55 protein-coding genes and 2 pseudogenes (2 of these 57 cut by a window edge) are annotated in these 57,671 nt (G+C 37.0%); 32 read left to right on the top strand and 25 right to left on the bottom strand.

The window, feature by feature from the left end:
* From A0F92_RS12605 to A0F92_RS12595, 3 genes are all read right to left on the bottom strand, one after another.
* Window positions 1-331, bottom strand: partial view of a succinate dehydrogenase/fumarate reductase iron-sulfur subunit gene (locus A0F92_RS12605; RefSeq protein WP_068246715.1) — the 5' end (the start) only. The gene continues 434 nt to the left of window position 1, outside the view; the window shows 331 of its 765 coding nt (coding positions 1-331); its start codon is at window positions 329-331; the stop codon falls past the left edge of the window.
* A 39-nt stretch (window positions 332-370) separates the two neighbouring features.
* Window positions 371-2,344: a fumarate reductase/succinate dehydrogenase flavoprotein subunit gene (locus A0F92_RS12600; RefSeq protein WP_068246712.1), complete on the bottom strand. Its 1,974-nt coding sequence runs from the start codon at window positions 2,342-2,344 to the stop codon at window positions 371-373.
* Between the two features lie 97 nt (window positions 2,345-2,441).
* Window positions 2,442-3,128 carry a succinate dehydrogenase cytochrome b subunit gene (locus A0F92_RS12595; protein WP_068246709.1) on the bottom strand — a complete coding sequence of 229 codons (687 nt, stop codon included), beginning with the start codon at window positions 3,126-3,128 and terminating at the stop codon, window positions 2,442-2,444.
* 348 nt (window positions 3,129-3,476) lie between these two features.
* Between A0F92_RS12595 and A0F92_RS12590 the strand changes: the two genes are divergently transcribed.
* From A0F92_RS12590 to A0F92_RS12575, 4 genes are all read left to right on the top strand, one after another.
* A complete protein-coding gene (locus tag A0F92_RS12590) occupies window positions 3,477-4,724 on the top strand; it encodes an ABC transporter permease (RefSeq protein ID WP_068246706.1) in 1,248 nt (415 codons plus the stop codon).
* 27 nt (window positions 4,725-4,751) lie between these two features.
* On the top strand, window positions 4,752-5,747 hold the full coding sequence (gene tsaD, locus A0F92_RS12585; RefSeq protein ID WP_167517081.1) for a tRNA (adenosine(37)-N6)-threonylcarbamoyltransferase complex transferase subunit TsaD: 996 nt from the start codon (window positions 4,752-4,754) through the stop codon (window positions 5,745-5,747).
* An 82-nt stretch (window positions 5,748-5,829) separates the two neighbouring features.
* On the top strand, window positions 5,830-6,585 hold the full coding sequence (locus tag A0F92_RS12580; RefSeq protein ID WP_068246700.1) for an XRE family transcriptional regulator: 756 nt from the start codon (window positions 5,830-5,832) through the stop codon (window positions 6,583-6,585).
* A 153-nt stretch (window positions 6,586-6,738) separates the two neighbouring features.
* Window positions 6,739-9,228: a DUF5916 domain-containing protein gene (locus A0F92_RS12575; RefSeq protein WP_167517080.1), complete on the top strand. Its 2,490-nt coding sequence runs from the start codon at window positions 6,739-6,741 to the stop codon at window positions 9,226-9,228.
* Here A0F92_RS12575 and A0F92_RS12570 read toward each other — a convergent pair.
* Together A0F92_RS12570 and pdeM are read right to left on the bottom strand one after the other, a co-directional pair.
* Window positions 9,214-10,113 carry a histone deacetylase family protein gene (locus A0F92_RS12570; protein WP_068246693.1) on the bottom strand — a complete coding sequence of 300 codons (900 nt, stop codon included), beginning with the start codon at window positions 10,111-10,113 and terminating at the stop codon, window positions 9,214-9,216. The two genes, A0F92_RS12575 and A0F92_RS12570, sit on opposite strands and share 15 nt — an antisense overlap.
* Window positions 10,110-10,799, bottom strand: a complete 690-nt coding sequence (gene pdeM / locus A0F92_RS12565) for a ligase-associated DNA damage response endonuclease PdeM (RefSeq protein ID WP_167517079.1) — start codon at window positions 10,797-10,799, stop codon at window positions 10,110-10,112. The genes A0F92_RS12570 and pdeM overlap by 4 nt, the downstream gene beginning before the upstream one ends.
* Window positions 10,800-10,867: 68 nt before the next feature.
* Here pdeM and A0F92_RS12560 point away from each other — a divergent pair, with 68 nt between their 5' ends.
* On the top strand, window positions 10,868-11,371 hold the full coding sequence (locus A0F92_RS12560; protein WP_167517078.1) for a hypothetical protein: 504 nt from the start codon (window positions 10,868-10,870) through the stop codon (window positions 11,369-11,371).
* Between the two features lie 28 nt (window positions 11,372-11,399).
* Here A0F92_RS12560 and A0F92_RS15875 read toward each other — a convergent pair whose 3' ends face one another.
* The 4 genes and pseudogenes from A0F92_RS15875 to A0F92_RS15860 all read right to left on the bottom strand — a co-directional run.
* Window positions 11,400-12,104 carry a DEAD/DEAH box helicase family protein gene (locus A0F92_RS15875; protein WP_253810440.1) on the bottom strand — a complete coding sequence of 235 codons (705 nt, stop codon included), beginning with the start codon at window positions 12,102-12,104 and terminating at the stop codon, window positions 11,400-11,402.
* Window positions 12,101-12,640: pseudogene (locus A0F92_RS15870) on the bottom strand (hypothetical protein). The gene A0F92_RS15875 and the pseudogene A0F92_RS15870 overlap by 4 nt, the downstream one beginning before the upstream one ends.
* Window positions 12,641-12,644: 4 nt before the next feature.
* Window positions 12,645-13,109 carry a helicase-related protein gene (locus A0F92_RS15865; RefSeq protein ID WP_262490041.1) on the bottom strand — a complete coding sequence of 155 codons (465 nt, stop codon included), beginning with the start codon at window positions 13,107-13,109 and terminating at the stop codon, window positions 12,645-12,647.
* 147 nt (window positions 13,110-13,256) lie between these two features.
* Window positions 13,257-13,793 (bottom strand): annotated as a pseudogene (locus A0F92_RS15860) (DEAD/DEAH box helicase); the annotation flags it as partial.
* A 191-nt stretch (window positions 13,794-13,984) separates the two neighbouring features.
* Between A0F92_RS15860 and A0F92_RS12550 the strand changes: the two are divergent.
* From A0F92_RS12550 to A0F92_RS15695, 4 genes are all read left to right on the top strand, one after another.
* Window positions 13,985-14,863 (top strand): AraC family transcriptional regulator, encoded by an 879-nt coding sequence (locus A0F92_RS12550; RefSeq protein WP_068246689.1) that lies wholly within the window; start codon window positions 13,985-13,987, stop codon window positions 14,861-14,863.
* A 139-nt stretch (window positions 14,864-15,002) separates the two neighbouring features.
* On the top strand, window positions 15,003-16,487 hold the full coding sequence (locus A0F92_RS12545; RefSeq protein WP_068246686.1) for a c-type cytochrome: 1,485 nt from the start codon (window positions 15,003-15,005) through the stop codon (window positions 16,485-16,487).
* 9 nt (window positions 16,488-16,496) lie between these two features.
* Window positions 16,497-17,864, top strand: a complete 1,368-nt coding sequence (locus A0F92_RS12540) for a c-type cytochrome (protein ID WP_253810438.1) — start codon at window positions 16,497-16,499, stop codon at window positions 17,862-17,864.
* Between the two features lie 11 nt (window positions 17,865-17,875).
* Window positions 17,876-18,043 (top strand): hypothetical protein, encoded by a 168-nt coding sequence (locus A0F92_RS15695; protein ID WP_167517077.1) that lies wholly within the window; start codon window positions 17,876-17,878, stop codon window positions 18,041-18,043.
* Between the two features lie 47 nt (window positions 18,044-18,090).
* Here the strand turns inward: A0F92_RS15695 and A0F92_RS12535 are convergent, their stop codons facing one another.
* The 5 genes from A0F92_RS12535 to guaA all read right to left on the bottom strand — a co-directional run bounded on the left by A0F92_RS12535 (window position 18,091) and on the right by guaA (window position 23,330).
* Window positions 18,091-19,482: a c-type cytochrome gene (locus A0F92_RS12535; RefSeq protein WP_167517076.1), complete on the bottom strand. Its 1,392-nt coding sequence runs from the start codon at window positions 19,480-19,482 to the stop codon at window positions 18,091-18,093.
* A 60-nt stretch (window positions 19,483-19,542) separates the two neighbouring features.
* On the bottom strand, window positions 19,543-19,869 hold the full coding sequence (locus A0F92_RS12530) for a hypothetical protein (protein WP_068246674.1): 327 nt from the start codon (window positions 19,867-19,869) through the stop codon (window positions 19,543-19,545).
* A 49-nt stretch (window positions 19,870-19,918) separates the two neighbouring features.
* Complete coding sequence (locus A0F92_RS12525; protein WP_167517075.1) at window positions 19,919-20,287, bottom strand: hypothetical protein; 369 nt, start codon at window positions 20,285-20,287, stop codon at window positions 19,919-19,921.
* Between the two features lie 277 nt (window positions 20,288-20,564).
* On the bottom strand, window positions 20,565-21,737 hold the full coding sequence (locus tag A0F92_RS12520; RefSeq protein ID WP_068246672.1) for an ABC transporter substrate-binding protein: 1,173 nt from the start codon (window positions 21,735-21,737) through the stop codon (window positions 20,565-20,567).
* A 57-nt stretch (window positions 21,738-21,794) separates the two neighbouring features.
* Window positions 21,795-23,330, bottom strand: a complete 1,536-nt coding sequence (guaA, locus tag A0F92_RS12515; protein WP_068246667.1) for a glutamine-hydrolyzing GMP synthase — start codon at window positions 23,328-23,330, stop codon at window positions 21,795-21,797.
* 229 nt (window positions 23,331-23,559) lie between these two features.
* Here guaA and A0F92_RS12510 point away from each other — a divergent pair, with 229 nt between their 5' ends.
* The 3 genes from A0F92_RS12510 (at window position 23,560) to A0F92_RS12500 (ending at window position 26,578) form a co-directional block, all read left to right on the top strand.
* Complete coding sequence (locus A0F92_RS12510) at window positions 23,560-24,288, top strand: head GIN domain-containing protein (RefSeq protein WP_068246666.1); 729 nt, start codon at window positions 23,560-23,562, stop codon at window positions 24,286-24,288.
* Window positions 24,289-24,514: 226 nt separating this feature from the next.
* Window positions 24,515-25,198: a response regulator transcription factor gene (locus tag A0F92_RS12505; RefSeq protein ID WP_068246664.1), complete on the top strand. Its 684-nt coding sequence runs from the start codon at window positions 24,515-24,517 to the stop codon at window positions 25,196-25,198.
* A gap of 15 nt (window positions 25,199-25,213) precedes the next feature.
* A complete protein-coding gene (locus A0F92_RS12500) occupies window positions 25,214-26,578 on the top strand; it encodes a HAMP domain-containing sensor histidine kinase (protein ID WP_068246661.1) in 1,365 nt (454 codons plus the stop codon).
* Between the two features lie 81 nt (window positions 26,579-26,659).
* Here the strand turns inward: A0F92_RS12500 and rpsT are convergent, their stop codons facing one another.
* Window positions 26,660-26,917 carry a 30S ribosomal protein S20 gene (rpsT, locus tag A0F92_RS12495; protein WP_068247100.1) on the bottom strand — a complete coding sequence of 86 codons (258 nt, stop codon included), beginning with the start codon at window positions 26,915-26,917 and terminating at the stop codon, window positions 26,660-26,662.
* A 196-nt stretch (window positions 26,918-27,113) separates the two neighbouring features.
* On the opposite strand from rpsT, the gene A0F92_RS12490 reads away from it, so the two are divergent.
* The 3 genes from A0F92_RS12490 (at window position 27,114) to A0F92_RS12480 (ending at window position 32,569) form a co-directional block, all read left to right on the top strand.
* A complete protein-coding gene (locus A0F92_RS12490) occupies window positions 27,114-29,855 on the top strand; it encodes a 2-oxoglutarate dehydrogenase E1 component (RefSeq protein ID WP_068246658.1) in 2,742 nt (913 codons plus the stop codon).
* A gap of 90 nt (window positions 29,856-29,945) precedes the next feature.
* Window positions 29,946-31,178: a 2-oxoglutarate dehydrogenase complex dihydrolipoyllysine-residue succinyltransferase gene (gene odhB, locus A0F92_RS12485; protein ID WP_068246655.1), complete on the top strand. Its 1,233-nt coding sequence runs from the start codon at window positions 29,946-29,948 to the stop codon at window positions 31,176-31,178.
* Between the two features lie 206 nt (window positions 31,179-31,384).
* Window positions 31,385-32,569: an RsmB/NOP family class I SAM-dependent RNA methyltransferase gene (locus A0F92_RS12480; RefSeq protein WP_068246651.1), complete on the top strand. Its 1,185-nt coding sequence runs from the start codon at window positions 31,385-31,387 to the stop codon at window positions 32,567-32,569.
* Between the two features lie 16 nt (window positions 32,570-32,585).
* On the opposite strand, the gene mnmA is transcribed toward A0F92_RS12480, so the two are convergent.
* Both mnmA and A0F92_RS12470 read right to left on the bottom strand, forming a co-directional pair.
* Window positions 32,586-33,689 (bottom strand): tRNA 2-thiouridine(34) synthase MnmA, encoded by a 1,104-nt coding sequence (gene mnmA, locus A0F92_RS12475; RefSeq protein WP_068246648.1) that lies wholly within the window; start codon window positions 33,687-33,689, stop codon window positions 32,586-32,588.
* 210 nt (window positions 33,690-33,899) lie between these two features.
* On the bottom strand, window positions 33,900-34,340 hold the full coding sequence (locus A0F92_RS12470; protein ID WP_068246644.1) for a retropepsin-like aspartic protease: 441 nt from the start codon (window positions 34,338-34,340) through the stop codon (window positions 33,900-33,902).
* Between the two features lie 178 nt (window positions 34,341-34,518).
* Between A0F92_RS12470 and A0F92_RS12465 the strand changes: the two genes are divergently transcribed.
* The 3 genes from A0F92_RS12465 to A0F92_RS12455 all read left to right on the top strand — a co-directional run bounded on the left by A0F92_RS12465 (window position 34,519) and on the right by A0F92_RS12455 (window position 37,193).
* On the top strand, window positions 34,519-34,959 hold the full coding sequence (locus A0F92_RS12465) for a single-stranded DNA-binding protein (protein WP_068246641.1): 441 nt from the start codon (window positions 34,519-34,521) through the stop codon (window positions 34,957-34,959).
* A 164-nt stretch (window positions 34,960-35,123) separates the two neighbouring features.
* Window positions 35,124-36,194 carry an Ldh family oxidoreductase gene (locus A0F92_RS12460; protein ID WP_068246638.1) on the top strand — a complete coding sequence of 357 codons (1,071 nt, stop codon included), beginning with the start codon at window positions 35,124-35,126 and terminating at the stop codon, window positions 36,192-36,194.
* 84 nt (window positions 36,195-36,278) lie between these two features.
* The gene (locus tag A0F92_RS12455; RefSeq protein ID WP_253810436.1) at window positions 36,279-37,193 is read left to right on the top strand and encodes a chitinase; all 915 of its coding nucleotides are present in this window, start codon (window positions 36,279-36,281) and stop codon (window positions 37,191-37,193) included.
* Window position 37,194: 1 nt separating this feature from the next.
* Here A0F92_RS12455 and A0F92_RS12450 read toward each other — a convergent pair whose 3' ends face one another.
* Window positions 37,195-37,569, bottom strand: coding sequence for a DoxX family protein (locus A0F92_RS12450; protein ID WP_068246632.1), 375 nt, complete (start codon window positions 37,567-37,569; stop codon window positions 37,195-37,197).
* A gap of 176 nt (window positions 37,570-37,745) precedes the next feature.
* Between A0F92_RS12450 and A0F92_RS12445 the strand changes: the two genes are divergently transcribed.
* On the top strand, window positions 37,746-39,068 hold the full coding sequence (locus A0F92_RS12445) for an aspartate kinase (RefSeq protein WP_068246628.1): 1,323 nt from the start codon (window positions 37,746-37,748) through the stop codon (window positions 39,066-39,068).
* An 80-nt stretch (window positions 39,069-39,148) separates the two neighbouring features.
* On the opposite strand, the gene queA is transcribed toward A0F92_RS12445, so the two are convergent.
* Both queA and A0F92_RS12435 read right to left on the bottom strand, forming a co-directional pair.
* Window positions 39,149-40,198 (bottom strand): tRNA preQ1(34) S-adenosylmethionine ribosyltransferase-isomerase QueA, encoded by a 1,050-nt coding sequence (queA, locus tag A0F92_RS12440; RefSeq protein ID WP_068246625.1) that lies wholly within the window; start codon window positions 40,196-40,198, stop codon window positions 39,149-39,151.
* Between the two features lie 148 nt (window positions 40,199-40,346).
* Window positions 40,347-42,104 carry a dipeptide ABC transporter ATP-binding protein gene (locus A0F92_RS12435; protein WP_253810434.1) on the bottom strand — a complete coding sequence of 586 codons (1,758 nt, stop codon included), beginning with the start codon at window positions 42,102-42,104 and terminating at the stop codon, window positions 40,347-40,349.
* A gap of 129 nt (window positions 42,105-42,233) precedes the next feature.
* Here A0F92_RS12435 and ccsA point away from each other — a divergent pair, with 129 nt between their 5' ends.
* From ccsA to A0F92_RS12415, 4 genes are all read left to right on the top strand, one after another.
* Window positions 42,234-42,911: a cytochrome c biogenesis protein CcsA gene (ccsA, locus tag A0F92_RS12430; protein WP_253810432.1), complete on the top strand. Its 678-nt coding sequence runs from the start codon at window positions 42,234-42,236 to the stop codon at window positions 42,909-42,911.
* Window positions 42,911-43,126, top strand: coding sequence for a CcmD family protein (locus A0F92_RS12425; RefSeq protein ID WP_068246621.1), 216 nt, complete (start codon window positions 42,911-42,913; stop codon window positions 43,124-43,126). Before ccsA ends, A0F92_RS12425 begins: the two co-directional genes overlap by 1 nt.
* A 102-nt stretch (window positions 43,127-43,228) precedes the next feature.
* Window positions 43,229-44,647: a Glu/Leu/Phe/Val family dehydrogenase gene (locus A0F92_RS12420; protein WP_068246618.1), complete on the top strand. Its 1,419-nt coding sequence runs from the start codon at window positions 43,229-43,231 to the stop codon at window positions 44,645-44,647.
* 121 nt (window positions 44,648-44,768) lie between these two features.
* A complete protein-coding gene (locus tag A0F92_RS12415; protein WP_068246615.1) occupies window positions 44,769-46,247 on the top strand; it encodes a hypothetical protein in 1,479 nt (492 codons plus the stop codon).
* Here A0F92_RS12415 and A0F92_RS12410 read toward each other — a convergent pair.
* Complete coding sequence (locus A0F92_RS12410) at window positions 46,238-46,669, bottom strand: type I restriction enzyme HsdR N-terminal domain-containing protein (protein WP_068246612.1); 432 nt, start codon at window positions 46,667-46,669, stop codon at window positions 46,238-46,240. The two genes, A0F92_RS12415 and A0F92_RS12410, sit on opposite strands and share 10 nt — an antisense overlap.
* A gap of 217 nt (window positions 46,670-46,886) precedes the next feature.
* On the opposite strand from A0F92_RS12410, the gene A0F92_RS12405 reads away from it, so the two are divergent.
* Window positions 46,887-47,657, top strand: coding sequence for an AMP nucleosidase (locus tag A0F92_RS12405; RefSeq protein ID WP_068246609.1), 771 nt, complete (start codon window positions 46,887-46,889; stop codon window positions 47,655-47,657).
* On the opposite strand, the gene A0F92_RS12400 is transcribed toward A0F92_RS12405, so the two are convergent.
* Window positions 47,654-48,310 (bottom strand): heme exporter protein CcmB, encoded by a 657-nt coding sequence (locus A0F92_RS12400; RefSeq protein WP_068246606.1) that lies wholly within the window; start codon window positions 48,308-48,310, stop codon window positions 47,654-47,656. The genes A0F92_RS12405 and A0F92_RS12400 overlap by 4 nt on opposite strands.
* Entirely contained in the window at window positions 48,310-48,879 is a 570-nt protein-coding gene (locus A0F92_RS12395; RefSeq protein ID WP_068246602.1) for a thymidine kinase, read from the bottom strand. The genes A0F92_RS12400 and A0F92_RS12395 overlap by 1 nt, the downstream gene beginning before the upstream one ends.
* Before the next feature lie 74 nt (window positions 48,880-48,953).
* On the opposite strand from A0F92_RS12395, the gene A0F92_RS12390 reads away from it, so the two are divergent.
* Window positions 48,954-49,580 (top strand): hypothetical protein, encoded by a 627-nt coding sequence (locus tag A0F92_RS12390; RefSeq protein WP_068246598.1) that lies wholly within the window; start codon window positions 48,954-48,956, stop codon window positions 49,578-49,580.
* Here the strand turns inward: A0F92_RS12390 and A0F92_RS12385 are convergent.
* Complete coding sequence (locus tag A0F92_RS12385; RefSeq protein WP_068246594.1) at window positions 49,553-50,812, bottom strand: 3-deoxy-D-manno-octulosonic acid transferase; 1,260 nt, start codon at window positions 50,810-50,812, stop codon at window positions 49,553-49,555. The genes A0F92_RS12390 and A0F92_RS12385 overlap by 28 nt on opposite strands.
* A gap of 118 nt (window positions 50,813-50,930) precedes the next feature.
* Here A0F92_RS12385 and A0F92_RS12380 point away from each other — a divergent pair, with 118 nt between their 5' ends.
* From A0F92_RS12380 to A0F92_RS12350, 7 genes are all read left to right on the top strand, one after another.
* Entirely contained in the window at window positions 50,931-52,061 is a 1,131-nt protein-coding gene (locus A0F92_RS12380; RefSeq protein ID WP_068246591.1) for a DegT/DnrJ/EryC1/StrS family aminotransferase, read from the top strand.
* A 3-nt stretch (window positions 52,062-52,064) separates the two neighbouring features.
* Window positions 52,065-53,366 carry a UDP-glucose dehydrogenase family protein gene (locus tag A0F92_RS12375; RefSeq protein ID WP_068246588.1) on the top strand — a complete coding sequence of 434 codons (1,302 nt, stop codon included), beginning with the start codon at window positions 52,065-52,067 and terminating at the stop codon, window positions 53,364-53,366.
* Window positions 53,367-53,376: 10 nt separating this feature from the next.
* Entirely contained in the window at window positions 53,377-54,357 is a 981-nt protein-coding gene (locus A0F92_RS12370) for a UDP-glucuronic acid decarboxylase family protein (RefSeq protein ID WP_068246584.1), read from the top strand.
* Window positions 54,358-54,378: 21 nt separating this feature from the next.
* The gene (locus A0F92_RS12365; RefSeq protein ID WP_068246581.1) at window positions 54,379-55,653 is read left to right on the top strand and encodes a nucleotide sugar dehydrogenase; all 1,275 of its coding nucleotides are present in this window, start codon (window positions 54,379-54,381) and stop codon (window positions 55,651-55,653) included.
* 9 nt (window positions 55,654-55,662) lie between these two features.
* Window positions 55,663-56,556 carry a dTDP-4-dehydrorhamnose reductase gene (rfbD, locus tag A0F92_RS12360; protein ID WP_068246578.1) on the top strand — a complete coding sequence of 298 codons (894 nt, stop codon included), beginning with the start codon at window positions 55,663-55,665 and terminating at the stop codon, window positions 56,554-56,556.
* A 97-nt stretch (window positions 56,557-56,653) separates the two neighbouring features.
* Window positions 56,654-57,118, top strand: coding sequence for a redoxin domain-containing protein (locus tag A0F92_RS12355; protein ID WP_068246575.1), 465 nt, complete (start codon window positions 56,654-56,656; stop codon window positions 57,116-57,118).
* A gap of 156 nt (window positions 57,119-57,274) precedes the next feature.
* Window positions 57,275-57,622, top strand: coding sequence for a T9SS type A sorting domain-containing protein (locus A0F92_RS12350; protein WP_068246567.1), 348 nt, complete (start codon window positions 57,275-57,277; stop codon window positions 57,620-57,622).
* 7 nt (window positions 57,623-57,629) lie between these two features.
* Here the strand turns inward: A0F92_RS12350 and A0F92_RS12345 are convergent, their stop codons facing one another.
* Window positions 57,630-57,671: the 3' end of a class I SAM-dependent rRNA methyltransferase gene (locus tag A0F92_RS12345; RefSeq protein ID WP_068246560.1), read on the bottom strand. Its footprint extends 1,134 nt past the window's final position; the window shows 42 of its 1,176 coding nt (coding positions 1,135-1,176); its start codon lies off the right edge, out of view; its stop codon occupies window positions 57,630-57,632.

The raw sequence follows: 57,671 nt of genomic DNA, 5'->3' as shown, positions 1-57,671 counted from the left end.
CATTGGCTCTCCAAGGCTCTACAACTATGGTATCTTCATTTTGAAATGCCCGCATGTGTAATTGGCAGGTAGTATTGGCTTGCCACGGACCATGCGGTTTACCATTAATATACATAGAACACATACCACAAATACCTTCGCGACAATCATGGTCAAATGCAATTGGGTCTTCGCCTGCTTTAATCAGTTGTTCGTTCAGTACATCAAACATTTCCAAAAAACTCATTTCCGAAGAAATGTTTTCTACCCGATACATTTTAAAACTACCCTTTGCATTTTTGTCTTTTTGTTTCCAAACTTTTAAGTTTAGATTCATGGTATAGTGTTCCATATAAAAATATTAAAATCTTTAAAAATAGGATTCCATTGTTTACTTGTAATTTCTTTGAGTGGGTTTAATTACATCGTACTGTAAAGGTTCTTTGTGTAATTCCCAGTTGTGATCGCCTTTATATTGCCAGGCAGCTACATACATATAATTGGCATCATCTCTTAATGCTTCACCATCGGGGGTTTGGTATTCTTCTCTAAAATGTCCGCCACAGCTTTCATTTCTGTTTAAAGCATCTATACACATTAATTCACCTAATTCAATAAAATCGGCAACACGGCCTGCTTTGTCTAATTCAGTATTCAGTTCATTAATGCCACCGGGTATTTTAACATCACTCCAAAATTCTTTTTTGAGTTGTTGTATTTCGGTGATGGCTTGTTGTAAACCATTGGCATTTCTGGCCATACCACATTTGTCCCACATAATTTTACCGAGGCGTTTATGAAAACTTTCTACAGTTTGTGTACCCTGAATACTCATTAAACTTTCTAATCTTTCCTGTACCTTTTTTTCTGCGATTTGAAAAGCTTCATGATCGGTTGAAATTGGCTTATTATAAATTTCGTCAGCCAGATAATTTCCAATGGTATAGGGAATAACAAAATAACCATCCGCTAATCCTTGCATTAAGGCACTGGCACCTAAGCGGTTGGCACCATGATCAGAGAAGTTGGCTTCTCCCAATGCATACAATCCTTTTACAGTTGTCATCAATTCATAATCAACCCACAAACCGCCCATGGTATAGTGTACGGCAGGGTAGATGCGCATGGGAACTTCATAAGGATTTTCCCCGGTAATTTTTTCATACATATCGAAAAGATTACCATATTTTTCTTTTACCACCTGTTTGCCGAGTGATATAATTTGCTCTTTTGAAGGATTATCGATACCATGTATACCGGCTTCTGTTGTACCATATCTTTCAAAAGCGGCACTAAAGTCAAGATAAACTGCCTGTTTAGAAGAGCCTACACCGTATCCTTCATCACATCTTTCTTTGGCAGCTCTGGAAGCCACATCACGAGGTACCAGATTACCAAATGCAGGATATCTTCTTTCTAAATAATAATCTCTTTCCTCTTCAGGTATCTGGCTGGCTTTACGCGTATCTCCTTTTTGTTTGGGAACCCATATACGGCCATCATTTCTTAATGATTCGCTCATTAAGGTTAATTTACTTTGATGATCGCCGGTTACGGGAATACAGGTAGGATGTATTTGTGTAAAACAGGGATTGCCAAATAATGCGCCGTTTTTATGCGCTTTCCAGGCGGCAGTTACATTGCTACCCATTGCGTTGGTCGACAAATAAAACACGTTACCATAACCTCCACTACACAATAGTACCGCATGGCCGAAATATCTTTCTAATTTTCCGGAAATCAAATCTCTTGCAATAATACCTCTTGCTTTTCCATCAATTACTACAATTTCCTGCATTTCATGACGGGCATACATTTTTACATTGCCCAATGCCACCTGACGTTCTAAAGCCTGATAGGCACCAATGAGTAATTGCTGACCAGTTTGCCCTGCAGCGTAAAAAGTTCTTTGTACCTGCACACCGCCAAATGAACGGTTGCTTAACACACCACCATATTCCCTGGCAAAGGGTACGCCTTGTGCCACACACTGATCAATAATATTGGCACTTACTTCGGCAAGGCGGTATACATTGGCTTCGCGGCTGCGGTAATCGCCACCTTTTACCGTATCATAAAATAAACGAAAAACACTGTCACCATCATTTTGGTAATTCTTAGCCGCATTAATTCCACCCTGTGCAGCAATAGAGTGGGCTCTGCGCGGACTATCCTGAAAGCAAAATGCTTTTACTTTATAACCCAATTCGCCCAAACTGGCGGCAGCACTGGCTCCGGCCAAACCAGTACCTACTACAATAATTTCTAACTTCCGTTTGTTGGCGGGGTTTACCAATTTACAATGTCCTTTGTAATCGGTCCATTTATGTTCCAGAGAGCCGGGAGGAATTTTTGATTCTAACATGGTACTACTTTTTTGTAGATTAAAATTGGTATTTTTTATAAAGGAAAACTTCTTTTGTTGAATGAAGCGGTTCCTTTTTGCTGTTATATTTTTTCAATCAGCTAATTAAATGAAAATAAAAACTAATTGGCATCAATGCGAAAATGGCAGGAATCACAATGGCAAAACCATACCCAAATGAAGTGAGCATTTGCTGGTATCTTTTATTGTGTACGCCTAAAGTTTTAAATGCACTTTGAAAGCCATGTGCTAAGTGGTAACCTAAGCTAATGCAGCAAATTACATAGAATATAACCACCCATAACTGCGAAAAAGTATCACGCATGAGTGCATATAAATTATGCACCTGCAACCCATTGGGCAGTGTTACTTCTTCTACACCGGTAAATCTGGAGGGTATCCAAAACTGCTTCCAGTGTACAATAAAGAATAATAATAAGATAGTGCCTAAAATGGCCATACTGCGGCTGTACCACTTACTGCCTCGGTTACCATATGCAATGGCATAACCTACTTTACGTTTACTACGGTTACCCGCTTCTAAAACATAACCCTGAATAATGTGGAGAAATATAAAAATGAACAAACCAATTTCTAAAATTCGAGGTACAATATTGCTACCCATAAAATTGGCCGCTCTGTTAAACATTACACCACCATCATCTGCCCAAATACAGGCATTTAAACCGGCATGTACTACTAAAAACAAAATCAGGAAAACCCCTGTTAAACCCATTACTAATTTTTTTCCTACCGAAGAGGTAAAGACTTGCTTCCAGGTCATATAGCAGAATTGAAGTTGAAAAAAAAATCTTTGCAAAAATACAATTCACAGCAATGCTATAACAAAATGATTTTTTTATTTTTTGCAAAATGCATTTATTCAAATAACAGTATTTGTTGGTATTTGTTGATGTATAGAAGCGAAGAATGCCATTTTTACTGCATTTTAATGATGTAAACGCAACCTTTGTTTAATAATTTGAAATTTTATTTGCTTTGAAAAAAATATGCCCGGCTTTATTGTAGTAATTTAAATTCAGTTCATTGTTGAATTATTGCGCTCATCCTTATTAATATACGCTGAACCAATAATTTGAAAAAATGTGAAATAACACATTACATTTGGTTTATGATAAAATTGCTCACCATTATCTGGAACAGTTTTAAAATGGCTCTTCAGGAATTAAGGGTAAATAAGTTGCGTACTTTTTTGTCGTTATTCGGTATCACCATCGGTATTTTTTGCATTATTGGCGTATTGGCTACGGTAGATAGTTTAAAACGAAAGATAAAAGGGGAGGTGCAAACCTTGGGTAATAATACTATTTATATTGATAAATGGGAATATGGCGGAGGCGGAGAGTACCCCTGGTGGAAGTTCGTAAAACGGCCAACTCCAACTTATGATGAAATGAAGTTTATTCAGGCTAAAAGCGAGTTGGCTGATGCAATGGCATTTTTTGCCTCGCAAAATGCAACTTTATCGTATGGTGACAATAGTTTAACCAATACAAACATTTACAGTGTTACAGAAGATTTTAATAAAATACAATCTATTAACGTTGCAGCCGGCCGTTATATTAGCGATTACGATTTTACTTATGGCACCAATGCCACAGTAATTGGCAATAAAGTAGCTGAAGAATTGTTTGGCAATGCCGAAAAAGCAATGGGTAAACAAATAGATTTTAACCACCACAAAGCCATCATTGTAGGTGTGCTGGAAAAGCAGGGCAATAGTTTATTGGGCGGATTTAATTATGATGATTGTATTTTATTACCTTATCGATATTTTGCTTCTATTTACAATATTAAACAAAGCAGCCCTTTTATTATGGTGCAGGCAAAAAACAATATTGCTACAGCCAGTTTATCTGATGAGTTGAAGGGCATTATGCGGCAACAACGAAAGTTAAGTCCACAGCAGGAAGATAATTTTGCTTTGAATGATGTGAATTTGTTGGGCAATTCTTTAAACGGATTGTTTGGTTCGTTGAATTTGGGCGGATGGGCGATAGCCGGTTTAAGTTTGCTGGTGGGCGCTTTTGGTGTAGCCAATATTATGTTTGTAACCGTTCGGGAACGTACCAGCCAAATTGGATTAAAAAAAGCCATTGGTGCCAAAAAGCGCACTATTTTAACCGAGTTTTTGTTAGAAAGTGCATTTTTATGTGTGATTGGCGGATTACTCGGTTTGTTTTTGGTTTGGATACTTACCATGGCACTGAGTAAGGTGTTACCTTTTCCTATTTTTATAGCACCCAACATCATTGTATTAGCATTGAATATTTGTATTGTATTGGGAATTTTATCGGGTATTATTCCGGCCTCTATTGCCGCAAAAATGGATCCTGTTGTGGCCATACGTAGCAAATAGCCTGTACTTTTGCCAAAATTTTTATCTGTGTCTGTTTCTATTTTAGCTATTGAATCTTCCTGCGATGAAACCTCAGCCGCAGTTTGTACCGATGGAATTATTTTGTCTAATTTTATTGCCAATCAATCCATACATGCACAATATGGTGGCGTGGTTCCTGAATTGGCCAGCCGTGCACACATGCAAAATATTGTACCTGTTGTAGAAGCTTCATTGAAAAAAGCACAAACACAGTTAGCTGACATCGATGCCATTGCATTTACACAGGCGCCGGGTTTATTGGGTAGTTTGCTGGTAGGTACCCAATTTGCCAAATCGCTGGCATTGGGTTTAAATAAACCGTTAATTGCAGTGCACCATATGCAGGCGCATGTTCTGGCCAATTTAATTGGTGAAAGAAAACCGAGTTTTCCATTTTTATGTTTAACGGTAAGCGGGGGACATACACAAATTGTGTTGGCGCATAGCCCATTGCATTTAGAAGTGTTAGGCGAAACCATTGATGATGCGGCGGGCGAAGCCTTTGATAAAACCGCCAAATTATTAGGGCTGCCCTATCCCGGCGGTCCTTTGGTAGATAAATATGCACAAACGGGCATTGCAACCGCTTTTAAGTTTGCCGAACCACAGGTGCCCGGCCTCAATTTTTCTTTTAGCGGGTTAAAAACATCCGTTCTTTATTTTCTGCAGAAGCAGTCACCTGAATTTGTTGCCAATCATTTGAACGATTTATGCGCTTCTATTCAGGCTACCATTATTAAAATATTATTACAAAAATTGAAATTAGCAGCTCACCAAACCGGCATCAGGCAATTATGCATAGCCGGCGGTGTTAGTGCCAATAAAGGCCTGCGTACTGCATTTGAAATGATGGGAAAACAAAACGGGTGGGATACTTTTATACCGGCATTTGAATATTGTACCGATAATGCAGGCATGATTGCTATCACTGCCTATTACAAATTTCAGGCAGAACAGTTTTCCGATTTAAGTGTTTCTCCATCGGCCCGGGCAAACTGGTAAATAAAAATATTTTTAAAGAAAATAAAAAAATATTTTTTGTTAACTAAAAAAATTAGTATTTTGCGGCTAAAATCATTAGTTTATGAGTTTTGCCGGAAAAAATTTAAGATACCTCCGCAAATTAAGAGGCTATACTCAGGAAGAATTTGCACAGAAATTAGGTGTAAAACGTTCCTTAATTGGTGCATATGAAGAAGAAAGAGCCGAACCAAAATTAGAAGTGCTGGAAGAAGTAGCACAATTGTTTAAACTAAGTTTGGATGAATTACTCTTAAAAGATTTATCCGCTGCAAAAGGAAGCAGTTATCTGGAGCAAAGAAGAAAATTAAAAATGGCCTCCTCGGGTTCTGCTATTATCTCTTTTGTTCCGGTAAAAGCTGCAGCCGGTTATTTAGCCGGTTATGCAGATACCGATTTTTTAGACGAACTCAACACGTTTACCCTACCCATGCTGGCGCCCGGCCAATATCGTGCATTTGAAATAATTGGTGATAGTATGTTGCCTACACCCAGCGGCAGTGTAATTGTTGGGGAAAAAGTAGAGGATATTGAAGAAGTAAAATCCAGCAATACTTATGTGGTACTGTCTAAACAAGATGGTATTGTTTACAAAAGAATATTAAAAAATAACCGTGCCAAAAATAAATTAACGCTGGTGAGCGATAATCCAATATATGAACCCTATGCAGTAGCTACGGATGATATTCTGGAAGTATGGAAAGCATTGTTTATTTTACAAAAAGCCAATACGGTGCAGCGCTGGGATGTAAATCAGTTGGCAGGTATGGTGAATAATTTACAGGCACAGGTTTCTACTTTAAAAAAGAAACTGAATTAGGCTTGGATATTGGATAATGATGGATGATTTTTATGAATGAAAGAAGCTGTTCTTTTTAGAGCGGCTTTTTTATTTGTATTTGTTACATCACTCATTATTTGCCATTCATCCTAAAATTGTACTCTGCGCTTTTCATTTCTATTTAGTTTTGGAGTGAAGGAGTATGAACCCATGCAAGGAAAAATTACATTATTCTCATTTTTATTGCTTTTATTGTTCATCAATTTTACCATTCAGGCACAGGTAAAACAGGTAAAGGCATTTAGAACGCAACATTCCATAAAAATTGACGGTATTTTAAATGAACCGGAATGGACTGCAGCAGAGGCAGCCACCAATTTTATTATTACACAACCAGAATTTGGGTTGCCTGCATCTAAAAATACAGTTGTAAAAATTATATACGATAATTCGGCTATTTATATTGCTGCATATTTGTATGATGATCCAAAACTGATAAGAAGACAACTCACCTTACGGGATGGAGAACAAAGGCAGGATGTGGATGTATTTGCAGTTTCTTTTGATACCTATCATGATGGCCAAAATGCATTCATGTTTAGTGTAACGGCTGCTAATGCGCAAAGTGACGCGAAGCTTTCAGGAAACAATACTTTCAATAATGGGGTGGATTACAATTGGGATGCTGTTTGGGATAGCCGTGTAAGTATTGTTGCTGATGGCTGGATTGTAGAAATGAAAATTCCATACATGAGTCTTCGTTTTGCAAAGAAAGAGGTACAGGAATGGGGTGTTAATTTTTACCGGTCTATTCGCCGGCTGAATGAATCCAGTTATTGGAATAAAGTAAGTCCAACCGTTTCCGGATTAGTGAATCAATTTGGATTATTAACCGGATTAGAAAATTTAGAACCCCCGTTGCGGTTGTCGTTTCTGCCATACATTTCTGCAGGTTACAGCACTATGCCCACTGCTACCGGTACTATTCAAAATGCCATTCATAATGGTGGAATGGATGTAAAATATGGTGTGAATGAAAGCTTTACTTTAGATATGACTTTGGTACCCGATTTTGGACAAACATTGAGTGATAATGTGATATTGAATCTCTCTCCTTATGAAGTTCAGTTTGCAGAAAACCGCCCGTTTTTTACTGAAGGAACTGAATTGTTTAATAAAGCAGGGATTTTTTATTCCCGCAGGGTTGGGAAAGCGCCCGGATTGTATGATAGTATCAATCAGTTGGCAACAGATAGCGGATATACCATTCTTCAAAATCCATCTTTAACACAATTGTACAATGCTACAAAATTCTCCGGCAGAACTAGGCATAATTTAGGCATTGGAATTTTCAATGCCATAACAGCACCCATGTATGCCGGCTTGAAAGATAAGAGTGGGCAGTTACGCCGTATTGAAACGGAACCATTATCAAATTATAATATTATTGTTTTAGATCAGGCTTTGGCCAATAGAAGCAGTATTACTTTTACCAATGCCAATGTATTGAGGCGTGGCGGCGATAAAATGGCCAATGTAAGCGTGGTAGATTTTAGTTTATTTGATAAAGAGAACAAATATAATCTGCAGTCGAAGGCTGCTTTTAGCACGGTGGGCGGCCCCTTTGCGCACAATGGGTTTAAACTAAAAAATAGTTTTGGTAAAGTAAGTGGTTTGTGGCAATGGAATATTATGAATAATATTGAAAGTGATCAATACGATCCAAACGATTTAGGATTTTTAAAAGCACCCAACGAAGTAAGCTATTTTGGCTCTGTTTCCTATAATCAATACAAACCCGGTAAGCATTACAACTTTAAAGTTTATCGGTTTAGCATTAATTATCAAAACCTCTATAAACCCTATGCCTTCAGCAGTTTGAATTACAATGCCAGTTTCTTAAAAGTATTTAAGAATTTTTATGATATTTCATTAGAAGTGTCGGGTAGCCCAATTTGGAGTAACGACTATTTTGAACTGAGAACGCCGGGTGCCAAACTCAAAAGAGTACCTTATGCTTTTGCAGGCGTTTTCGGTAGTTCAGATAGTAGAAGAAAATTCTTTTTTAACTATGGAGTTGGTTATGCCTCTGCATACGATTATAAAGATGCCATTCCTTATTCAGTAGTAAGCGGTGGAATTAGATATCGTTTCAACAATCATTTTACGCTTAGTTTAAACAGTAAAAAAGAATTTGATGCAGGTGAATTTGGCTGGTCGCATTTTGATGCCGTTACCAACGCACCTGTAATTGGGCAACGCAGGGTAGAGCGTATGGATAATGTATTGAATGTAATTTATAATTTTCAGGCAAGAATGAATTTGACTGTTAGGGTTAGGCATTATTGGAGTAAAGTGCATTATGTAAAAATGTTTAATGTAAATATTGAAGGATATTTTCAGGATTTAGAACGGCCACTTGAACCCGGCTACGATGATAATTTTAATGCATTGAATGTAGATGCTTTTTATACCTGGGATTTTCGGTTAGGAAGTCGTTTACTTGTTGCCTGGAAAAATGCAATTGGACCTGATGTAACCATTGATGGAACACAATACAATAAATACATTAATAATTTAGTGCAATCATTTTCATCGCCACTCAGTAACCAAATTTCCGCAAAGTTTATTTATTTTATTGATTACAACCAGTTGAAGAAAAACAGATTAATACAAATGTAAGGCAGTTCTAAATGTATTGCAGTGCGCCTCAATAATGGTGCGAATGTGAGGTGAATATCCGCCACCCATAGCTACTACAACAGGTATTCCTTGCTGTTTTAAAGTTTTAAATACTAATTCATCTCTTTTTTTACAGCCAGCTATACTTATATTTAATTTTCCGTACTTATCAGTGTTTAAAATATCAACACCAGATAGATAAAAAATAAAATCGGGCTTTACCGTTGGTAACAAAAAAAGTAATGCTTCCTGTAATAGTTTTAAATATAGTTTATCATCTGTGCCATCTGCCAAAGGCAAATCAATATCTGAAATTTCTTTGTGGAATGGATAATTGTGCGCTCCATGCATGCTAAATGTAAATACTTCGGGATGGGTATTAAAAATTGATGCCGTTCCATTCCCCTGATGCACGTCCACATCTATTATTAAAATTTGTTTGGCTAATTTTTGTTGTAATAAATAATGGGCAGCAACGGCAAAATCGTTCAACAAACAAAAGCCTTCTCCATGATCTTTAAAAGCATGATGCGTACCGCCGGCCACATTCAATGCAATGCCATTTTGTAAAGCTGAATAGCAACACAGAATGGTGCCTTGTGTTATCAACCATTCTCTTTTGGTTAATGCCGGAGATTGTGGGAATCCTATTTTTCTTTCTTCTGCTGCTGTAAGTGTTTGTGTTTTCAGTTTTTGAACATATTCCGCATCGTGGGTTAATAAAACAACAGTATCACTTACTTCATCCATACTAAATAAATTTTCTGAAGTAATGGTGCCTTCATGTAATAATTGAGCCGGTATTAATTCATATTTTTCCATTGGGAAGCGGTGACCGGCCGGCAAAGCATGTGCATATAATGGATGGTAAGCAATTTGTATCATGCTATAGGAATGATTTGTTGATTGGCGATGGCAAATACCTTATCTTTTTTACCGGGCTTTACCACAGCAACACCTGTAAAATTACTGAATGCAGGGAGAATGGCATATTGTTTTCCAAAATAAAAACAAGGCAATTTAATGTGTTGCTTCCCGGTAATTTTTACACGCACACCCGGATGAATATGTCCTGTAATAATATAAGCATCTTGGTGTTCTTCAGGAATTGTATCTGTAATATCATGCATCAATAAAAATGGTGCTTTGTATAACCATTCAGGATGTAAAATAATACCTGCATCGGCATACCATTGCTTCGGCAATATATCATGGTTACCCTTCACTAACTGAAATGGTATATCAGTAAATTCCAATTTCCATTTTAAAAAATGTGCAACTTCTTCGTTATTTTTTTTGTGCAGCAAATCGCCAACTATTATTACTGTTTTTGGATTAAATACAGTAATACAATGAAAAAGCCGATGCATATCTTCTTTAAACAATGCTTCGGGCACCGGTATGCCGTTTTCTTTAAAATGGCCGGTTTTGCCAATGTGCACATCAGAAAGAATGAGAGTTGCTTCTTCCTTCCAAAACATACATTTTTCTGATGATAACCATAGGTGCTGACCAAGTAATTGAAATAAATATGGCGCCTGCATAGGAACAAATGTATCAACAAATGCCATAATTTTATGTAACTAAATTTTGCTGTATAAAAGGGGTGTATTATATTTATTGCAACAAAAAAAATAATATGATGACCGACACTCAACTGCAACCAGACATGCCCATGGCGCCTAAATATGGCAGCTTGAAGGTATTAACTATTTTAACTTTTATTGGGAGTGGTATTGCTATTTTATCCGGCATATACCAATACATCAACGCCGAAAAAAGTTTAGCGGCGATGGAGAAATTAATGAATAGCCCCGATTTTGCCAAACTACCCGATTTTGCCAAAAGTTTTTACTCTCCTGAAGCAATGGAGTTAATGCGAAAAGCAGCTACCAACAAGTTGCCCATTTTGGTGGTTACCCTAATTGGTGCTATATTATGTATTTTAGGTGCAATAGATATGCGTAAGCTGAAAATGCAGGGCTACTATATGTGGCTGATTGGTGAACTTTTTCCGGTAATTGCTACCGTTATTTTATTAGGAATGGCTTCTGTTACAGGTTGGACTACCTATTTTGGTTATGCATTTTTATTGTTATTCATTATTTTGTACACGACACAACGTAAATATTTGATTTACTAATTGTTGAATATGTATACAGCAACAGTTTTTATTGTAAAAGCTGTTGCTGTATTTTTTTAATTCTGTCCTCTAATTTTTCAGATGATAAATGGTTACGATTTAAACCATCTGCAATAATGGGAAAACTAAAGGGTGTATATTGTTTGGGGTAGGTGATGATTATTTTTGATTGTTGAATTCTTTGCAAAGCCATTCTTAATCTAACCTCTTCCATTTGTTTTTCAAAAACCTCTTTATAAGCTTGCTGTAATAAAACATTCTGCACATCATATTCGTTCAATACCTTGAATAATAATGAGGCAGAAGCTTGCAGATGTTTTGTTTTTTTATGTTGTCCGGGATATCCCTGAAAAATTAGTCCGCCAATTACTGCAATATCTCTAAATGCCCTTGCAGCCATTTCACTGCCATTTACACTTTTTTGAAGATCAATTAAAAGATGGCTGGTTGAGAATAGTGTTTTTAAGGTTTGCTCTGTTAATTCAATAGGTTCATCGCAGAATAGTTCAAAACCATAATCATTCATGGCAATAGAAAAAGAGATAGGTTTTATTTTTGAAAGCCGATAAGCCATTAAAGCACTCATGGCTTCATGAACCAACCTTCCTTCGAAAGGATATACCAAAATATGGAAACTTTTTTTCTCCTGAATTAATTCAACCAATATTTCCTGCATTTGTGGAATAACGAATAGCTGTTGCTGTAGTTGAAATAATGGTTGCAAAGCTTTCATTTCCTCCCTATTGCTAAGGCATCTGAGCATGTTTGTCGCAGTTGTTCCCCTAAATTGGCAGAGAGCGACATTCGGCCACCCATCCAACTGGGTATAATGGTGTTGGTAGCGGTTGATTTTTTTACCCATACAGTCATGTCTTTTATCATACTCAGCATTACATTTTTTCCGGCTAATACAAAACTGTCGCCTATTTTTAAACGTTTGATGAACCATTCTTCAATTACACCTAAATAGCCTCCATGCATCCATTTTACTTTTAGCATGGCATCACTCACAATGGTGCCAATATGCATACGGTGTTGCATAGCAATTTTTCTGTTTTTAATTATATATCTTCCATCATCCTCTTGTTCTAATTTTTTAAAAGCATCGTATTCATGAAATGCATTACCGCCATTGGTTAAATATAGTAGTATATTGTTACATTCGTCAATGGATAACTGCTAGTAACAATACGTTTGTTTTATTTCATTCAATAATTCATCTGCATAAAAACCTGCTCCAATAACCGGGGTGCAGAGGTCTTGTACCAAAACATCATAACATAATAGCAATGGGGATTAGGTTTTCCAAAATATTTTTTTGTATGCATTGTCTTAATGCTGCTAATTCAGCTAACTCTAACGAATGGGTAGGTAAAAAATAAATTTTTGCAGCTGCATCAGGTTGGTGCCCGCTTCTTCCTGCACGTTGCATAAAACGGGCAATTCCTTTTGGTGAGCCAATTTGAATAACAGTATCTACCGGTTTAAAATCTACTCCTAAATCTAAACTCGCTGTGCATACAACGGCTTTTAATTTCTGTTGGTGTAAAGCTTCTTCTACCCAAACCCTTAATTCTTTTTCAATACTGCCATGATGTATGGCAATAGCTCCTGACAGATGTGGGGCAGTTTCTAAAATGGCTTGATACCATATTTCCATCATCCCTCTTGTATTAATAAAAATAAGCGTAGAATTACTTTGCTCAATAATGGGAATAATTTTGTGTACTAATTTCAATCCCAGATGACCCGCCCAGGGATAGCGTTCTAGTTCATCTGGAATAATTGTATGAATATGAATTTTTTTGCTTTGTTGCGCTTGTATAATGCTGCCCGTTTTTTTGAGTGGTAGTAGTAAAACATTTTTAGCCTCTTCTAAATTACCAATGGTGGCACTAATACTCCATATACACAGATTGTTTGTTGTTTTATTTTCCGGGTTTAAGTTGTGTAAATATATTAGTCTCGATAAAGCCAATTCTACCTGAACACCTCTTTTGTTGCCCAGTAACTCATGCCATTCATCTACTGCAATAATTTGTAATGTTTTAAAATATTGTGTGTGTTGTGTATGCGAAAGTAATAAGTGCAGGCTTTTGGGTGTTATTAATAAAATTTCCGGTAATTGTTTTTTTTGTTGTAATCGTTCTTGTGTGGTGGTATTTCCGGTTCTAATACCAACTTGCCAAGGTATTTGTAAAGAATCTAATGTATTTTCCATGGCACGGGCTAAATCTTTTACCAATGCTTTTAATGAGGTAATTCAAAGTAATTGCAGTCCATTGTTATTTTTAGAATGAAAATTATTGGGATGTTGATCAATGAACTGGATAACAGCTCCCCAAAAAACAGCAAATGTTTTACCAAAACCGGTTGGGGCATTTATTAAACCGCTTTCACCATTACTTATGGCCTGCCAGGCCGCTTCCTGAAAAGCAAAAGACTTTTGATTATTGCTTTCAAAAAATTACCTGATAACTGTATGCCCTATGGTTTTTGTATTGTGCATCATTCTATTGGAAAAATAGGGTAGTATTTGTTAGTAAGTTGTTTTTGTTAATGTGTGAAAAGTCACCATTTTCTTTTCATTACAAATTTACTTTTGCGGATAAGATGTTAGCAAAAGAAAAAATTCCGGTATTAGAAATCTGTAATATGGTAGATGCCACTTCTGTACCACAGGAGGTTTTGGTATTTGAATTGGACATGTTTTTGCAATCGCATCAAAATATGGTATTCCCCCACCGACATTCATTTTATCAGGTATTGTTTATTGAATCTGGAGTCGGCTTTCATATCATTGATTTTAAGAAGTTTGAAGTAAGGAAAAATATCGTTTACTTTTTAACACCCGGTCAGGTTCATGAATGGCAATTTAGTCCGGGTACAAAAGGTTTGTTGATTAATTTCACTGAAGCGTTTTTTTCATTGTATTTATCCAATTTTCATTACTTAAAAAATTTTCCGTTTTTTTTGGCCAATGGCTCACATGTTGTATTGGATATTCAATCGGTGGAACATAAAATTAAACCCCTGTTACAAGATATTCGGGACGAGTATTTTCATCAGCCGGTTAAAAATTTGAATATGCTTCGATTGTTGCTAATGCAATTATTTGAATGGATGAACCGGCAAATTGATGCAACAGAGGAAACTGAAATGATAAAACCCGGCATGCATATTATGCGCAAATTTGATTTGTTGATTGAAGAACATTATACCAACAAACATTTACCTAAAGAATATGCAGCCATGCTTTTTATTACACCCAACTATTTAAATGAACTATGTGTGTTGCATACCGGTCATTCGGCTGGTGAGCATATCAGAAACAGAATTTTATTAGAGGCAAAACGCCTGCTTGTTAATTCTTCCCTAAGTATTAGTGAAATTGCCTGGTCGCTTCATTTTGAAAATCATTCTTATTTTTCCCGTTTCTTCAAAAAATATTGTGCTGTTACACCTGAGGATTTTCGTAAACAGGTTGCATAATGGGCGCTACCTAATTATTTCATTTGTCTATAAAAATACTATACTTATCAATTCCATAAATAAGTATAAACTTGCCATAATTGTGTAAACTGTTACCGTTATTGAGTAAGGTAGCTTTGCAATTACAAAATATTATATTATGGATTTCCCTATGTTTCATTTAGATTGGCTGAATGATCGTTTTTTGATAGCCATGATTGCCATTCTACATGTATTAATTAATCATGGAATTGCGGTAGGCTTTGTGCCCTATATTGTCTGGTTAGAACAGAAGGGTGTTTGTAAAAGCAACGCAACTGAAATTACGGATACAAAATGGGATGGCATGGCAGAGCGGATGATGAAGGTGGCATTTATTGTAACTACAACGGTAGGAGCGATGACCGGTGTTGGCATTTGGTTTTCTGCTGCTTTGGTTAGTCCGGCTTCTATTGGAAGTTTAATCAGGGTATTTTATTGGGCCTGGTTTACAGAATGGACCATTTTTGTAACTGAGGTGGTTTTAATCATGGTGTATTATTTAACCTGGAAAAATTCCAATCAATCACTCCAGTCAAAATTAAAACACATCAAATTTGGCTGGTATTTATCTGTATTCTCTTGGTTTACTATGGCCATTATTGTTGCGATATTAGGTTTTATGATGGATCCTGGAAATTGGAATAAACATCATAGCTTCATCAATGGCTTTACCAATCCTATTTATTTGCCACAATTGTTTTTCAGAACACCCACAGCAATGGTGATTGCCGGCACATTTGGATATTTATTAGTATTTGCTTTTACCCAAAAAAATACGGAAACCAGAAAGCAGGCTATACAAACCAGTGCCAAATGGATATTGTTTTGGATTCCATTTTCTGTTTTGGGTGCTGTTTATTATTACAAGGCCATGCCTGCTGCCATGCGCGATAATATGAGTACAGCCGTTGGTACTATTGAATTTCAGCAGTATTATCAATTATTAAAATACATTATTCTGGGCGCTACTTCTTCTATTTTTTTAATTGCATTATTAGGCTTGTTAAAACCGGGAAAAGTGCGTTGGGGTTTGGTTTTGTTTCCAACCATTATGGCATTTGGGTTTTTAGGCATATTTGAAAGGGTAAGAGAATTTATTAGGAAGCCATATGTAATTGGCGGATACATGTATTCTAATTTATTGCGTAAAGAAGATTATCCTTTATATCAAAGAGATGGTATACTAAAATATGCAACCTATAACTCTACCCCTGAAATTACAGCCACCAATAAAATTGAAGCGGGTAGAAATGTTTTTATGCTTTCATGCAGCAGGTGTCATACCACACAAGGCATAAATTCTATTACCTATGTATTTGAAAGAATGTATGGAAGTTTCAACAAACCCTTAGATGAAAATGCCATGGCAGCTTATATTCCTAATATGCACAATGGTAGAACGTTTATGCCGCCTTTTCCGGGCAACCAAAAAGAAGCTGAGGCACTGGCTGCTTACCTTAAATTCTTACAACAAAGTCATGAGACATTAGAGGGCGTGCAAACAGCCGGCGTTGTTGTAAATTCGTTGAATAACATAGATGCTGCTATACAAATACAACAAACTGCCGATTCGGTTAAAGCAGTTAAACTGGCAAAAAAATAATTCCCAAAAATGAAAGCTTTTATTATGAATATGTTATTGATACATTTTTTGCAGATGAACACACCTGTTCCCAGAGATATTCCTATTCCACTACCATTACCCGAATGGTTATTGGTTGTTTTGCTGGTATTCTCTTTTTTATTGCATATTGTTTTTGTGAATTTGATGGTAGGCGGCTCAATGGTAACGCTATGGGCTGAAATAAAAGGATTAAAAAATAAAGCATATGATACATTGGCTTATGAAGTGGCCCGAACCATTACTGTAAATAAAAGTTTGGCAGTAGTTTTAGGAGTAGCTCCGCTATTAAGCATTAATGCCTTGTATACCATTTATTTTTATTCTGCCAATGCACTTACCGGTTTAATGTGGATTTTAATTATACCCTTGGTAGCTGTGGCATTTTTATTAACCTATTTACATAAATATACCTGGCACAGCATGGCGCATTTAAAGCGCTTGCATATTGCCATTATTGGTGCTTCTGTGTTGTTGTTTTTGTTTATTCCATTAATTTTTTTAGTGAATATCAATTTAATGTTATTTCCTGAAAAGTGGTCAAGCATTCATGGCTTTATTAGCGCATTATTTTTACCCAATGTTTTTCCGCGTTACTTGCATTTTATTTTTGCCTCTTTAGCTGTTACCGGATTATTTTTATTTTGGTATGTTGGTAGAAAAAATTATCCTTTTGAAACTATATTCCCGGCAGATATTTCCAGATACGATGTGAAAAAAATTGCCTATTCGCTTACATTGGGGGCCAGTGTTATACAATTTTTAATAGGCCCAATTGTATTAATATCATTGCCATCTAAAGGATTTGGATGGGGATTACTCTCCATTATTCTTACCGGTGCTTCATTGGCTTTAATTGCTATGTGGTGGATTTGGAAAGCATTAATTGGGCCAAAGGAAGCCATCAATCGTAGATTTGGGGCCATTGTTATTTTAATGAGTATTACGGTGTTATTTATGGGAAGTGGCCGCCATACTTATCGTGCCAATGCTTTAGATCCGCACAGACAATTAATGGCTGAAAAAACTGCAGCGTTTGAAAAATTATCTGAAGAAGCCAGAATGCATCCTCAGCAAAGTAATACTGCAGAGGTGGTAGATAGTAGTTTAGGAACGGTTGCAAAAGGAGCAGCACTGTTTAAAACCAATTGTAGTATTTGTCATCAGAAAGATACCAAACTGGTGGGCCCACCTATTACAGAAATGGTTAGCATTTATAAAAACAATATATCCGGATTAGAGCAATGGATTAAAGCGCCCGGCAAAAAAAGGCCTGATTATCCGCAGATGCCAACGTTGAGTCAGCTTTCAGATGCAGATAGAGCAGAATTGGCAAAATATATTTTATCAATTCAATAATATTTAAGTTTATGTATACCGTTATTTTCACACTTGCAGCACTGTTATTGGTTATTTTTATTGGCATACAACTGGTACGTCTTTACACGTATATTATTTCTTTAAGTAAAGATGCCGCTTTGTTGCAGGTACATATAAAAGAAGAAAAGGAATATCAGTTTATAAAAGGGTTGTATTAATTATTTTGTTTAATTGTAAAATTAATGGGTGCATCTGTTATAGTTTGTTAAAGCTTTTTTAAATATTCAATAATCGCTTTACGGTCAGCTTCCGATAAATCGTCGCCAAAGTTGTGTCCGTAATTGCCGTAACCGGGTAGGGTAGTATTATATACTTTTCTTCCGCCGGCAGTTTTATGGGTAGTGTAATTCCATCCAACCGCCTCATAATTATAGGTTGGCTTTCTGAAATCTCTGCTCCAATAGGTAGGGCGTTTTTTGCTATTTAGTACACCCTCTAAAGTAGGTACAGAGCCATTATGAAAATAGGGGGCCGTTATCCATACCCCATCTAATGGCGGTGCAATGTATCCATTGTAAGGAACCAATTTTGCAGGATGGTTACCGGTGGCAAACCAACTGTCATTAAACCATTGAATAAATTGTGGGTTTTGTTGGTTGGTTTGAAACAATAATGAATCTGTTCCAATTATTTTTTCAGGAATAAGCAAGTTAGGGTAGTGGCCATTGGGCCCATAAGTACCATGACATTTGCTGCATTTGGTAGTAAATAAAAGTTCGCCCTCCATGGCCAATTCCCGATTAATGGGTTTTGTATATTTAGGTGGTTCAATAGATTGTATATATGCCAACACATCTGCAAAATGTTTGTACACTTCAGCAGTTTCAGTAGTATCTTTTACGGTTAAAATATTACTCAGCATTAAAAATTTACCAAAATCGCCACGGCCAAAACCGGTATAAAACATGGCATTTTTCTTTTTCAATAACCACCAGGCCGGAGCATCGGTGGGCACAACTTCATCAGGAATAGATAATAAAGCACTATCACTCCATTGCAATGTAACCGAATTGCGATGTGCTACCAGCAACATAGCCAATCTGTCTGCTGCATTTACGCCTCTTACCGCCGTTTGCAAATCGGGATAAACAGCTTTAAATGATTGCACAATGGCTTTGCTACCTTCAAATTGTTTAGGTGCAATTGCTTTTAAAAATTTGAATGTAGTATTGGTTAGAATGGTATTTTGTTTTTTGGTATTGCTAAAATCAATAAAACTATTTCCTAAACCCACATACAGGTGTTTATCGAAAACCTGAGCATGGCATTGCAAGCAGGTAGGTACAACCATATCAATTCCCTGTTCATTTTTAATAACATTAAAGCCAAAGGGAATATTTGCATTTTTCCCGGTACGTTTCAGGTAATTATCCTTGTCTTTTCCGGCAATAATTCTGTAAAATTTATAAGGGAATCCGCTGCTTACATAATTGCCGGTAATAAGGTATTCGTATCCTTTTTGTGCATTGCCTGTTTGTTGTTGTGAGGGTGGAATAGGCTCAGGCATTGGCGTATCGCCAAATTTTTTGGTAACTGTGGCCGAAAGGGTAATAAATGCCATTACACATAAAATGCAAATAGTTTGTTTACGATACATGCCGAAATAATTTGCTCAACTAAATTAACTAACAAGTGTATTAGCATTTTATTAAGTTCATCATTCAGCAGTGTTATTTTCTATTTTATTCAACAAATGATCAATCCATCGATCCAATAAACTTTCAGCTTTTGATCCTGCCTTTAGTAACCATTTTTCAATATTTTGTTGAATGGCCGGAATGCCCAGTAAAGTAATTAAGATATTTCCTTTTTTGAGTATGGGATATTTTTTGAAAATTGTATTTTTAATCAATACCGGATATTGTTCCTGCAGTATTTTCCATTTAAATGCAATGGTTGATTCCATTTCTTTTTTTTGTTGCTTTAATTGATGAATGGCTTCATTTAATTCAGCTAAATTGCGGATGCTTGTTGGCTGTGGCATAATTTTTTTTGAATGAATTAATAGAAATAACTGTATTGGGCTACATTATTTAATCGTCTAAATCGAGGGTTTGTTGTTGTATAATAATTTTAATAAAAGGATTGATGAACAACTGTTTCCTGAAAAGCGTAATCAGTACAATTAAAATTGAAAAAATAATGGTGGTAATGGCAAAGCCCGCCGGAATATTTTGTAACAAGGCACCCATCCAAAAGCTAAAAGCAAATCCAGCAAACAACAACAAACCAAAAAATAAAAATACAAAAATCAGCATCCAAAGCAAAAGGCCACCAATGGTTGCATTCTTTTTTATTAATTCTAATTTAAAAATTTTTATTTGTATGTTCACATAATCCTGCAACACTTTTTTGGCATCTTCAAAAAATTCGAATAAAGTAGTTGTATTGGTATCCATCATTTTTTTGTTTAAAGTTAACTCATTTTAGCTTAAAAGCTTATTAATATAACTGCTTTCTATATACTGCAAATACCAGATTGCAGGTATTTGTATTAGCGTAATTAGTATACGGAAAAAATTAAAACAATTGTAGTGTCATGAAAGTTGATACATGCACCAGGCAGTTATATTGTATTTAAATGCCTTAATTGGCAGATGCAAGATTGGTATTGTCCAAAACTTACTTTTTTAAGATGGTGAAAGGTTTGCTCTCAGCAATGTAAGCCAATTTCTGCAATTAGTTAACAGACTTTATCACTCCTCCGATTTTTTTTAAAAAATAGAGCTTTTGATTTTCCTGATAGTTGATAATTCCTAGGTTTTTTTGATCTCTTACTGGCTGAATTTTAAACGTATTAAACAATGTAAAGTGGTTGTCGGACAAATGATTGATGGCATCTGCACCATATTGTTGCCAAACTTTAATGAAATGAAAAACGGTTTCATAGCCCTTCAGCATCATATCGCTGGGATAGCTATTTAGTTGTTGTTTGTATTTATCGGCAATACTATTATAAAGTGCAGTAGTTCGGTTACAGTAAAATGGGGTAGTATATACAATACTGGCATTGTTATACATGGGTTGGTCTAAGCCAGGCATCGCATCCCAGGTAGGCATTCCAACAACCAGTGATGGATAATTTTTAGCATCATTGGCTGCTTTAATTAATTGTAAAGCAAAGGCATCATTTAATGAACCACAAATTAAAATATTCTGCCGGGTACTATCCATATATGGTGTAATCTGTTTTACAGAAAACGAATCAGGTAATTGCACGGTCAGATACTTTAATGAAATGCTATAAGCATTTTGGCTCATGTTGGTAAAGATGGACTGTATAATTTCTGCCGGCTGGCTTTTTCTTGTAAAAAGAATTATTTTATCAAATGCATGATTTCGTTGCAGGTATTTGTAAATTTCTCTGCAATGTGTTTGAAGTGTTGAGTTAAGGATGATAAAAAAGGGGTTGTTGCTAATACCTGCATTATTAGGATAGGTAGCCGATAACAATGGAATTTGATGCAGTAAAGCAAAATCGGCTAATTTTTTTAAATCGTTTCTGTCATTGCTGGAGGTAATGATAAAATTAACCCCCTGCATGGTTGAACTATTTAATACACTATCTATTGGTTGTTGACGGTTTTTGGTATCATATATGGATACGATGGCTTGTACACCTTGTTTTTGTAAGGAATCGATGGCTGCCATGGCACCATTGTAAAATTCTAATCCCGGCAAAATTTGTTTAGGCAAATTGGCATCACCTAACTGATAGGTATTGCCGTTAAAGGCAGAATCAATATAAATTGGTGAAAAGATGGCAACTTTTATAGGTATTACCTGTGCATAAGATGTAGCAACTGACAGAATGAACAGCCCAAATAAAGATAATCGGTATTTTAATTTCATGAAAACAATTTAATTTTCAAAACGGTATGATTCAATGATTGATTTATCAAACAAAAATCATTCCCATTCAATGGTAGCAGGTGGTTTGCTGCTAATATCGTATACCACCCGGTTAATTCCTTTTACCCGATTGATAATTTCGTTGGAAACATTAGCTAAAAACTCATAAGGTAAATGTGCCCAATCTGCCGTCATTCCATCTACGCTGGTTACTGCTCTCAGCGCAATGGTAAATTCATAAGTGCGTTCATCGCCCATTACACCCACACTTTTTACAGGTAATAATATGGTGCCAGCCTGCCAAATGGTGTGGTACAAATTTGCTGAACGCAGTGTTTCTATAAATATGGCATCTGCTTCTTGCAATAATTTTATTTTTTCTTCTGTTACCTCACCTAAAATACGGATTGCCAAACCGGGGCCTGGAAAAGGATGTCTGCTAATCAGTTCGGCAGGTATTCCAAGTTCAATACCCACTTTTCTTACTTCATCTTTAAATAAAAAACGTAATGGCTCTACCAATTCCAATTTCATGTAATCCGGCAATCCACCTACGTTATGATGGGATTTAATGGTTTGCGATGGGCCATGTACACTTACACTTTCTATTACATCAGGATAAATGGTACCCTGACCAAGCATACTGATATCGTTCATATGCTTTGCTTCGCGATCAAATATTTCAATAAATGTATTACCAATAATTTTTCTTTTTTCTTCCGGATCCGTTTTTCCGGCCAGTTTGGTATAAAAATGTTCTTTGGCGTCAATGCCTTTAACGTTAAGTTGCAACAAACGATACGTATCGAGTACCTGTTCGTATTCATTTTTTCGTAATACACCATTGTCAACAAATAAGCAATATAAATTCGCACCAATGGCTTTGCTGATTAAAGTGGCGGCAACCGTACTATCTACACCGCCGCTTAAAGCCATCATTACTTTTTTATCCCCAATTTTTGCTTTCAGCGCTGCAACTGTTCCCTGAATAAAATTAGCTGGTGTCCAGTTTTGACTGCAGCCGCAAATATGCACCAAAAAATTTTTGATGATCTTTTTCCCTTCTGTAGAATGGTAAACTTCCGGATGAAATTGCAGCCCATACAAATCTTTATGTGCTGTACCATACTGTTTAAAAGCTGCAACAGGAATGCTTTCAGTTGTAGCCAAAATTTCAAAATTATTGGGCAGTAGTTGAATGGAATCACTATGGCTCATCCAAACCTGCGATTGTTGTGGTACATTTTCGAAAAGTGCATCGGTTTTTTGCAACAATAAAGTGGCTCTGCCATATTCTCTTTTGTTGCTTTTATTCACAATACCTCCAAACTCCTTTGCAGTCAATTGAGCACCATAACAAATACCCAAAACCGGTAAGGTTTTATTGAATGTTGCAATAGGTACTACAGGGGCTTTGGCATCGTTTACACTAAAAGGCGAACCGCTTAAAATAACACCTTTAATACCATCTGTTAATGAAAACGACTGATGATAAGGTATAATTTCGCAGTATACATTGGCTTCTCTTACCGCCCTTGCTATAAGTTGGGTGTATTGGCTTCCAAAATCGAGAATGATGATCTTTTCTATCATGCGGCGAAGGTAACCTAAAATTGAGTTTTTCAAAATGGCATACACCTGTTTTATTACTGAATGTTACTCATCTGGTTTATTTTCCTTTCTTCCTGCTGCAGCTCCGTTTTTATTTTTTTTGTTGGTTTGCCCTGTTATTTAACTTTACTTTAATGCCCCCGGCAGTATTGTAAACAATTATTGCGATTGGTTAGGGTTAAAAACATTGTTCAACTTTAATTACTATTACATGTATCTAAAATCACTGGCGGTTATCATTGGTAGCCTTGTATTATTTTCTTCCTGCAATTTCTGGTTCGATCAGAAAATTACGGGAAACGGGATTGTGACTACCCAACAGCGTGCCATTCCATCCGTAAAAACCATTCAATTGATGGGCGATTTTGATGTAACCGTTACACAGGATTTACCCGTTGGATTAACCATTCAGGCCGATGAAAATGTGTTGCCTTATATTATTACCCGTGTAAATGAAGATGGCACTTTAGAAATACGTATTAAAAATCACTATCGTATTGATACCCGAAAAAGAGTTCAAATACAAGTAAAGGTTGAAAATTTGGAAGGGGTGTATATAGCGGGTTCCGGCAATATTACCGGTATTGGAAAATTTAGCGGCGGCAATGAATTGCATGCCGAAATTGCAGGCATTGGTAATATTAATTTATCGGTAAATACACCGAAGGTAATTTCAAAAATTGCCGGAACCGGAAATATTAGCTTAAATGGCGAAACCAAAGATGAAAATATATCTATTGCAGGAAATGGTGATGTAAAATGCGCCAACCTAAAAGCAGAAAATGTAAAGATTAAGATAGCCGGCAGCGGTAATGTATATGTATTTGCAGATAATCAGTTAGATATTTCCATAGCAGGCAGTGGTACTGTTTATTATGCAGGAAAAGCTGCCCTGTCACAATACATTGCCGGAAATGGAAACATCAAAAAACTGGAATAATATTATTTTCAACCATATTTATTAGAATTAATACAAATACAATTCTATGGAAAATAAACGTGTTGTGTTCTTATCAACCGCAATTTTCCAGTCAATTTTATTTCTGTTTTGAAAGTAAAAAAGGAAAATTTTCAGGATTATACTCTAAAAATTACACAATAAGCATGATTTGTGATGTGGTGGAAAAGTTTTTTCATTACTTTGCTGTGTTAATACATCAATTCTAATGGAAAAAAACTACAGAATACTTTTAGCAGAAGATGAACCCAAGTTGGGGCAGGTTATTCAGGAAGAGTTAACCAGACTCGATTATCGGGTTGATTTGGCCTATGATGGCTTGGTAGCCGAAAAGCTTTTTGCCGAACATAACTATGCTTTGATATTGTTAGATATCAATTTGCCCTACAAAAATGGTTTTGCCCTTTGCAAACAATTTAGGGAAACCAATAACAAAGTACCCATCATTATGTTAACAGCATTAGGCGAAATTCAGGACAAGATGGATGCATTTAACTTAGGCGCCGATGATTATATTGTAAAACCCTTTCATTTTGATGAATTAAATGCCCGAATTAAAGTTGCTCTGAAACATGCTGAAACTACGGAAGAAGTATTTGAAAATATTGAAGTGGGCGATTTGACCATAGATTTTTCTACTAAAATGGTTACCCGTGCCGGAACTGAAATACCATTAACTGCCAAAGAATTTTCGTTATTGGCTTTGCTGGCACGCAACAGAGGAAAAGTTATTTCCAAGCAACAAATTCTGGAAAAAGTGTGGGATCTGAGTTTTGATACCGGAACCAATACAATAGAGGTGTATATTAGTTTCCTTCGCAACAAAATTGACAAACCCTTTAATGATAAACTGATTCATACCAAGCCGGGATTTGGTTATTACATCAAATAAAAATCCGGTTGCCTTATGAGTTTAAGACTTCGCTTTGCCCTGCTTTTTACCATCTTTGTAGCGATTGTTTTACTCATTTCATCCGTTACCATTTACATACTTTACTTTAATTATCGACAGGCCGACTTTTATGAGCTGGTGAAAAGTGAAGGGTTAGAATTCTACGATTTTGTAACCAAAATAGCTACTCCAAAAAATAAAATTTCCTCTAAAAATGTGCAAATGCTGCACGAAACTATTCTTTGGGATGAAACTTTGCTGCTTATTGATTCTACCGGAAAAGTTATCGATAAAATTCCTGATACACTTTCATATTCAATTAAACCGGCCTTTTTAAGCCATATCAAAAAAACAGGCGAACATCGATACATAGATAACCAGCGGCAGTATGTTGCCATGTACATACCCCAAACGCACCATTATATCATTGCATCGGGGGTTGATGTGGTAGGTATGAATAAATTGGCCGATTTGCGTATTATTTTAACAACGGTATTTTTAGGCGGACTGCTGATTACCGCTTTATTTTCATTCTTTTTCGTAAATGGCGCTTTAAAACCCCTGCGTTTGCTAAGTACACAAATGAAGTATACTACAGAACAAAATTTAAACAAACGCCTTCCTGAACGAAAAACACATGATGAACTTTGGCAAATTGCCCAAAATTTTAATGAAATGCTTAGCAGGCTGAACAAAGCCTTCGAAAACCAAAAAAGCTTTGTGCACCATGCATCACATGAACTGCGTACCCCCCTGGCCAGCATGCTGTCTCAAACTGAATCGGCTCTAAATAAAAAATTAACAGAGCAGGAATATGTGCTGGTATTGCAATCATTAAAAGAGGATGAGCTGAATATTATTGAATTGACCAATGCTTTGCTGTTGTTATCACAATACGAAAAAATGAACGAAAGTACCCAATGGCCCAAAATAAGAATAGATGAACTGATTTATGAAACCATGGCCAGTGTACAAAAAATGATTCCGGATGACACAGTGCTTTTTCAATTTTCTTCATTACCGGATGATGAAGAAGACATTATGGTGCAGGGCAATGATGCACTGTTAAAAGTGGCGATGATAAATCTAATAAAAAATGGAATCAACTATTCAAATGACAGAAAAGTGCTGATAACCATTGTTCCGGAAAAATCAGTAATGAAAATTCAATTTGAAAATAGTGGTACTGTATTAACCGAGGCTGAAAGTAACAATATGATGGTTCCATTTTTCAGAGGTGCCAATGTACAAAAAGTGAAAGGTTATGGACTAGGTTTGTCTATTGTTCAGCGAATTTTACAATTACATCAGGGAAGTTTGTTGTATACTGCTGTTAACAATTCTATTAATCGGTTTACCATTGTACTGCCCAAAGCTTAAAATAGTATAGCCCCCTGTTTATCAGGAGGCTATATATGTTATTTAAATATTTACATCAAATCTAGAAACAAGGCAAAGGTACTAAGCAGTAGCCGTTGTTTTTTTCTTTGATAATTTACTTTTTAAATTAGCCGCTTTATTTTTATGGATAATTCCCCTTTTCGCTAACTTATCAATCATTGAAATTACATCGGGTAATTTACCTGTATAATCAGCTTCTTCGTTGGTAGCTTTTAAAGCACGAATGGCATTACGTGTGGTTTTACCGTAATACTTATTTCTTTCTCTGCGTTTGGCGGCTTGCCTGGTATCTTTTTTTGTAGCTTTATGATTTGCCATTGTATCCTTTTTTAAGGACGGCAAAGGTAAGGGCATTCGGGGAAAATCAAAAATTTAAATCAAAAATTATTTTTTTGCACCGAATGCAATGGGTGCTATTAAATTATCTGTAAATCTATTCATTTATTCAGCTGATTTCTTAATGCAATGTACGATATTTGCACACCATTAAATTGCAAGCACAATCTCGCACAAAATGAAGGATTTTTCATACATCACCAACTCGCATCCGGCATATATAGAAAGTTTATATCAGGAATTTGTAAAAAACCCTGACAATATAGATCCGGACCTTAGAAAATTTTTTGAAGGATTCGATTTCGCCATTAGTAACTCAACCGGTTTACCTGCAATTGCAGTAACCACCAACTTGCCCAGTAATATTGACTGGATGAAGGAAGTGAATGTGTACCGCATGATTCTGGGCTATAGAAACAAAGGGCATCTCATTGCCAATACCAACCCCATCAGACCAAGAAAAGACAGAGGCGCTAATTTAGAACTGGCGCATTACCATTTATCTGATGCCGATTTAAACCAAACCTTTCAGGTGGGAAATTTAATTGGTTTAGGCGCAACTACTTTACGAAATATTTTACAACACCTGCAGTTGTGTTATGCCAACCATGTGGGTATTGAATTTAAATACATCAGCGATCAGAAAAAAGTAGACTGGTTAACCAAGGCCATTGAAAAAGAATTTTTTGAACCGCTGCCATTGGCCAAAAAACAACGCATTCTTGAAAAACTGAATCAGGGTGTAATTTTTGAAAAGTTTTTACACACCAAATATGTTGGACAAAAACGATTTTCATTAGAAGGCGGTGAAACTACCATTGCAGCTTTGGATGCCATCATCAATACAGCCGCCAATCATGATGTTCAAGAAGTGGTAATTGGCATGGCCCATCGCGGCAGACTGAATGTACTGGCCAATATTATGGGTAAAACCTATGAGCAAATTTTCAGCGAATTTGAAGGAACCGCCAAAGTAGACCAAACCATGGGCAGTGGCGATGTAAAATATCATCTGGGTTTTGGCAGTGAGGTAAAAACCTTAGATGATAAAACTATTCATTTAAAATTAATGCCCAACCCATCCCATCTGGAGGCAGTAGACCCTGTTGTAGTAGGTTTTTCCAGAGCCAAAGCAGATGTGTTGTATAAAAGTAATTATGACAAAATTTTACCCATATTAATACATGGCGATGCTTCAGTAGCAGGGCAGGGTATTATTTATGAAGTATTGCAAATGTGCAACCTGAAAGGTTATTATACAGGTGGCACCCTTCATTTTGTGATCAATAACCAAATTGGGTTTACGACCGATTTTGATGATGCCCGGAGTGCCGATTATGCCACCTCCGTTGCAGCAATGGTGCAGGCGCCGGTATTGCATGTGAATGGAGATGATGCCGAAGCCGTGGTAAAATGTGTTGAAATAGCCACCCGGTATCGTCAAGAATTTAATTCCGATATTTTTATTGATATGGTATGCTATCGCCGTCATGGACACAATGAAGGTGATGACCCCAAATATACCCAGCCTCAATTGTACAAATTGATCGATCAGCATCCTAATCCGCGGGAAGTGTATGTGCAATATCTAATGCAACACGGTGAACCCGATGCGCAGCAGTTAGCCAAAGAAATGGAGAAAAAGTTCTGGGACGATTTGCAGGAAAGATTGGATGAAGTAAAACAAAAGCCATTACCATACACCTACCAATTACCTGAATTGGCCTGGAAAAGTTTACGAAAGGCTACACCTGATGATTTTATACAATCGCCTGAAACAGGAATTCCTGAGGCAGAAGTACGCAGGCTTTTTAAAGGCATTATGACTTGGCCTGATGATTTTAAGCCATTGAAAAAAATAGAAAAGCTATTACAGGAAAAAATTAAATTATTAGAAACCGAAGATAAAATTGACTGGGCTACAGCCGAATTATTGGCCTATGCCAGTATTATTGTCGAAAATAAAATTGTGCGGATGAGTGGGCAGGATGTGAAGCGGGGCACTTTTTCGCACCGGCATGCCGTTCTTAGGGATGAAGAAACCAACCGGGGCTATAACCGATTAAAAAATTTACAAGCGCATCAGGAAAAATTCCGCATTTACAATTCTTTATTAAGTGAATATGGTGTACTGGGCTTTGAATACGGTTATGCATTGGCGAATCCGGATGCATTGGTAATATGGGAAGCACAGTTTGGAGATTTTAGCAACGGTGCACAAACCATGATTGATCAGTTTATAGCCGGTGGCGAACAAAAATGGAATAGAATGAATGGTTTGGTGATGTTACTGCCACATGGATATGAAGGGCAGGGGCCTGAACACAGCAGTGCCAGAATGGAACGGTTTTTACAAATGTGTGCCGAATTAAATATGATTATTACCAACGTTACATCGGCCGCTAATTTTTTCCATCTATTACGCAGGCAAATTGCATTCCCATTCAGAAAGCCGTTGATAAATTTTTCACCCAAAGCTTATTTGCGTTATCCCGGAACGTATTCTCATATTTCTGAATTTACAGTAGGAGGCTTTAAAGAAGTAATTGACGATACATTTGTGTCACAACCCGATAGCGTTAAGAAAGTTTTATTTTGTTCAGGTAAATTGTATTTTGAACTGGCTGAACGGCAGAAAAAAGACAATGCCACACATATTGCCATTATTCGGTTAGAGCAGATATATCCATTGCCACACCGGCAATTAGAGGCTTTGTATAAAAAATACGGCAAAGCAACATGGTTTTGGGTACAGGAAGAACCCCTCAACATGGGTGCAGCTTCATTTTTGAAAATGAATTTAACACAATTGAATTTTGGAATTATTAGCAGGCATGCCAGTGCAGCTACTGCTACGGGTTATTCAAAAATTCATGCACAGGAGCAGGCGGAAATTATTGATACTGCATTTGCTATTTGATGCACAGGATTACAATTGTATAAGTGTGCGACGCAACAGATGCTGCACATGGTGATAAAGCTGATAACAAAAACATATTAAGTATATTTTATGATAGATATTAAAGTACCTACCGTTGGAGAATCAATCAGTGAAGTAACTTTACTGAAATGGCTGAAAAAAGATGGCGCTTATGTTGAACGCGATGAGGTGATTGCTGAATTAGAAAGCGAAAAAGCAACTTTTGAAGTAAATGCAGAAAAAGCCGGCATTTTAAAAACTCTGGCCAATGAAGGCGATACCATTTTAATTGGTGCAGTATTGGCACAAATAGATGAAACAGCTGAAAAGCCTGCTGCCATTGCTGAAACTGAGAAAAAAGAATCAGTGAGCGCAGAAACACCGAAAGCCCCTGCTGCGCCGGCGCAGTTACCGGTAACAGCTATTCTGAATAACGTAAAGGCAACTCCCGTTGCCAGCGCAATCATTGCCGATAAAAATATGAATCCAACCCATATTACACCTTCCGGTTTTGGAGGCAAAATTGTTAAAAATGATGTATTGGAAGCTTTATCCAACCCCGGCAAAAAAGCATTTGCGGGTGCAGAATTATTTTCACGTGTGGTGCGAAAAGAAAAAATGAGTAACCTGCGTAAAACCATTAGTCGCCGATTGGTTGAAGCAAAAAATACAACGGCTATGCTAACTACTTTTAATGAAGTAGATATGAGCCGTATTATGGATGTACGTAAACAATACAAAGATAAGTTCAAAGAAAACCACGGTGTAAACCTTGGGTTTATGAGCTTTTTTGCCAAAGCCTGTGCCATTGCGTTAAGTGAATGGCCTGCCGTAAATGCTTTTATTGATGGCGATGAATTGGTGTATCACGATTATGCCGATATTAGCATTGCAGTAAGCACACCACGCGGATTAACAGTACCGGTTATCAGGAATGTTGAAAGCCTGAGTATGGCTGAAATTGAGAAAAAAGTAGTTGAATTGGCAGGGAAGGCCCGTGATAGCAAATTAACTGCAGAAGAATTACAGGGTGGCACATTTACCATTACCAACGGTGGTGTATTTGGCAGTTTAATGAGTACACCCATCATCAATATTCCCCAAAGTGCCATTCTGGGTATGCATAAAATTCAGGAGCGGCCCATGGCTATTGATGGAAAGGTTGAAATACGTCCCATGATGTATTTGGCCTTAAGCTACGATCATCGCGTAATTGATGGCAGGGAAAGCGTAAGTTTTTTAGTGAGGATAAAAGAATTATTGGAAAACCCTGAACTGCTGTTGTTCGGAAAAGATCCCGTAAAAACATTGTTAGAGTTATAAAAAAGAAGTTCTTTAATAAGTAAGAGGAAGTCTCAAAAGTAAAATGAAGCGTTTGAGAATGGCTTAAATGAAAACTTTCTCCACCCCCTTACTGAACAAAAAGAGGCTGCCTCGGACTTTTGAGACAGCCTCTTTTGTTTTTTTAATAGCTTTATTATTATTATGCTTGATGAATGTTCCATGTTCGTTTATACTTATAAAAAATTATGCGCTACCAATCTTATTTCAATACTGCTTTATTTATTATTCAGCAATACAAAGGTGAAATGCCTTTGGCACATTTTATCAAACAATATTTTGCCCAACATAAAAAACATGGTAGTAAAGACAGGAAAATAATTACCAATGCCTGTTATGCTTACTTTAGGCTGGGTAAGGCATTATGTGAAGTAGCTGTAGATGTAAGATTGAAAGCTGCTTTATACTTATTATTGGAAGAACCCGGTGTATGGGAGATAGTTTTTGAACCGCTATGGTTAAAGGATTGGCCTGCTGAATGGCAACAAAGGTGGTATGTATTGCAGCAAAGATTTTCTGGTTTAAAATATGAAGATGTTTTTCCTTTTAAAAATGAAGTGAGTGAACAATTGGATATAGTAGCTTTTACTCAATCTTTTTTTACTCAGCCTGATGTATTTATTCGTATTCGTCCGGGTAAGAAAGAAAATATAGTGAATCGATTCAATGAGGCCGGTATTCCGTTTCAACAATTAAGCCATCAAACCATTGCTGTAAAAGCAGGCACTAAAATAGATCACCTTTTCAATATAGATGCAGCATTGGTCATACAGGATTTTAGTTCGCAACGCATCGCTGAATTTTTGCAGTTGATTCAGTGGAATAACACAATACCATTGGTATGGGATTGCTGCGCAGCCAGTGGAGGCAAATCTATTCTGGCTAGAGATATATGGGGTAACATACAATTAACTGTGAGTGATGTTAGGGAAAGTATTTTGCACAATCTATCAAAACGATTTCAGGCGGCTAACATAAGCAATTACACAGCTATGGTGGCAGATTTATCACAGCCACTGCCCAAATCATTATTGCAACGCTATTTTGATGTGGTCATTGCCGATGTGCCTTGCACAGGAAGCGGCACTTGGAGCCGCACACCTGAACAATTGTTCTTTTTTTCTGCTGTACAGATAAACACTTATAGTTGGTTGCAAAGGGCAATTGTGCAACAGGCAATTCCTCAAATAAAACCGGGTGGTTACTTCATATATATCACCTGTTCTGTTTTTAAACAGGAAAATCAGGAAATGGTGGCATACATTATAAATGCTTATGGTTTGGTATTGATAAAGGACGAACTTTTAATGGGGTATCACCAAAAAGCCGATACGCTGTTTGCTGCATTATTTCAAAAGCCCAAACAGATATAGCTCATAAAAAATGGTGTTATAGCAAATTGCTGCGCATAATGGTACCACCACCAATTACATCATTGCCTTCATAAAACACAGCACTTTGTCCTGGTGCAATACCCTTCACGTGTTCAAAAAATTGTACTTCTATTCCATTTTCATGCATTTGTAATCTGCTGAAAGCGCCTTTGTCTTTGTACCTGATTTTAGTGGTTGCTTCCATGCCATCAGTTATGCCTGCATATTTAATATAATTTAAACGGGTAACTACCATGTTGTTTTGTTCCAGATCTTTTTCATCGCCCAATACCACCGTGTTCGTTTCGGGGTGAATGGCTGTTACGAAAGCAGGTTTACCCAAAGCAATATCCAATCCTTTTCTTTGGCCAATGGTATAAAAAGGGTAGCCCTTGTGTTGTCCTAATTTTTTTCCGGTTTTATCTACAAACCATCCGCCATTTACCCGATCTTCCAGGCCGGCTACTTTATTTTTTAAAAAACCGCGGTAGTCATTATCCGGCACAAAACAAATTTCATAGCTCTCGCTTTTTTTGGCCAGTTCAGGATATCCAAAATCAAGCGCCATTTGTCTGATCTCGGTTTTCTGATATCCACCTAATGGCAAAATAGTTCTGCTAAGTAAATCCTGTTGCAGCCCCCATAAAACATAGCTTTGATCTTTGGTTTCGTCTTTTCCTTTACAAATTACATAACGGTTATTGGTATGTTGATATATAGAAGCATAATGCCCTGTAGCAATAAAATCGCAATTCAATGCATCGGCACGCTTTAGCAGGGCTCTCCATTTTATATGCGTATTACACATAACACAAGGGTTAGGGGTACGGCCGGCAATATATTCTTCAACAAAGTTTTCAATTACAAAATCTCCAAATTCATCACGTATATCCAATATAAAATGAGGAAATCCATGTTGAACGGCAGCCTGTCGTGCATCATTAAATGAGTCTAAATTACAGCAACCGGTTTCTTTACTGCTGCTGCCACTGCTTGCATAATCCCAGGTTTTCATGGTAATGCCTACTACTTCATAACCTTGTTCATGTAGCATTAATGCGGTTACAGTACTATCCACTCCACCACTCATCGCCACCAATACTTTTCCGTTTCTGCTCATTATTTTTTTGATTTTTAACGTGCAAAGATACATTTTACAGATTGTTTATTGCCGTTAGGGGGGATTGTAATTTGCGATGAAAGGAATTTTTAGTTGTTTTTATGTTGTAAATACTACAAAAGCCTATGCCCTGTATAATTTTATTTGTTTTTTATTTCAACAGACATGTAACACCCTTTTTTTGTTTAAATCCGGGAATAGTCTGTTTTATTAAAAGTTGATGGCTTTTAAAATGTATTTACCCGAAGGGCCACTGTATTCAAAATGGCAAAATTGAAGCACATCTCTGCCTAAAATACCTTGGTACGGCGTTTGTTGAAAATTGCCTTCCACAATATCTAAGGGAAGCCCCTTTTGTAAAAAAATAGGCAGATAAAGCACACATCGGTATTTCTTTAATTGCACTAAGCCACCGGCTCCTTCTACCTGCGCTAATGCTGTGTATTCGGGTAGTTGCAGTAATTGAATTAAATCTTTATCTAATCCCGAAATACTGGCACCTGTATCAATCAACAATCTGGCTTTTTTGTACAATGAAGGTTGTTGTTTGTTTTTATTATATAAAAATGTATGCTCATTTGTATGAATTTCTGCCAAAATAATGGGCCCGTTTTCATTTAGTTCTTCTATAATAAATTGTTGTTGTTGCACTGGGATGTTTTATAACCAAAAGCTACTAATTTATTCGAAATCACCCAATGTGTTTTTTGTTTATCTTTTTTTGAAAATTCCCTGCACAAATTTTTAAAAGAACTGTTTTTGGCTTTGTTTTTTTTACTAATTTTCCATTTTACGCTTTTATTTTATTCAATGCCCAAAATTTAGAGATATGATTAAACTTCAGGTGATTGGAAATCTTGGTAAAGATGCCGTAGTAAACAATGTAAATGGCCGTAATGTCATTAATTTTTCAGTGGCACATACCGAGCGTTATAAAGATGCACAAGGCGCCCAGAAAGAACGAACAACTTGGGTAGAGTGTGCTTATTGGACCGACAGGACAGCTATTGCCCCTTATTTAAAAAAAGGCACCCAGGTGTATGTGGAAGGCCAGCCCGATGTTAGAACTTATGCAACACAAGATGGCAGACAGGGTGCTTCTTTATCGCTGCGTATTGCCAGTGTTCAGTTATTGGGCAGCAGGCAGGAAGGTGGTACGGGTGGAAATAATCCTTCCGGTAATGCATCGGGTGGTGCTTATCAGTCAACCCATACATCTGTAGAGCAAGCCTCTGATGCTCCGGATACCGGTGATGATTTGCCATTCTAAAATACAATATAATTTTTGTTTTAGCCGGGTATCTCAATGCCCGGCTTTTTCATATCACTTTTAAATGCGGTATGCATACTATTTTAAAACATATTACCGTGTTGCTAACAATTATTACTGAATGGTTTTAATAAATTGCAACTTTTTCATCCTTATTTATCGCTATGTTGTACTCCTATTCTACACTTTTTCAATTTACCAAAAACACATTCTTACAAATGGGCTGCTCTGAAACAGATGCACAAACTGCTACCACTGTTTTGCTTTCAGCCGATGTAAGGGGTATTGATAGTCATGGTGTTGCTCGCCTAAGTGGTTATGTGCGTTTATGGGAAGCAGGCCGTATCAATACAAAACCCCATATTAAAATAATACATGAAACTCCTTCAACGGCAGTGGTAGATGGTGATGCCGGATTGGGCCTGATAGTTGCTCCTTTTGCCATGAATATTGCCATACAAAAGGCCCAACAATGTGGCACCGGTTGGGTTAGTGTACAAAATAGTAACCACTTCGGTATTGCCGGTTATCATGCCATGATGGCTTTACAGCAAGATATGATTGGCATTGCCATGACCAACGCCAGTGCGTTGGTAGCACCTACATTTTCTGTTGAAAAAATGTTAGGTACTAACCCAATAGCCGTGGCCATACCGGCCGGGCAACAGCCACCCTTTGTGGCTGATTTTGCCACTACAACCGCATCGAATGGGAAATTGGAAATTTTGCAACGGAAAAATGATGATGCACCGTTAGGATGGGTGCAAAATGAAAAAGGAATGCCTACTCAGGATGCTGCCATTTTAAAAAAAGGTGGTGCTATGCTGCCATTGGGCAGTGATAGGGAACATGGCAGCCACAAAGGTTATGCTTTGGGAAGTATAGTAGATATTTTTTCAGCAGTTTTAAGTGGTGCGGCTTATGGTCCATGGGTGCCCCCATTTCCTGCCTATGTACCCATGCCTGAAGATATGCCGGGAAAAGGCCTGGGGCATTTTTTAGGAGCAATGCGTATTGATGCATTTAGACCAGCCAATGAATTTAAACAGCACATGGATCATTGGATTGAACGTTTTCGCAATGCTAAAACCGTAAATGGACAGGATAAAGTTTTAATTCCCGGCGATCCGGAACAGGAAATGGAAAAAATAAGGATGCAAACAGGCATACCATTATTGGCACCTGTTGTGAACGATTTAAAAATGATTGCAGAAAAATTTAAACTGGTTTGGTAGAGGTTAAAAAATGAAATTTTCTTTCTAACACAAACATGGCAGCGAATTTGTATGGCAGTTACAACTGTGTTGAAATACTATTGTATGAAGATAAAGCTGAGCAAAATTTGGATGATATTGCTAACGATAATCATGACTTTTTCATTCATGTCATGGATATCTTCCCGCAGTCAATCAAAGTTGCCCGGCCCAATTGTAACAGATAGTTTGGCCGTACAAAAAAGAGTATTATCGTATTTAAATCAACAAAAATGGAATGAATTGTTCCCGCATCGGTATGGCATTCAGCCGGCAAATTCAAAAAATGGTTTATCTGATTTTTATTCATTTGATGCTTTTTTGAATGCCATAAAATTTTTCCCCGAATTTTTAGATGTAAAAGATAAAGTATTACAAAAACGAGAACTGGCTGCATTTTTAGCCAATATGGCTTATGAAACAGGTGGGGGATGGCCCGATGCCCCAGATGGATATTTTAAATGGGGACTACATTTTGTGGAAGAACAGGGTTGTACAAAAGGATGCCCACAGTATACCGATACTTCTAAAAAAGACTGGATGCCGGTAGCCGGCAAATCTTACCATGGCCGGGGTCCTTTACAACTCAGCTGGAATTATAATTACGGACAATTCAGTCAATTTTTTTACGGCAATAAAGATAGTTTGTTACTACATCCTGAAATAGTGGCTGAAAATTCATTGGTTTCATTTGCTTCTGCACTTTGGTTTTGGATGCATGACCAAAAACCCAAACCCTCCTGTCATGCAATAATGGTGGGCAGTTGGCAACCCAATGCTTATGATAGTGCACGAAATATTTTGCCAGGTTTTGGGGCAGTTATCAATATCATCAATGGTGGGATTGAATGTGGTACCGGTAAACCCGATGGTACTTACAGTCGTGTAGGATACTATCGGTATTTTTGTAATTATTTTAAAGTAAGCCCGGGGACAGATAGCAGTTGTATGGAACAAAAGCCATTCAACAGTATAAATTAAACTATCGGGTAAAAGTATACGCCCAGTAAATCAATACAAACTGCAACAAAGTTCTAATAAAGGCCAGTTGTTTGGTGAGGGTAAATTTTCCCATTTTAAAAGGAGCCAGTTGTTGCATGTGAATGTGTACGGGGAAAAAACTAGTAAGCATAGCCATAATAATCCATGCAGCCCAATAACGCGTTTCATCAAAATATAATGCTATGCCCAGTGTAATTTCTGCAATACCAGCCGCGATATTCAAGAATTTTTTAGCAGGAAAATAAGATGGCATTATTTTGATATATATTTTAGGGCGAAGAAAATGATTGATGCCGGCAAACACATAAAGCAGAATCATTAACCAAAGCGAAATTGTATGAATACCGGTTTGCATTTCATTCAAAGTTTTTGATAAAAATATCAGGAAACCTACTAACGTTTGTTATTAAAAAAGAATAGCTGTATATGCGATATGGCAATTACTTTTGCAAACAATTTAATGAAAAGTGATGAAACACTATCATTCAATGAATTAAATTTTTTTATTCAGTTAAAATTTTACAGGCATCTATGAAAGTAATGAAATTTGGAGGCACCAGTGTAGGAAAGCCGGAAAGAATGCATCAGGTTGCCCAATTAATTACCAAAGGCGATGAGCCGGTAATTACTGTGTTAAGTGCATTAAGTGGTACCACCAACGCTTTGGTTGAAATTAGCAGCCATTTAGCAGATGGTAATAAAGAAGAAGCTCGAGCATGCATTCAAAAATTAGAAACGCATTATCAATCTTTCATTCTTTCACTTTTAAAACAACCCGAATTTTTAGCAAAAGCCAAGGCAATTGTTGCTGAGCATTTTGAATTCCTGAATATCATTACACGGATATCATTTAGTGATGCATTAAATAAAGATATTTTAGCACAAGGTGAATTGATGAGTACCCGCCTCTTTTCAGTGTATTTAGAAGAACAGGATATTGATCATGTATTATTACCTGCATTAGAGTTTATGCGGATAGATGCAAATGAAGAACCCAATTTACCTGTTATTAAAACCAAGATAGAGGCTTTACTGAAACAGCATTCCGATAAAAAATTATTTATTACCCAGGGATATATTTGTAAAAATGCTCGTGGTGAGGTAGATAATTTGAAAAGAGGTGGAAGCGATTATACCGCATCACTGGTTGCAGCAGCAGTGAATGCCAGTGTTTGCGAAATATGGACAGATATTGACGGGATGCACAATAATGACCCCCGTGTTGTAAATAAAACCATTGCCATTGAGCAATTAAGTTTTGATGAAGCAGCGGAGCTGGCCTACTTTGGTGCAAAAATTTTGCATCCTACCTGTATTTGGCCTGCACAACAGCAAAATGTTCCGGTTAAGTTACTGAATACCATGGAACCCACTGCAAAAGGCACTACCATTATGCATGAAGCGGGCAGTGTTGGGGTAAAAGCCATTGCAGCAAAAGATGGTATTTTTGCCATAAAAATTCGAAGCAGCCGCATGTTACTGGCTTATGGTTTTTTGCGTAAAGTTTTTGAGGTGTTTGAAAAATACAAAACATCTATCGATATGATTACTACCTCGGAAGTAGCTGTTTCTGTTACCATCGATCAACCGGTTTTTTTAAATGAAATTATCCGTGAGTTAGAACCATTTGGTGTAGTAGAAACTGATAAAGAACAAACCATTATTTCTATTGTAGGCAATCAAATTGCTGAAACCAAAGAGGTATTAAAGAAGCTGTTTGATGCCATACATGATATTCCTGTGCGGATGGTAAGTTATGGTGGCAGTCCGCACAATATTTCGCTTCTGGTACCTTCTGCCTATAAAAAAGAAACCCTTCAATTATTGAACAAGGGTTTATTTGGCCTGGAATAATTACATATAAAAACATATATATAAAGACTGCAATTTTTTCAAGCTGCAGTCTTTTTTAGTTTTAGATTTTGTTGTGATGCTTAAATAATCAGTAAAGCATCACCATAGCTGAAGAAACGATATTTATCTTTTATTGCTTTTTTATAAGCCTCCATGGTTAAGTCATAACCCGCAAATGCACAAGTCATAATTAACAAACTAGTTTTGGGTAAATGAAAATTGGTTACCAAACTGTCTGCCACACTAAATTCATAGGGAGGATGTATAAAATGATTGGTCCAACCTTCACTGGGCTTTAATAATTTTTGTGCAGTAAAACTACTTTCCATAGCACGCATGGTAGTGGTACCAATTGAGCAGATGCGATGGCCGGTTTGTTTGGCCGTATTCACAATGCGGCAGGCTTCTTCTGTAATTTGATAGTATTCTGCATCCATTTTGTGTTTACTTAAATCTTCTACTTCAATGGGCCTAAAAGTACCTAAGCCGGTATGCAGTGTAACTTCCGCAAAACGGATACCTTGAATTTCGCAGCGTTTAATTAACTCTTTACTAAAATGCAAACCTGCAGTGGGGGCTGCTACAGCACCTTCATATTTTGCATAAACGGTTTGGTAGCGCTCTTTATCTTCTTCATCGGGTTTGCGTTTAATGTATTTGGGTAAGGGTGTTTCACCGAGTGTTTCCAGCATTTCTTTAAAACTGGCGTCATCTCCTTCCCACAAAAAACGAATGGTACGGCCACGGCTGGTGGTGTTATCAATTACTTCTGCCACCAATTCTTCATTATCACCAAAATACAATTTATTACCTACTCTAATTTTACGGGCTGGATCTACAATAACATCCCATAACCTGTTGGGTTTATTGAGTTCTCTTAACAGGAAAACTTCAATTTTTGCGCCGGTTTTTTCTTTTCTGCCATACATTCTTGCTGGAAAAACCTTGGTATTGTTCACTACAAACACATCCTTATCGTCAAAATATTCCAATATGTCTCGGAAATGTTTGTTTTCCATGTTGCCGGTTTTACGATCAACCACCATCATACGGCTGTCTTCTCTTCTTTTTGTGGGGTTTTGTGCAATTAGATTTAACGGTAAATCGAATCGAAATTGAGATAATTTCATGTGTCTAATCTTTTTTTTGAAATGATAGCCACATTCAGTTTGCCGCCGCCTTACGGGGCGACTCGCTTCATGTTACGGCATGAATTTTTTTGAAGGGTGCAAAGTTAAGCTTATTCGCTATACTTACAAAGTAAATCATGCAAATATATTACAGCATGGCATTGATTAGGGTTTGGGTATAAGCGCTTGCCGGATGATGGAAAATTTGTTCTGTAGTACCTATTTCTTCTATTCTGCCTTTATTCATTACCATTATTCTGTCGCTGATATATTTTACAACACCCATATCGTGCGAAATAAAGATACCTGTATAATTGAATTCATTTTTTAAATCATTGATTAAATTTAAAATATGTGCCTGCACACTTACATCCAATGCTGCTACACTCTCATCGAAAATAATGAGGCTTGGATGTACTGCCAAAGCTCGTGCAATCACCACTCTTTGTCTTTGACCACCACTGAGTTCTTTAGGATAACGGCTATAATAATTGGGATTGAGTTTTACTTTCTCCAGCAAAGCCAACACATGTTCTTTCTTTTCAGATGGCGTTGCAAACAACCCGTGTACTTTCATTGGTTCGGCAATAGTTTCTCCAATGGTTTGGCGGCTGTTTAATGAGGTATAAGGGTCCTGAAAAACCATTTGTATTTCTTTGCGCCAGTGCTTATTTGTAGAAGATAAGGCAGATAAATTCATTCCATTAAAGTGAATGGAACCAAATTCAACAGGTATAATTTGCATGATGGCTTTTGCCAATGTGCTTTTGCCACATCCACTTTCACCTGCCACACCCAAAATTTCACCTGTATACACTTCAAAATGAATATTGTGCAATATGTTTTGGAAGGCAATTGGGGTGCCTGCCATATTTCTTTTAATAGGAAAACGAATATTCAGCTGTTGTACCTGCAAAATTGGGGTTTTACTGATAGGTGCAATTGTTGATGAATATTTTAAAGCCGGTGGATGATATGTTTTTGCAATGATACTCCCGTCTATTAATTTTTCCATTAAATCCTGAACCAGCGGTAAATGTTGCCCATGATGGTACATGGATGGGCGGCAGGTTAACAAGGCTTTTGTATAAGGATGCGCAGGATGACTAAAAATAACATCGTTGGTATTGCTTTCAACAATTTTTCCTTTATACATCACCAATACTTTTTGTGCATATTTTTTCACTACCCCTAAATCGTGGCTAATGAACAGGAGTGCCATTTGATGGGTTCTTTGTAGTTGCTGTAATAAATTGAGCAAAATTTTTTGAACGGTAGCATCCAGAGCTGTGATAGGTTCATCGCAGATCAACAGGTCGGGCTGGCAACTCATGGCCATGGCAATCATCACTCTTTGTTTTTGGCCGCCACTTAGTTCATGTGGGTATTTATAAAATAAACGTTCCGGATCGGGTAATTGTACCTGTTGAAATAAGGCCAGCGCTTTTTGTTTAGCTGCTTTTTTTCCCATTGACAAATGAGCTTTTATAGCTTCTGTTACCTGCTTGCCACAAGTCATGATGGGATTCAGCGATGACATGGGTTCTTGAAAAATCATGGCAATTTTTTGACCTCTGATGTTGCGTATTTGTTGCATTCCGGTAGTAAGCAAATCAATCGTTTCTTCCTTGTTATTGTAAACAATACTCCCGTTTTTGTAAAAAGCAGGAGGGCTTGCAATTAAACGTAGTACTGACAGGGCGGTAACAGATTTGCCACTACCGCTTTCTCCCACAATGGCCACCCATTCGCCCCGCGATATTGTGAACTGAATGTTTTCAATAGCAGTAGTAATGTTTTTATTTTGAACAAAATCAACTGATAGTTGATTGATTTCTAACAAAGGTTTAGACATAGTGCTAATTAAACCATTTTTCTGCATAGAATCTCTAATAATTTCAAACATTGTTTAAATGTTGTTTAACAATTGCATCACTGGTTAATCTTTGCGTAAATTTTATAACATGTATGCATTTCATGGCATACAATGCCCTAATTTTGCGAAACTAAAGTTTTGGCACAGCCCATTTTTGTTATGATAAAATCAGCTTGGTGGAAGATATTGAGTTTCTTGTTATTAATGTACACCTGTTTTATGGGGTTTTTAGTAAGAGTGCCTACGCCACCCGGTGTTCCTTTACAACAAAGCATCCGTAATTTATTTTTTCATGTGCCCATGTGGTTTGGGATGAATATTTTATTCTTGGTATCCTTTATATATGCCATAAAATATTTACGTAATCCGCTTAAAAAGTATGATACCTATTCATTAGAATATGCCCGTACCGGAATAGTTTTTGGCATTTTGGGCTTAATTACAGGTGCCATTTGGGCCAAATACCAATGGGGTGCTGCCTGGAGTGGCGATGCCAAACAAAATGGGGCTGCTATTGCTTTACTCATTTATTTGGCTTATTTTGTTTTAAGAGGTTCGTTGAATGATGATGAGAAAAAAGCCAGAGTAGGTGGTGTTTATAATATATTTGCATTTTTTATGCTATATCCCTCTATCTGGATATTACCCAGATTAGTAGAAAGTTTGCATCCGGGTGGATTGGGTAGTGATGGTAACCCGGCATTGAATGGGAATGATTTAGACGCTTCCATGCGTTTGGTGTTTTGGCCCGCTGTTATTGGCTGGTCACTTTTAGGTGTTTGGATAACCACCTTGCGTATTCGGTTACAATTTATTAAAGAAAAAGCCATAGCATAATGATAAAAAAAATAAAATTTTGGATGATGGCAGTATGCTTATTCTTATTGAATAATGTACTGATGGCACAAACCAATACGCCAGATGATGGCAGCATCATGAAAAGTAATGGAAAAATTTATGTAGTAATGGCAGTGGTAGTGGTAATTGTGCTGGGCTTATTCATTTACCTGATTGCATTAGATCGTCAAATCAGGCGCATTGAAAAAAAGTAGAACATCCTATTTCTCCCACTTCATTATTAAAAATACACACAATTTTATCTTCACTAGCATAAACGATTTACTACGATACATAACATTTAAAAACGATTGATTATGTCAAATGAACAGTACAGCTTTTTTCATAACGTAGAACGCAGTTTTGATAAAGCAGCAGAATTTACCAAATGGGATAAAGGTTTGTTAGAACAAATCAAAGCCTGTAACAGTGTATATAGAATGCGTTTTCCTGTTAAAATGGATGACGGCAGGATAGAAGTAATTGAAGCCTATCGGGTACAACACAGTCAGCATAAATCACCATGTAAAGGGGGTATTCGCTTCAGTGAAGCAGTTGATCAGGACGAGGTAATGGCTTTGGCCAGTTTAATGACTTATAAATGCGCCATTGTAAATGTGCCTTTTGGTGGAGCCAAAGGCGGAATTAAAATTAATCCCAGAAATTACAGCACTTATGAGTTAGAAAAAATTACCCGCCGTTATACCAGTGAATTGGTAAAGAAAAATTTTATTGGCCCCGGCATAGATGTTCCGGCACCCGATTATGGAACAGGAGAAAGAGAGATGGCCTGGATTGTAGATACCTATGCTTCATTAAAGCCCGGCGAAATTGATGCTGCCGGTTGTGTTACCGGAAAACCCGTATCGCAGGGTGGGGTTCGGGGCAGAAAAGAAGCCACCGGATTGGGTGTATTTTATGGTGTTCGCGAAGTATGCAATATGGCCGACAGAATGAAAAAATTAGGCCTTACTCCCGGTGTTGAAGGAAAGAGAGTAGTAGTGCAGGGTTTGGGTAATGTGGGCTATCACTCTGCAAAATTTTTCAGAGAGCATGGTTCAATCGTTATTGCCATTGCTGAATATGAAGGTGCTATATTTAACCTCAACGGTTTGAATGAGGAAGCAGTATTTCAGCATCGAAAATCAACCGGTTCAATTTTAAATTTCCCCGGTGCAACAAATATTGTAAAAAGTACTGATGCATTGGAATTAGAATGTGATATTTTGATACCTGCAGCATTGGAGAATGTAATTAATGGCAATAATGCAGACCGCATCAAAGCAAAAATTATTGGAGAAGCTGCCAACGGTCCATTAACACCGGAGGCCGATGCTATTTTAAACAAAAAAGGCACTTTAATTGTGCCTGATATGTACTTAAATGCCGGTGGTGTAACGGTGTCTTATTTTGAGTGGCTTAAAAACCTTTCACATGTGCGTTATGGCCGTTTGGAAAAAAGGTTTACTGAAAATATGAATAGCCATATTTTAACACAAATGGAATCATTAACCGGAAAAACTGTTTCTGATGCAGAAAGAAAATTTATTATGCATGGTGCCGAAGAGGTTGATTTAGTGCATAGCGGATTGGAAGAAACCATGATTACTGCTACACAGGAAATTATTGAGATTTGGGATAAAAATCCTGAAATTCCTGATATGCGTACTGCAGCGTATGTTTGTGCTATTAATAAAGTAGCCATTTCATATAATGAACTGGGAATTTTCCCATAATCTGCTTCATGTACTATGCTGAATAATATTGCCGTTGCTTTTGCAACGGCTTTTTTTTCGGTGTACAAAAATTGATGATACCAAATGAATTCATTAATTTAACTGTTGATTCATTGATGATATGAGAAACCTTATTGCTATATTCCTGCTCATTCCTGTTTGCCTTGAAGCACAACCGCCCAAATGGATCAATAATATTTTAAGTAGTGAGGTCATTAAAATTCCCGTTTATCAGATAGATACAGTCAGTACTTCTGTTTTGTATTTACCCATGCCTTTTGCCAAATCTGATTTTGTTGATACTGCCGGTGTCTTTTATTTACAACATGCAGATATTTTATCGGTTGATTTGGTATTTACTGATTATCCTGCAGCCAATACATTAACATCACTCAATGGTGCTCGGTTCAAATCATTGCTACAACTTATTCCCTTTATTCATGATCAATCTTTTACACAATGGAGAATGATTCGCCAAACCAATGGAAAGGATGCCATCACTTCAGAACAATTGATGCACGGATTCGTAATTCATTATCGTTCCTTTCCTACACTTGCCTCGGTTCAAAAAGAATTAACCCTGGTAAAACAAACAGCAACTGCACTCCGGCAATTATCATATCATCCGGTTCTGCAAACTGCTTCCAATGCACCTGAACCGGCTAAAAAAATCAGGTATTGGGATGTAATTTATGGTTCATCAGCATCCACCGCATCTGTATTCTATATCAAAAACAGGCCGGTATTGCAAATTGCTGATACTGTTTTTACTTCAATTGTACCATCCGATTCAATTGTGCAAATGCCTTTCGAGGCTGCCATGCAAAAAAGAATGCTTACCCGGCAACAACAACAAAAGTTTCAAAAAGCAACACAATTGTATTGTTTATTAGGTCCACCCCGTGAATGGCCGGATGATCAGCTGCATCAATCAGTTGTAATCGCCAAGTCATTACCGTTACCAGACACAACATTATTGCATAACCTGCGGCAACAATCATTCAAACAGGCATTATTGGTGGTAGATGTTACGGCCAGTATGTCGTTGTATACGATACAACTGTTGCATTGGTTACAACAAACAGATACGATGCATTCCATTAAACAGTTTTCCTGTTTTAATGATGGAGATGATATGCCTACAGCGCGAAAAGTAATGGGGCATACCGGCGGTATTTATATGCAACCGTATAGCAATATTAAAAATGCTGCTGCATTGATGGAAACTGCCATGCAAAAGGGTTCAGGAGGCGATACACCCGAAAATGTTTGTGAGGCGCTCATTCAATCTATAGCGCGTTGTGCAGATTGTAAAGAAGTTATTTTAATAGCTGATAACTGGGCGCCTGTAAGAGATATTGAACTGGTACAAGAAATAAAAAAGCCAGTAAACATTATGATTTGCGGTGGTACAATTGGCGTGCATCCTGATTATGTAACCATTGCCTATAAAACCGGTGGAAGTTTGCATTTCACTGATAAAACAATTTCAGATTTTAGTGCGTTGCAAAATGGGGGGGAGCTGCTGATCCGTTCTTTGCCATTCCGGATAGATAAAAATGGTCGGATTATGGTTAGTATCAACAGCCGTCATGAATGATATTCGGGTAAATCATCCAGGGCTTTTCCATTCATGGTATCCCAACAAAAACTTTGGTTCCCATTTGTTATTACCAGATAATCGGTTTTTAATATTTGTTGGTATGATAAAATCTGGTCAATAATTGAAGTGGATAAGGATACCTTCATCTCCTTACATTCTATCAGCATCCAGGGTACATTGTTTTTATAAATAGCAATATCAAATCTTTTCTTTTTATCGGTTAACCATATTTCCTGTTCTATTGCAATGAGCGATGCAGGATATTTTTTTTCTTTTACCAGATAGTTTAAAAAATTTTGCCTTACCCACTCTTCAGGTGTAAGTGTTACCCAAATTTTTCTGATGGTATCAAAAATAAAAGCTTTATCACCTTGTTCTTTAATACTAAAATCCGATTGAGGGTACTGTATTTGAATCATGATTTGAAGCTGGTTTTTGTCAGCTCAATTTTTTTGAAATAGTTTGTAAATATACGTTGTGATATTTTTTTAATGAATGTGTGCAACTTTTTAGCAAAAAAAGCTACATTTACCAGTTAAACTATCGGAAATTTTTGAAATGAAATCATTTACCCGCGGTTTTTGAAATTGGAATGATGTAACGATTGTGTATTTAAATAATATATATTAAGAAATTATGAAAACAAAATCTGAAATTGTAAAAAACTGGTTACCCCGTTATACAGGAGAAAAATTAGAAAACTTTGGGGAGTACATTTTGCTAACCAATTTCAATAACTATGTTGAAAAATTTGCAGAATGGAATAGAGTAAATGTAGTAGGAAAAGATCGTTCTTTTCAATGTGCAACAGCGAATGATATTACGATTATTAATTTTGGGATGGGGAGCCCGGGTGCAGCCACGATTATGGATTTACTTTCAGCCATTGAACCCAAAGCAGTATTGTTTTTAGGAAAATGCGGTGGCTTAAAAAAACGTAATAAAATTGGTGATTTAATTTTACCCATTGCTGCCCTTCGCGGGGAAGGTACTTCTAACGATTATTTTCCACCTGAAGTGCCTGCACTGCCGGCATTTGCTTTGCAAAAAGCTATTTCAACCACCATTCGTGATAATAAAGTTGATTATTGGACAGGAACTGTTTACACTACCAACAGAAGGGTTTGGGAACATGACGATGAGTTTAAAGCCTACCTTACCAAGGTTCGTGCTTATGCTATTGATATGGAAACAGCAACTATATTTACTGTTGGTTTTTATAACCATATACCTACAGGTGCATTATTGTTGGTAAGCGATTCTCCTATGATTCCTGAAGGAGTAAAAACAGAAGCAAGCGATAAAAAAGTTACCAGCAAATTTGTAGACCGACATCTAAAAATCGGAATTGATTCATTGTTGCAGCTTAAAAATAACGGATTAACGGTAAGGCACTTGCGTTTTTAATCTTTCCATAAAAAAGGAAATAAAATAAATGCCAGAATTGCCACCATTGCATCGAGGCCAATCATTAAACCTACCATTTGCCAGAGGCCACCCTGAACAACAGAGGAAAAGCCAATGGCTGCAATTTTAATGAGTAGCAACAATTGCGGTATAATGAGCGGAAACCCCATGATGGCCATTAATGCAGCCTGTTGCTCTGCTTTGGCGGCAATGGCTGCTAAAAATGTAAATACCAAACTAAGGCTAAGCCCGCCTAACATACTAATGCCCACAAAGGCTATCATATTTTCAAGCGGATTACCCAATAGCAAGGTAAATACAGCCAAACTAACAAGGCTCATCAATAACATGAGTATGGCATTAAACACCAGTTTTGCGATCATAAAATCGCCGGCACCTGCAATTGAATAAAAATACAACATTCTACCCCTGCTTTCAGCTAAAAAACTTTTGGCTACAGCATTAATGCATATAAATAATTGCACTACCCAAAATAAAGCATTCCAAACCCGATCTTCCGGTTGCCCCATACTTAAATACACTACAAAAATAGTAGAAGCCACATACAGTAAAATACCGTAGAAGGTATATTGCTGTCGGGTTTCGAGCAATATATCTTTTTTAATTAGGGCAATAATGTGCTGCTTGTTCATCAGGGTTTAATTTGATGGCATTTCCTGCATCTGGGTTCATAAATATCTTTTTCGCCCAATAAAACCTGGCCAGACTGTTCTGTTTTTCTATGCGATATGTTCGCGATATTGCCACATACTACACAAATGGCATGTAGTTTGGTAATGTAATCTGCTCGTGCTAACAAATTGGGCATTTGTCCAAATGGGTTGCCTAAATAATCCATATCTAATCCTGCAACAATAACGCGTATACCCCTTAAAGCCAATTTTTCACATACATCTCCAATTTCATCATCAAAAAATTGTGCTTCGTCAACTCCCACTACGTCAACATCCTGAGCCAAAAGCAATATGGTTTGCGAATTTTCTATGGGTGTAGATGCAATGGCATTGGCATCATGACTTACCACATCATTATCATCGTATCTTATATCAATTGCAGGTTTAAAAATTTCAACTTTCAAATTAGCAATTTTGGCTCTTTTCAATCTTCTAATCAGTTCTTCTGTTTTTCCGCTAAACATACTGCCGCATATCACTTCAATCCAACCAATTTTATCGCCTTTAATGTGTGGTTCTATAAACATTTTTTAAAAAGGGTTAATTGGTAAAAGCTTATTAACTTTAACCGTATTTTCAAACATCAAATGTATTACATCCTATGGAAAGAGTGGATACTCTTATCAACAAATTAAATGAGCAATGGGCAAAAAAAGAGTCATCGGCTGCTTTATTAGCCACTGTTCAATTGTTGCTGGCAGCCTTGCAGCAGGATCATCATCATGCGCCTGTGGGTAATCATGTATCGGTGGTGATGCCATTTCATTTTCCTGCTTCAGAACAAGCTATGCCCATTCCGGAAAAGAAAATTTTAGAGGATAATAAGGATACATCGAATCCCTACATAGCAAATCTATTCCAAAAGCCAACATTCATTCCGCATCCTAACAAACCCGCCTCCGAATTTATGGAAGGAATGGAAGGCGATAAAAGCCTGAACGAAAAATTAAAAACAGAAAAGAAAGAATTAGCAGCCACCTTACAGGAAGCACCCATAAAAGATTTACGCAAAGCCATTGGCATTAACGATCGCTATCTTTTTGTGAATGAATTGTTTCATGGAGATGAAACCATGTTTGAAAGGAGTATTAAAACCATTAATGGTTTTGCATCTTTTCCGGAAGCTTCATTTTGGATGGAAAAAGAACTAAAACTGAAATTAGGCTGGCAGGATGAGAATGAAACAATTGCCACTTTTTATCAATTGATTAAAAGAAGATTTTCCTGAATATATTTTACAATACCTCTGGTTGAACCAGCATGCTGTTGTACATAATTTCCGGAAATTTTACAGGCATTTGAATATAGCTCCGCTTCATTCAATAATTTTTTAAATTCTTGTTCAAGCATCAAAGCATCATCTATGCTAAAGGCTCCACCTAATTCAACCAAGGCTGTTGCTTCAAAAAACTTATCGTAAACGGGGCCAAAAACAACAGGTTTGCCATAAACGGCGGCTTCTAAAATATTATGTACCCCATCTTCCCCAAATCCACCTCCTACATAGCATATAGTGGCGTATCGGTACAATCGGCTTAACATACCAATATTATCAATGATTAAAACGTTGCATCCTGAAAAATCGATACCTGCATGTAAACCGGAGTAACAAATATTATTTTTATATAGTGCTTTGCATTCGGCAATTCTATCTTCATCAATTTCATGTGGGGCTATAATAAAACACAATTCCGGGTGTGTATTGGCAAAATGATCTAAGGCTTCATCATCTTCTGTCCATGTACTGCCGGCAACAATTACCTGCCTGTTTTGAATAAATTGTTCAATCAATGCATTTTGATAAGGCTCAAGGGCAATATTAGTAACACGGTCAAATCTGGTATCTCCGGCAACAGTGGTTTTATTGTCCAATCCAATAGAAGCGAGTAGTTTTTTTGAATCCTGATTTTGAACAAACAGATGTTGAAAGCAATGTAGCATGTTTCGATGCAGGCCTCCATACCATTTAAAAAATGGCTGGTTGCCTCTAAAAATGCCCGATACCAAAATGGCAGGGATATTTTTATTTTTGATGGCAGTTAAATAATAATACCAAAATTCATATTTAACAAATACCACCAAAGCAGGCATTGTTATGGTCAGCCATTGCTCAGCATGGGCAGCACTATCCATTGGTAAATAAAATATCCAATCAGCAATGGCATCATTCTTTTTTGCTTCATAACCCGAAGGAGAAAAAAAAGTAACCAGAATTTTATAAGTAGGAAATTGGGTTTTTATCTGTTCCATTAATGGCCTTCCCTGTTCAAATTCGCCTAATGAGGCGCAATGAAACCAAACATTGGGTGGAGCATTGTTTTGTATAGCAGCTGAAACCTGATCAAAAATATTTTTTCTGCCGGTTAACCACAAAGCAGCCTTTTTATTGCCACGTTGAATGAGCTTGGCAATAACCACATACAATTTTAAAAAAAGGTTATAAAAAAAAAGTTGCCACATAATTGTTGGTACAAATAAACGCTTTTAAACCATTTAATGTACAAGTTATGGCATGAAATATGTAAAACTGTTTTCAATTATAATTTTGTTTTACTTTTGCCGCACTTAAATTGAGCCCATGAAACCAATTCAAATGGTGGATACCAAAACCCAGTATCTTAAAATTAAAGATGCTATACAAGAAGGAATTCAGGAGGTATTAGAGAGTGCTGCATATATTAATGGGCCTGCTGTTCAAAGGTTTACCCATTCTTTAAATACCTATATGGGGTCCAAACACACCATTCCTTGCGCCAATGGTACCGATGCGTTACAAATTGCTTTAATGGCATTGGGTTTGCAACCCGGCGATGAAATAATTACTCCATCCTTTACCTATATTGCAACTACGGAAGTGGTGGCTTTATTGCGTTTAAAGCCGGTGTTTGTTGATGTGGATCCTGTTACATTTTGTATTGACCACAATGTTATTGAAAAATCCATTACTCCAAAAACCAAAGCAATTGTGCCGGTGCATTTATACGGACAGGCGGCGAATATGGAAGCAATTATGGCCATTGCAGAAGCACACCATTTATTTGTTGTGGAAGATAATGCGCAGGCCATTGGTTGTAACTATACCTTCTCAAATGGTACAACAGTAAAAACAGGAACCATTGGTCATATTGGATGTACCTCTTTTTATCCCAGTAAAAATTTAGGTGCTTATGGTGATGGGGGTGCTATATTTACCAACGATGACACATTGGCGGACAAACTAAAAATAATTGCCAATCATGGTCAAAAGGTAAGGTATTACCATGATGTAGTAGGATGTAATTCCAGATTAGATGCTATACAGGCCGCTATTTTAGATGTTAAATTAAAACACCTGGATGAATATATTGCCGCACGTAATCAGGCTGCTGCTTTTTATAACCAGGCATTTGCCAACCATGCAAATATTACTGTGCCGGGTATTGCATCGTATTCAAACCATGTTTATCATCAATATACGCTGGTACTGAATAATGCTGACAGAGATGCTTTGAATGCCTATTTGGCTGAACAAAAAATTCCTTCCATGATCTATTACCCTGTACCCGGCCATAAACAAAAAATGTTCAGCACATTTGGTTTGCCGGAAGTGCAGTTGCCTGTTACTGACTGGCTTACCGAACGGGTAATTTCACTGCCCATGCATACAGAATTAGATACAGAACAATTAGGATACATCACCACGCATGTTTTAAATTTTTTAAATAAATAATATATGAAGATAGCAGTTGTTGGTACCGGATATGTTGGATTGGTTTCCGGAACCTGTTTTGCTGAAACCGGTAATCATGTTACCTGTATTGATATTGATACCCAAAAGGTACAAAAATTATCTTCCGGCACTATTACCATTTATGAGCCGGGTTTAGAAAAAATATTCATCAGAAACTTAAATGAAAAACGTTTAGATTTTACTACCCAACTTGCCGATGGCATAAAAGATGCACAAATTATTTTTCTGGCATTGCCCACACCACCGGGTGAAGACGGGTCGGCAGATTTAAAATATATTTTAGGAGTTGCAGATCAGTTAGGAAAAATAATGACCGGTTATAAAGTAATTGTAGATAAAAGTACTGTACCCGTTGGTACCGCCGAAAAAGTAAAAGCTGCAATTGCCGCCAACTATAAAGGCGAATTTGATGTGGTAAGTAATCCTGAATTTTTAAGGGAAGGTGTTGCAGTAGATGATTTTATGAAGCCCGACAGAGTTGTAATTGGCACCAACTCGGAAAGAGCCAGAAAAATAATGGGTGAATTGTATGCGCCGTATGTACGGCAAGGTAACCCCGTTATATTCATGGATGAAAAAAGTGCTGAGCTTACAAAATATGCTGCTAATTCGTTTTTGGCAACCAAAATATCATTCATGAATGAAATTGCACAACTCTGCGAAAAGTTAGGAGCAGATGTGGATATGGTGCGCAGAGGCATAGGTAGCGACGAACGGATTGGAAAAAGATTTTTATTCCCCGGTATTGGTTATGGTGGCAGTTGCTTTCCAAAAGATGTGCAGGCCTTAATTAAATCTGCCGAACAAGTGCAATACGATTTTAAAATTTTAAAAGCAGTTGAAACAGTAAATGAAAACCAAAAATTGCACCTACTTCCTAAAATAAAAAATTATTTTTCAGGCAAACTGACAGGTAAGCATTTTGCATTGTGGGGTTTAGCTTTTAAACCGAATACAGATGATATTCGTGAAGCACCTGCTTTGTATATCATTCAGGCATTATTAGCCGAAGGTGCTACCATTACAGCTTTTGATCCGGAAGCAATGCACAATGTGCAACAGCAAATTGGCGATCGTATTCACTATGCAAAAGATCAGTATGAAGCCCTGCAAAATGCAGATGCATTAATTATTGCTACTGAGTGGAATGAATTCAGAACACCCGATTTTGACGAAATGGTAAAAAGAATGAATCAGAAAACTATATTTGATGGCAGAAATTTATTTGAAGTAAAAACCATGCAGGATAAAGGTTTTTATTACGAAAGTATTGGCCGTCCATAAAAACAATTACATGGAAAAAAAACGCATTCTCATTACCGGAGCAGCCGGATTTTTAGGCTCGCATTTATGCGACAGATTTATAAAAGAAAGCTATGATGTTATTGGTATGGATAACCTGATTACAGGTGATCTGCGCAATATTGAGCACCTGTTTAAACTGCCCGAATTTGAATTTTATCATCACGATGTATCTAAATTTATACATGTACCCGGTAAGCTGGATTATATTCTTCACTTTGCCTCTCCGGCTAGCCCCATCGATTATTTGAAAATACCCATTCAAACTTTAAAAGTCGGCTCGTTGGGTACGCATAATTGTTTAGGCTTAGCAAAGGAAAAGAAAGCAAGAATGCTCATTGCTTCTACTTCAGAAGTATACGGCGACCCATTGGTGCACCCTCAAAATGAATCGTACTGGGGAAATGTGAATCCAATCGGTCCTCGTGGTGTATATGATGAAGCCAAAAGATTTCAGGAAGCCATTACCATGGCATACCATACCTATCATGGATTAGAAACCCGTATTGTTCGTATTTTCAATACGTATGGCCCTCGTATGCGTTTAAATGATGGCCGGGCATTACCCGCTTTCATTGGTCAGGCTTTGCGTGGGGAAGATTTAACCGTATTTGGTGATGGAAGCCAGACTCGCTCTTTTTGTTATGTAGATGATTTAATTGAAGGAATTTACAGATTGTTGTTAAGTGATTATCCTTATCCGGTAAACATTGGCAATCCCAATGAAATCAGTTTAAAAGATTTTGCAGAAGAAGTATTGAAATTAACCGGCGCCGCTGTAAAAATAGTGTACAAACCCTTACCTGTAGATGATCCAAAGCAAAGGCAACCCGATATTACAAAAGCAAAAGAAATTTTAGGATGGCAACCCACTATTGACAGGGCAGAAGGCTTGAAGCGCACTTACAATTATTTTAAATCTTTACCACAGGAAGAATTATTTAAGCAGCCAAAAGAATTTGTGCAGCATTAAATTGTATTCAACAAAAAAATTATGCAACAAAAAGAGAAAGTAGCTATTATTGGCTTAGGCTATGTGGGGCTTTCTCTTGCATTGGCATTTGCCCAAAAAAGAGGAGTAATAGGTTTTGATATTAATCCTGATAAAATTCAATTGCTACAAAATAAGATTGATCCAAATCAGGAATTTGATGCAGATGCTTTCAATGATATTGATATTCAATTTACAGATCAGCTAAAAGATATTGCCGGTGCTGATTATTATATTGTTGCGGTACCTACTCCTGTAAATGGAGAACGGATTCCTAATTTAACAGCATTGCTCAATGCCTGTAAAAGTGTGGGAACCGTTATTACTCCCGGTAATATTGTTATTTTCGAATCCACCGTTTATCCCGGTTGTACCGAGGAAGATTGTATTCCTTTGATTGAACAGGTAAGTGGCTTAAAAGCGGGTACTGATTTTTTTTATGGATACTCTCCCGAACGAATTAATCCAGGTGATGCGCAACATACACTGGAGCAAGTGATAAAAGTAGTAGCAGGGTGTAATGAATACGCCACTTCAAAAGTTGCTGCATTATATGGAGAAGTAGTGCAGGCAGGTATTCATATTGCACCGAATATTCAAACCGCAGAAGCCGCCAAAATAATAGAGAATACCCAACGCGATTTGAATATTGGATTGATGAATGAATTGTCGATGATTTTTGATAAAATGCAGTTAGATACCAAAGCCGTACTGGCTGCTGCAGCCACAAAATGGAATTTTATGCCATTTTCACCGGGGCTAGTGGGCGGTCATTGTATTGGCGTTGATCCCTATTACCTTACTTATAAAGCAGCCAGATTAGGCTATAATTCCAGAATTATTACTGCTGCAAGAATGATTAATGATGGAATGGGAAAATATGTTGCCGATAAAATTATACAACACTTAATTGTAGCTGTTGATGTGGTGAAAAGTGCGAAGGTGTTGGTGATGGGTGCTACTTTTAAAGAAAATGTATCAGATATCAGAAATGCCAAAATTGCTGATGTGGTATTTGCATTACAGCAATTGAATATACAGGTGCATGTAACAGACCCCAGAGCCAGTCACAATGCCCTGATGCAGGAATATGGATTTGGATTAACAACATCGGTTGAGAAAGATTATGATGTGGTTATTGTGGCTGTGCCGCATAAAGAATATTTAATATTAACCGATGCGTATTTTACTTCTATTACACAACCACATGCCTTGATTGTAGATATCAAAGGAATTTATTCAAATAAAATTTATTCCAGAAAATATTGGTCACTTTAATTTACGTTCATGTATTTACCAGTTGTACTTGTTACCGGAAAAAATGGTCAGTTAGGCAGTGAACTGCAACAGCTTGCTGTTCAGTATAAAGCGCGGTTTCAGTTTATTTTTACAGATAAATCTACACTGGATATTACCAATCCTGATGTCGTTTACCATTTTTTTGAGCAACACAGACCTCAGTTTTGCATTAACTGCGCCGCCTATACAGCTGTAGATAAAGCAGAAACTGAACAACAGCAGGCCTATGCCATTAATGCAGAAGCTGTGAATACATTAGCCAAAGCCTGCGCTGAAACGAATGCCGGTTTCATTAGTTTTTCAACTGATTATGTTTTCGATGGCACACAAAATAAACCCTATGAGCCGGATGATGTTACGCAACCTGTTAACTATTATGGTTATTCAAAATACATGGGTGAACAACTGGCGCTTAAAAATTGTGAAAAATCAATCATTATACGAACATCATGGGTTTATAGCAGGTATGGCAATAATTTTGTAAAAACTATGTTGCGTTTAATGAAAGAACGTATTGAAATTAACGTGGTAAACGATCAGTATGGATGCCCAACCTATGCTGCGGATCTTGCAAAAACTGTATTGGATATTTTGCAACCATTAAGCAATGCATCTTTCAATTATTTCCCATCCGGCATTTATCATTATGCCAATGAAGGTGCTATTTCATGGTTTCAATTTGCACAGGCTATACAGCAATTAACCCAATTGCCCTGTACTGTACATCCCATTCCATCATCTGCGTATCCAACTGCGGCAAAGCGGCCAATGTATAGTGTATTGAACATAAAAAAAATATTGCATGTGTTTCATCTGCAACAGACTAACTGGTGGCAGAGTTTACAAAGTTGTTTAACTGCAATGCAAGCTATGCAACAATAGTATGCATATTGCCATAGTATTTATATGTTATGGAACAATTTCAAAATTTTCTTGTTATAACTTCAGTTCATTCTAAACATTAAAAAATATAAATTTTATGCAATTACAAAAAGGAATGCAGGCACCTGATTTTACGCTTTATGATACGGATAGAAATCAGGTAACATTAAGTTCATTGAAAGGCAAAAAAGTAATCTTGTTATTTTTTCCAATGGCTTTTACCGGTGTTTGTACCAAAGAATTATGTGCAGTTAGAGATGGTATGGCAGTTTATAATAATTCAGATGCAGTAGTATTGGGCATTTCAGTAGATTCTCCTTTTACTTTAGCAAAATTTAAAGAAGCAGAAGGCCTAAATTTTCAATTGTTGAGCGATTTCAATAAAGAAGTTTCAACGGCTTATGGTGCAATATATGACTCATTTATTGGATGGATGAAAGGTGTTAGTAAAAGAGCTGCATTTTTAATTGATGCCATTGGCACTATTCAATATGCAGAAGTTTTAGAAAATGCCGGCGATTTACCCAATTTTGAAGCCATTCAACTTATACTGACAGCATAAATGTAGCCATTTTAAAAAGGGATTGTTTCGTTAACAATCCCTTAATTTTTCTACAAACCTGCTTCATAAAATTGTACAGTTGTTGTAGTAATTACCAAAATGGTTCTCTTATTCACCGGTATGCAGTAACTTGGCTAAGCAATTAAGTGTTGATTGATGACGAAACTTTACATTACAATTTTATTGTTTTTTGCATGTTTTGCAGGCAATGCACATCCTGAAAAACCTGTTTTCCCTGATAATTTTGATCAGGCAAAATTGGTAACTGCCTACCCCAATCCTGCTACTTCATTCATCAATTTTGAATTTGAAGGCAATCTGAATTATAAAAATTATACTTTATATATATTCAGCTTTATTGGCAAAAAAATGAATGATTATTTGGTGGATGGTACCAAAATTACTGTTCCGCTGGATGATTATTACCGCGGCATGTATGTGTATCAGTTACGCAATCAAAACGGCATCATTGTTCAATCCGGGCGCTTTCAGGTAGTAAAATAATATTGCGCTATTGGTCTTGAACTTCTACAATTAAAAATTTCAGGTATTC

It is taken from the genome of Hydrotalea flava (assembly GCF_001623405.1).
GTDB lineage: Bacteria > Bacteroidota > Bacteroidia > Chitinophagales > Chitinophagaceae > Hydrotalea > Hydrotalea flava.
Note: the sequence above shows the minus strand (reverse complement) of the source record. Positions and strands in the feature narration are given on the sequence as shown.

Bases quoted from the DNA above. Each gene is read 5' to 3' on its own strand.
- A0F92_RS12595 (WP_068246709.1), bottom strand. From the start codon at position 3,128: ATGACCTGGAAGCAAGTCTTTACCTCTTCGGTAGGAAAAAAATTAGTA.
- A0F92_RS12480 (WP_068246651.1), top strand. From the start codon at position 31,385: ATGCGCTACCAATCTTATTTCAATACTGCTTTATTTATTATTCAGCAA.
- A0F92_RS12600 (WP_068246712.1), bottom strand. From the start codon at position 2,344: ATGTTAGAATCAAAAATTCCTCCCGGCTCTCTGGAACATAAATGGACC.
- A0F92_RS12365 (WP_068246581.1), top strand. From the start codon at position 54,379: ATGCAACAAAAAGAGAAAGTAGCTATTATTGGCTTAGGCTATGTGGGG.
- A0F92_RS12530 (WP_068246674.1), bottom strand. From the start codon at position 19,869: ATGCCACAGCCAACAAGCATCCGCAATTTAGCTGAATTAAATGAAGCC.
- A0F92_RS12535 (WP_167517076.1), bottom strand. From the start codon at position 19,482: ATGTATCGTAAACAAACTATTTGCATTTTATGTGTAATGGCATTTATT.
- A0F92_RS12350 (WP_068246567.1), top strand. From the start codon at position 57,275: ATGACGAAACTTTACATTACAATTTTATTGTTTTTTGCATGTTTTGCA.
- queA (WP_068246625.1), bottom strand. From the start codon at position 40,198: ATGAAATTATCTCAATTTCGATTCGATTTACCGTTAAATCTAATTGCA.
- A0F92_RS12465 (WP_068246641.1), top strand. From the start codon at position 34,519: ATGATTAAACTTCAGGTGATTGGAAATCTTGGTAAAGATGCCGTAGTA.
- rpsT (WP_068247100.1), bottom strand. From the start codon at position 26,917: ATGGCAAATCATAAAGCTACAAAAAAAGATACCAGGCAAGCCGCCAAA.
- A0F92_RS12410 (WP_068246612.1), bottom strand. From the start codon at position 46,669: ATGATTCAAATACAGTACCCTCAATCGGATTTTAGTATTAAAGAACAA.
- A0F92_RS12445 (WP_068246628.1), top strand. From the start codon at position 37,746: ATGAAAGTAATGAAATTTGGAGGCACCAGTGTAGGAAAGCCGGAAAGA.
- A0F92_RS12500 (WP_068246661.1), top strand. From the start codon at position 25,214: ATGAGTTTAAGACTTCGCTTTGCCCTGCTTTTTACCATCTTTGTAGCG.
- A0F92_RS12540 (WP_253810438.1), top strand. From the start codon at position 16,497: ATGAAAGCTTTTATTATGAATATGTTATTGATACATTTTTTGCAGATG.
- pdeM (WP_167517079.1), bottom strand. From the start codon at position 10,799: ATGGCATTTGTTGATACATTTGTTCCTATGCAGGCGCCATATTTATTT.
- A0F92_RS15875 (WP_253810440.1), bottom strand. From the start codon at position 12,104: ATGAAAGCTTTGCAACCATTATTTCAACTACAGCAACAGCTATTCGTT.
- A0F92_RS12405 (WP_068246609.1), top strand. From the start codon at position 46,887: ATGAAAACAAAATCTGAAATTGTAAAAAACTGGTTACCCCGTTATACA.
- A0F92_RS12390 (WP_068246598.1), top strand. From the start codon at position 48,954: ATGGAAAGAGTGGATACTCTTATCAACAAATTAAATGAGCAATGGGCA.
- A0F92_RS12560 (WP_167517078.1), top strand. From the start codon at position 10,868: ATGATGACCGACACTCAACTGCAACCAGACATGCCCATGGCGCCTAAA.
- A0F92_RS12370 (WP_068246584.1), top strand. From the start codon at position 53,377: ATGGAAAAAAAACGCATTCTCATTACCGGAGCAGCCGGATTTTTAGGC.
- A0F92_RS12425 (WP_068246621.1), top strand. From the start codon at position 42,911: ATGATAAAAAAAATAAAATTTTGGATGATGGCAGTATGCTTATTCTTA.
- A0F92_RS12435 (WP_253810434.1), bottom strand. From the start codon at position 42,104: ATGTTTGAAATTATTAGAGATTCTATGCAGAAAAATGGTTTAATTAGC.
- A0F92_RS12380 (WP_068246591.1), top strand. From the start codon at position 50,931: ATGAAACCAATTCAAATGGTGGATACCAAAACCCAGTATCTTAAAATT.
- guaA (WP_068246667.1), bottom strand. From the start codon at position 23,330: ATGATAGAAAAGATCATCATTCTCGATTTTGGAAGCCAATACACCCAA.
- A0F92_RS12520 (WP_068246672.1), bottom strand. From the start codon at position 21,737: ATGAAATTAAAATACCGATTATCTTTATTTGGGCTGTTCATTCTGTCA.
- odhB (WP_068246655.1), top strand. From the start codon at position 29,946: ATGATAGATATTAAAGTACCTACCGTTGGAGAATCAATCAGTGAAGTA.
- rfbD (WP_068246578.1), top strand. From the start codon at position 55,663: ATGTATTTACCAGTTGTACTTGTTACCGGAAAAAATGGTCAGTTAGGC.
- A0F92_RS12455 (WP_253810436.1), top strand. From the start codon at position 36,279: ATGAAGATAAAGCTGAGCAAAATTTGGATGATATTGCTAACGATAATC.
- A0F92_RS12570 (WP_068246693.1), bottom strand. From the start codon at position 10,113: ATGATACAAATTGCTTACCATCCATTATATGCACATGCTTTGCCGGCC.
- mnmA (WP_068246648.1), bottom strand. From the start codon at position 33,689: ATGAGCAGAAACGGAAAAGTATTGGTGGCGATGAGTGGTGGAGTGGAT.
- A0F92_RS12505 (WP_068246664.1), top strand. From the start codon at position 24,515: ATGGAAAAAAACTACAGAATACTTTTAGCAGAAGATGAACCCAAGTTG.
- A0F92_RS12355 (WP_068246575.1), top strand. From the start codon at position 56,654: ATGCAATTACAAAAAGGAATGCAGGCACCTGATTTTACGCTTTATGAT.
- A0F92_RS12420 (WP_068246618.1), top strand. From the start codon at position 43,229: ATGTCAAATGAACAGTACAGCTTTTTTCATAACGTAGAACGCAGTTTT.
- A0F92_RS12550 (WP_068246689.1), top strand. From the start codon at position 13,985: ATGTTAGCAAAAGAAAAAATTCCGGTATTAGAAATCTGTAATATGGTA.
- ccsA (WP_253810432.1), top strand. From the start codon at position 42,234: ATGATAAAATCAGCTTGGTGGAAGATATTGAGTTTCTTGTTATTAATG.
- A0F92_RS12525 (WP_167517075.1), bottom strand. From the start codon at position 20,287: ATGATGGATACCAATACAACTACTTTATTCGAATTTTTTGAAGATGCC.
- A0F92_RS12510 (WP_068246666.1), top strand. From the start codon at position 23,560: ATGTATCTAAAATCACTGGCGGTTATCATTGGTAGCCTTGTATTATTT.
- A0F92_RS12490 (WP_068246658.1), top strand. From the start codon at position 27,114: ATGAAGGATTTTTCATACATCACCAACTCGCATCCGGCATATATAGAA.
- A0F92_RS12415 (WP_068246615.1), top strand. From the start codon at position 44,769: ATGAGAAACCTTATTGCTATATTCCTGCTCATTCCTGTTTGCCTTGAA.
- A0F92_RS12395 (WP_068246602.1), bottom strand. From the start codon at position 48,879: ATGTTTATAGAACCACACATTAAAGGCGATAAAATTGGTTGGATTGAA.
- A0F92_RS12375 (WP_068246588.1), top strand. From the start codon at position 52,065: ATGAAGATAGCAGTTGTTGGTACCGGATATGTTGGATTGGTTTCCGGA.
- A0F92_RS12385 (WP_068246594.1), bottom strand. From the start codon at position 50,812: ATGTGGCAACTTTTTTTTTATAACCTTTTTTTAAAATTGTATGTGGTT.
- A0F92_RS12590 (WP_068246706.1), top strand. From the start codon at position 3,477: ATGATAAAATTGCTCACCATTATCTGGAACAGTTTTAAAATGGCTCTT.
- A0F92_RS12450 (WP_068246632.1), bottom strand. From the start codon at position 37,569: ATGCAAACCGGTATTCATACAATTTCGCTTTGGTTAATGATTCTGCTT.
- A0F92_RS12580 (WP_068246700.1), top strand. From the start codon at position 5,830: ATGAGTTTTGCCGGAAAAAATTTAAGATACCTCCGCAAATTAAGAGGC.
- A0F92_RS12545 (WP_068246686.1), top strand. From the start codon at position 15,003: ATGGATTTCCCTATGTTTCATTTAGATTGGCTGAATGATCGTTTTTTG.
- A0F92_RS12460 (WP_068246638.1), top strand. From the start codon at position 35,124: ATGTTGTACTCCTATTCTACACTTTTTCAATTTACCAAAAACACATTC.
- A0F92_RS15695 (WP_167517077.1), top strand. From the start codon at position 17,876: ATGTATACCGTTATTTTCACACTTGCAGCACTGTTATTGGTTATTTTT.
- A0F92_RS12400 (WP_068246606.1), bottom strand. From the start codon at position 48,310: ATGAACAAGCAGCACATTATTGCCCTAATTAAAAAAGATATATTGCTC.